44 protein-coding genes are annotated in these 53,201 nt (G+C 66.0%); 14 read left to right on the forward strand and 30 right to left on the reverse strand.

What is annotated here, in order from left to right:
- Positions 1 to 31: 31 nt before the first annotated feature.
- From RU01_RS17245 to RU01_RS17260, 4 genes are all read right to left on the reverse strand, one after another.
- On the reverse strand, positions 32 to 1,024 hold the full coding sequence (locus RU01_RS17245) for a hypothetical protein (RefSeq protein WP_042575816.1): 993 nt from the start codon (positions 1,022 to 1,024) through the stop codon (positions 32 to 34).
- Complete coding sequence (locus tag RU01_RS17250; protein ID WP_042575817.1) at positions 1,021 to 1,407, reverse strand: hypothetical protein; 387 nt, start codon at positions 1,405 to 1,407, stop codon at positions 1,021 to 1,023. The genes RU01_RS17245 and RU01_RS17250 overlap by 4 nt, the downstream gene beginning before the upstream one ends.
- A 191-nt stretch (positions 1,408 to 1,598) precedes the next feature.
- Positions 1,599 to 1,874 carry a hypothetical protein gene (locus tag RU01_RS17255; protein ID WP_042575818.1) on the reverse strand — a complete coding sequence of 92 codons (276 nt, stop codon included), beginning with the start codon at positions 1,872 to 1,874 and terminating at the stop codon, positions 1,599 to 1,601.
- Between the two features lie 207 nt (positions 1,875 to 2,081).
- A complete protein-coding gene (locus tag RU01_RS17260) occupies positions 2,082 to 2,450 on the reverse strand; it encodes a hypothetical protein (protein ID WP_042575819.1) in 369 nt (122 codons plus the stop codon).
- A 190-nt stretch (positions 2,451 to 2,640) separates the two neighbouring features.
- On the opposite strand from RU01_RS17260, the gene mobF reads away from it, so the two are divergent.
- The gene (mobF, locus tag RU01_RS17265; protein ID WP_052493337.1) at positions 2,641 to 8,763 is read left to right on the forward strand and encodes a MobF family relaxase; all 6,123 of its coding nucleotides are present in this window, start codon (positions 2,641 to 2,643) and stop codon (positions 8,761 to 8,763) included.
- 43 nt (positions 8,764 to 8,806) lie between these two features.
- Here mobF and RU01_RS22940 read toward each other — a convergent pair whose 3' ends face one another.
- The 22 genes from RU01_RS22940 to RU01_RS17370 all read right to left on the reverse strand — a co-directional run bounded on the left by RU01_RS22940 (position 8,807) and on the right by RU01_RS17370 (position 37,878).
- Complete coding sequence (locus RU01_RS22940) at positions 8,807 to 9,388, reverse strand: hypothetical protein (RefSeq protein WP_156148971.1); 582 nt, start codon at positions 9,386 to 9,388, stop codon at positions 8,807 to 8,809.
- A gap of 302 nt (positions 9,389 to 9,690) precedes the next feature.
- The gene (locus tag RU01_RS17270) at positions 9,691 to 15,924 is read right to left on the reverse strand and encodes a helicase-related protein (RefSeq protein WP_231568757.1); all 6,234 of its coding nucleotides are present in this window, start codon (positions 15,922 to 15,924) and stop codon (positions 9,691 to 9,693) included.
- Positions 15,867 to 16,481 carry a hypothetical protein gene (locus tag RU01_RS23405; RefSeq protein ID WP_042575820.1) on the reverse strand — a complete coding sequence of 205 codons (615 nt, stop codon included), beginning with the start codon at positions 16,479 to 16,481 and terminating at the stop codon, positions 15,867 to 15,869. Before RU01_RS23405 ends, RU01_RS17270 begins: the two co-directional genes overlap by 58 nt.
- Positions 16,482 to 16,714: 233 nt before the next feature.
- Positions 16,715 to 17,128, reverse strand: coding sequence for a DUF4913 domain-containing protein (locus RU01_RS17280; protein ID WP_052493338.1), 414 nt, complete (start codon positions 17,126 to 17,128; stop codon positions 16,715 to 16,717).
- Entirely contained in the window at positions 17,125 to 19,032 is a 1,908-nt protein-coding gene (locus RU01_RS17285; RefSeq protein ID WP_052493339.1) for a type IV secretory system conjugative DNA transfer family protein, read from the reverse strand. The genes RU01_RS17280 and RU01_RS17285 overlap by 4 nt, the downstream gene beginning before the upstream one ends.
- Positions 19,032 to 19,325: a hypothetical protein gene (locus RU01_RS22945; RefSeq protein ID WP_156148972.1), complete on the reverse strand. Its 294-nt coding sequence runs from the start codon at positions 19,323 to 19,325 to the stop codon at positions 19,032 to 19,034. The genes RU01_RS17285 and RU01_RS22945 overlap by 1 nt, the downstream gene beginning before the upstream one ends.
- A 703-nt stretch (positions 19,326 to 20,028) precedes the next feature.
- The gene (locus tag RU01_RS17295; protein WP_042575822.1) at positions 20,029 to 20,589 is read right to left on the reverse strand and encodes a hypothetical protein; all 561 of its coding nucleotides are present in this window, start codon (positions 20,587 to 20,589) and stop codon (positions 20,029 to 20,031) included.
- A gap of 88 nt (positions 20,590 to 20,677) precedes the next feature.
- Positions 20,678 to 23,557, reverse strand: a complete 2,880-nt coding sequence (locus RU01_RS22580; RefSeq protein ID WP_197074804.1) for an HsdM family class I SAM-dependent methyltransferase — start codon at positions 23,555 to 23,557, stop codon at positions 20,678 to 20,680.
- A gap of 419 nt (positions 23,558 to 23,976) precedes the next feature.
- Positions 23,977 to 24,552, reverse strand: coding sequence for a hypothetical protein (locus RU01_RS22240; protein ID WP_156148973.1), 576 nt, complete (start codon positions 24,550 to 24,552; stop codon positions 23,977 to 23,979).
- Between the two features lie 17 nt (positions 24,553 to 24,569).
- Positions 24,570 to 26,195, reverse strand: a complete 1,626-nt coding sequence (locus RU01_RS17310; RefSeq protein ID WP_042575824.1) for a peptidoglycan DD-metalloendopeptidase family protein — start codon at positions 26,193 to 26,195, stop codon at positions 24,570 to 24,572.
- Complete coding sequence (locus RU01_RS17315; RefSeq protein ID WP_042575825.1) at positions 26,192 to 26,518, reverse strand: hypothetical protein; 327 nt, start codon at positions 26,516 to 26,518, stop codon at positions 26,192 to 26,194. Before RU01_RS17315 ends, RU01_RS17310 begins: the two co-directional genes overlap by 4 nt.
- Positions 26,518 to 28,335 carry an ATP/GTP-binding protein gene (locus RU01_RS17320; protein WP_052493341.1) on the reverse strand — a complete coding sequence of 606 codons (1,818 nt, stop codon included), beginning with the start codon at positions 28,333 to 28,335 and terminating at the stop codon, positions 26,518 to 26,520. The genes RU01_RS17315 and RU01_RS17320 overlap by 1 nt, the downstream gene beginning before the upstream one ends.
- 78 nt (positions 28,336 to 28,413) lie before the next feature.
- Complete coding sequence (locus RU01_RS17325; protein WP_052493342.1) at positions 28,414 to 29,931, reverse strand: SCO6880 family protein; 1,518 nt, start codon at positions 29,929 to 29,931, stop codon at positions 28,414 to 28,416.
- Entirely contained in the window at positions 29,928 to 31,442 is a 1,515-nt protein-coding gene (locus RU01_RS17330; RefSeq protein WP_042575826.1) for a hypothetical protein, read from the reverse strand. Before RU01_RS17330 ends, RU01_RS17325 begins: the two co-directional genes overlap by 4 nt.
- On the reverse strand, positions 31,439 to 32,275 hold the full coding sequence (locus RU01_RS22245) for a hypothetical protein (RefSeq protein ID WP_052493343.1): 837 nt from the start codon (positions 32,273 to 32,275) through the stop codon (positions 31,439 to 31,441). Before RU01_RS22245 ends, RU01_RS17330 begins: the two co-directional genes overlap by 4 nt.
- A complete protein-coding gene (locus tag RU01_RS17340) occupies positions 32,272 to 32,907 on the reverse strand; it encodes a hypothetical protein (RefSeq protein WP_042575827.1) in 636 nt (211 codons plus the stop codon). Before RU01_RS17340 ends, RU01_RS22245 begins: the two co-directional genes overlap by 4 nt.
- Positions 32,908 to 32,947: 40 nt before the next feature.
- Complete coding sequence (locus RU01_RS17345) at positions 32,948 to 33,211, reverse strand: hypothetical protein (RefSeq protein WP_042575828.1); 264 nt, start codon at positions 33,209 to 33,211, stop codon at positions 32,948 to 32,950.
- Positions 33,212 to 33,248: 37 nt separating this feature from the next.
- A complete protein-coding gene (locus RU01_RS17350) occupies positions 33,249 to 33,530 on the reverse strand; it encodes a hypothetical protein (protein WP_042575829.1) in 282 nt (93 codons plus the stop codon).
- Between the two features lie 30 nt (positions 33,531 to 33,560).
- A complete protein-coding gene (locus RU01_RS17355) occupies positions 33,561 to 34,211 on the reverse strand; it encodes a DUF6668 family protein (protein WP_052493348.1) in 651 nt (216 codons plus the stop codon).
- 29 nt (positions 34,212 to 34,240) lie between these two features.
- Positions 34,241 to 35,866: a cutinase family protein gene (locus RU01_RS17360; RefSeq protein WP_042575830.1), complete on the reverse strand. Its 1,626-nt coding sequence runs from the start codon at positions 35,864 to 35,866 to the stop codon at positions 34,241 to 34,243.
- A gap of 26 nt (positions 35,867 to 35,892) precedes the next feature.
- On the reverse strand, positions 35,893 to 36,708 hold the full coding sequence (locus tag RU01_RS17365) for a hypothetical protein (protein WP_156148974.1): 816 nt from the start codon (positions 36,706 to 36,708) through the stop codon (positions 35,893 to 35,895).
- 72 nt (positions 36,709 to 36,780) lie between these two features.
- Positions 36,781 to 37,878, reverse strand: a complete 1,098-nt coding sequence (locus tag RU01_RS17370) for a hypothetical protein (RefSeq protein WP_042575832.1) — start codon at positions 37,876 to 37,878, stop codon at positions 36,781 to 36,783.
- Between the two features lie 569 nt (positions 37,879 to 38,447).
- Between RU01_RS17370 and RU01_RS22250 the strand changes: the two genes are divergently transcribed.
- The 5 genes from RU01_RS22250 to RU01_RS17395 all read left to right on the forward strand — a co-directional run bounded on the left by RU01_RS22250 (position 38,448) and on the right by RU01_RS17395 (position 42,558).
- On the forward strand, positions 38,448 to 39,083 hold the full coding sequence (locus RU01_RS22250) for a hypothetical protein (RefSeq protein ID WP_052493344.1): 636 nt from the start codon (positions 38,448 to 38,450) through the stop codon (positions 39,081 to 39,083).
- A complete protein-coding gene (locus tag RU01_RS17380; protein ID WP_042575833.1) occupies positions 39,080 to 39,496 on the forward strand; it encodes a hypothetical protein in 417 nt (138 codons plus the stop codon). The genes RU01_RS22250 and RU01_RS17380 overlap by 4 nt, the downstream gene beginning before the upstream one ends.
- Before the next feature lie 175 nt (positions 39,497 to 39,671).
- Positions 39,672 to 40,013: an ImmA/IrrE family metallo-endopeptidase gene (locus tag RU01_RS17385; RefSeq protein ID WP_231568755.1), complete on the forward strand. Its 342-nt coding sequence runs from the start codon at positions 39,672 to 39,674 to the stop codon at positions 40,011 to 40,013.
- Positions 40,014 to 40,027: 14 nt separating this feature from the next.
- The gene (locus RU01_RS17390; RefSeq protein WP_331386544.1) at positions 40,028 to 41,149 is read left to right on the forward strand and encodes a DUF6545 domain-containing protein; all 1,122 of its coding nucleotides are present in this window, start codon (positions 40,028 to 40,030) and stop codon (positions 41,147 to 41,149) included.
- Complete coding sequence (locus tag RU01_RS17395) at positions 41,146 to 42,558, forward strand: cytochrome P450 (protein WP_042575836.1); 1,413 nt, start codon at positions 41,146 to 41,148, stop codon at positions 42,556 to 42,558. The genes RU01_RS17390 and RU01_RS17395 overlap by 4 nt, the downstream gene beginning before the upstream one ends.
- A 629-nt stretch (positions 42,559 to 43,187) precedes the next feature.
- Here the strand turns inward: RU01_RS17395 and RU01_RS23410 are convergent.
- Positions 43,188 to 43,373 (reverse strand): hypothetical protein, encoded by a 186-nt coding sequence (locus RU01_RS23410; RefSeq protein WP_042575837.1) that lies wholly within the window; start codon positions 43,371 to 43,373, stop codon positions 43,188 to 43,190.
- A gap of 9 nt (positions 43,374 to 43,382) precedes the next feature.
- On the opposite strand from RU01_RS23410, the gene RU01_RS23415 reads away from it, so the two are divergent.
- Positions 43,383 to 43,622 carry a winged helix-turn-helix transcriptional regulator gene (locus RU01_RS23415; protein ID WP_231568756.1) on the forward strand — a complete coding sequence of 80 codons (240 nt, stop codon included), beginning with the start codon at positions 43,383 to 43,385 and terminating at the stop codon, positions 43,620 to 43,622.
- A 15-nt stretch (positions 43,623 to 43,637) separates the two neighbouring features.
- Here RU01_RS23415 and ribA read toward each other — a convergent pair whose 3' ends face one another.
- Complete coding sequence (gene ribA, locus RU01_RS17405) at positions 43,638 to 44,843, reverse strand: GTP cyclohydrolase II (RefSeq protein WP_042575855.1); 1,206 nt, start codon at positions 44,841 to 44,843, stop codon at positions 43,638 to 43,640.
- A gap of 128 nt (positions 44,844 to 44,971) precedes the next feature.
- Entirely contained in the window at positions 44,972 to 45,469 is a 498-nt protein-coding gene (locus RU01_RS17410; protein ID WP_042575838.1) for a flavin reductase family protein, read from the reverse strand.
- 475 nt (positions 45,470 to 45,944) lie between these two features.
- Here RU01_RS17410 and RU01_RS22590 point away from each other — a divergent pair, with 475 nt between their 5' ends.
- Together RU01_RS22590 and RU01_RS22260 are read left to right on the forward strand one after the other, a co-directional pair.
- Positions 45,945 to 46,553 carry a TetR/AcrR family transcriptional regulator gene (locus tag RU01_RS22590; RefSeq protein ID WP_042575839.1) on the forward strand — a complete coding sequence of 203 codons (609 nt, stop codon included), beginning with the start codon at positions 45,945 to 45,947 and terminating at the stop codon, positions 46,551 to 46,553.
- Between the two features lie 90 nt (positions 46,554 to 46,643).
- Complete coding sequence (locus tag RU01_RS22260) at positions 46,644 to 47,294, forward strand: TetR/AcrR family transcriptional regulator (RefSeq protein WP_052493346.1); 651 nt, start codon at positions 46,644 to 46,646, stop codon at positions 47,292 to 47,294.
- Positions 47,295 to 47,303: 9 nt separating this feature from the next.
- On the opposite strand, the gene RU01_RS17425 is transcribed toward RU01_RS22260, so the two are convergent.
- Positions 47,304 to 48,149 carry an IclR family transcriptional regulator gene (locus RU01_RS17425; protein ID WP_052493347.1) on the reverse strand — a complete coding sequence of 282 codons (846 nt, stop codon included), beginning with the start codon at positions 48,147 to 48,149 and terminating at the stop codon, positions 47,304 to 47,306.
- Between the two features lie 400 nt (positions 48,150 to 48,549).
- Here RU01_RS17425 and RU01_RS17430 point away from each other — a divergent pair, with 400 nt between their 5' ends.
- From RU01_RS17430 to RU01_RS17450, 5 genes are all read left to right on the forward strand, one after another.
- Positions 48,550 to 49,722, forward strand: coding sequence for an acyl-CoA dehydrogenase family protein (locus RU01_RS17430; RefSeq protein WP_042575840.1), 1,173 nt, complete (start codon positions 48,550 to 48,552; stop codon positions 49,720 to 49,722).
- A 289-nt stretch (positions 49,723 to 50,011) separates the two neighbouring features.
- Positions 50,012 to 50,803, forward strand: coding sequence for a 2-keto-4-pentenoate hydratase (locus tag RU01_RS17435; protein WP_042575841.1), 792 nt, complete (start codon positions 50,012 to 50,014; stop codon positions 50,801 to 50,803).
- 55 nt (positions 50,804 to 50,858) lie between these two features.
- Positions 50,859 to 51,806: an acetaldehyde dehydrogenase (acetylating) gene (locus RU01_RS17440; protein ID WP_042575842.1), complete on the forward strand. Its 948-nt coding sequence runs from the start codon at positions 50,859 to 50,861 to the stop codon at positions 51,804 to 51,806.
- Positions 51,803 to 52,849 carry a 4-hydroxy-2-oxovalerate aldolase gene (dmpG, locus tag RU01_RS17445; protein WP_042575843.1) on the forward strand — a complete coding sequence of 349 codons (1,047 nt, stop codon included), beginning with the start codon at positions 51,803 to 51,805 and terminating at the stop codon, positions 52,847 to 52,849. Before RU01_RS17440 ends, dmpG begins: the two co-directional genes overlap by 4 nt.
- A 51-nt stretch (positions 52,850 to 52,900) precedes the next feature.
- The coding region (locus tag RU01_RS17450) for a biotin carboxylase N-terminal domain-containing protein (RefSeq protein ID WP_042575844.1) at positions 52,901 to 53,201 on the forward strand (301 nt) is incomplete at its 3' end.

Here is a 53,201-nt window from a genome sequence, read left to right on the forward strand (position 1 = left end):
GCCACTACCCCGCCGACACGGCGACGGCGGGTCACGACGCCACCTGTTCGTTGGCGTCGGTGTGTCCGCGTGCGCGGTCGCGGTAGCCGCGGCGGGCGGCATGCTCGGCGGTGATGAACGCCTCGACGTCGACACCGCCGTCCGGCGACCGGTGCGGGAACGTGTCGGGGACGTACCCGCACCCGAGCAACGGGGCGAGCGCGAACGCGTGGTCGTAGATCGGTTCGAGATCCCCGTCGTCGAAGAACTCCGTCTCCTCCGTCGACACCGCCACCGGCACCGACTCCCGCAGGCCCATCCGCCGCGCCTTCTCCCTCGCCGCCGCGGTCCACGCGGCGAGGTAGGCGTCGGTGTCCGCGGCGTAGAGCCGGTCGACGGCGACAAGCTCGGCACCGAGCTCGGTCACCGCCGAGGACGGTAGGTCGGCCGGCCGCATCGCCGCCCGGATGCTCGTCCGGTCCCGGTGCCACAGTTCCTGGATCCCGTAGTCGGAGAGTTGTTGGTCGCGGGTCTCGAGGTAGAGCACCACCGGCGCCGTCCGCTTCGCTAATGGCAATTGCGGGTCGGTCCCGAACGCCGCCAGTGCGGCGACGTGCTGCGCCGACTCGGACGGCGGCGACGCCGCCAGCAAGGTGTCGGTGCCGCCCACGTTCGCCGCCGCCGACGCGGCCGCGTGCTCCAGCACCGCGGCGACGTCCACGCTGCGAGTCTGCGCGATGCGGGTGAGGACGGAGGAGATCGCGTGCGCCGCCTGGTCGGGGTGGTCGGGATCCGCGAGGACCGATTCGGTGGACCCGACGATGTTGCGCGTCGGCCGTGCCGGACCGTTGCCGTCGACGGTGACGAGTTGGATCATCACGTCGTCGACTCCACGGTCGGGGAGCGTCTGCACCTGGTGGCGGATGAACTCGTGCGCGCCGACGTCGTCGACGAACACCCCGTGCGCCAACGGTGTGCGGCCGGGTTCCCCCGCAGGGGTGCGCCGCCACACCGTCGCTTCGACCGCCGTGGTCGCGCCGGTCATGCGGTCGCCTGCTCGTCGACGGCCGCGCCGTCGCTCGGTGCGGTGTCGACCGGTGACGACACCGTCGGTGTCGTGGGGGTTGTTGCCTTGCTGCGCCGGGGGGTGCTGCGGCGACCGGACCGGCGTGGTGCGGCCGGGGTGGGGAGGCCGGCGGCCTTGAGCTCAGCGGCGGTCCATCCGGCGGCGATCGCGTCGCGGTACGCCATTTCGAATGCGGTGTCCGCGGTCGCGGCGGCGTCGCGTGCGTCGGCGACCGCGGAGTGCGCGGCGGCGGCCTCGGTGGCGGCGTCGAACAGCGTCTCGACGAACCGAGTGCGGGTGTCGATCGCCTCGCGAGCGCGAGCGAGGACAGCGGACTTGTCGAGCGAGGTGATGGCAGACATGAGGGCCTTTCGAGATGGGAGCGTCGACCGGCACACGCAACCGAACACACACGACTGGTGGAGCTGCCGTGCGGCGGTGGTGCCGGTGGTGATGGACGCTCGACCGTGACCCTCATCGACGGTCGAACACGGACGACTCTAGATCATGACCCCAACATGTGCACGGCCGCGCCGCGCACATGTCCGCCGGGTCAGTAGTAGCGGCGCGGGTAGACCCCTCGGCTGCCGTTGCCGACGGACCCGCCCAGCAATGCCAGAGGGATCATGAACGCGAACACCACAGCGATGAGCGCGAACACAGCGGCCCCCGCGACGAGCGCGGCGATGACGGCACCGACGACGGCGATGGTGCCGAGCCAGATGATCGCACCGGCGACCCATGCGAGCGGCCCGGTGCGATGTTCGGCGACGTACTTGATCCCGAGGATGAGCAGTCCGACGCCAGCCAGGGCGAGTGGTGTGAGCATGGTGAGTCCTCCCGGTCGGGGAGTGCACCACAAGGTGCGGCGCACGTGTCGTGATCCGCTGTCTACCGCAGCGGTACGACAGCGCACTAGATTCGACGCTCCGCGAGATTGCCATCAAGCAGGAAGTCGCCTGCTCGACGCCTGGGTGTCTCGCTGACCATGTCCAGAAATTGGTGCCCATCGGCAACGAAAGCACCTGCAGTGGTGCTAGACCGCCGACTCGGATGAGTCGGGGACATCGGCGGAGTGTGGGACAGGATTCGTGGTCGTCGACAGTGAGGCATCGTCTTTTTGCGCCGGACCCGGCGCGGCGAACATGGCGAGCAGCGTGCGCGCTTCGCCGAGTGTGAGGCCGGCCAGCGCAGCGGCCGCGGTGAGCGTTCCCTCCCGTTTGCGGATTGCGGAGAGGGCGCCGGCCTGGCGGCGGCGGGCAGCCTCGACTTCCTCTGCTGCGGTGAGGAACTCGGTGAGCGAGTCCATGTTCGCCCTGTCGCGCTCGGCGCGGGAGGCGAGGACTTTGCGTCCCGCCTCGCGTGCACGGGCGCGCGCGGCGACTCGAGATGAGGTGGACGACATGTCGGCAAACCTAGCTTGTGCGCCGACCGACGCGACCTCACCCGCATAGCGAATCCGCCATCTGACGCATTGAATTCGCTTTTCAAGCGCGTCGATTTAGACAGATGTCCGACCCCGCCTATGTAAATCCCCCACACCTCATGCACTAAGGCCGTAAACGCTGCTTTCGCTGGTAGGGTCCGCGATTGTGATGGGTCTGCACAAGCTGACCGCCGGGGACGGGTACGAGTACTTGACCCGGCAGGTCGCTGCTGCTGATTCCACAGAACGTGGAGCCACATCGCTGGCCGATTACTACTCCGAGAAAGGCGAGTCTCCGGGCCGCTGGGCCGGGGCGGGCTTGGCCGAGCTGGGCTCGGTCGCCGAGGGGCAGCAGATTTCCGAGGCGCAGATGAAGGCGCTGTTCGGCGAAGGGCTGCACCCGAACGCCGACGTGATGTTCGAGATCGCGATCGCCCGGGGCGCCTCGCAGGCCGACGCGGCGCGCGCCGCCCGGTTGGGTCGAGCGTTCAAGATCGACTCCGGCGCCACCGCGTACCGGGTGGCGTGCGCGGAGGCGTTCGTCGAGCACAACCTTGTTCGCGGCGAGAAGTGGAACGCGCCGATCGAGACGGCCGAGCGTGCGCGTCTGCGCACCGACGTCGGCACGAGGATGTTCACCAAGGAGTTCGGGCGACCGCCGGCCGACGAGCGGGAACTTTCGGGGTGGGTGGCGAAGATCGGCCGCCAGAAGACCACGGCTGTCGCCGGCTTCGACCTGACGTTCACGCCGGTGAAAAGTGTGTCCGCACTCTGGGCGGTCGCACCGCGTGAAGTCTCGCAGCAGATCGAAGCGGCGCACGAGAACGCGATTGCGGCCGCCGTGCAGTACCTGGAGAAGCACGCCTGCTTCACCCGCGTCGGAACCGGGGGAATCGCGCAGGTCGATGGCAACGGTCTGATCGCCGCGCAGTTCACCCACCGCGACTCGCGCGCCGGGGATCCGAACCTGCACACGCACGTCGCGATCAGCAACAAAGTCGCCACCACGTTGCCCGACGGGACGACGAAGTGGTTGGCGCTCGACGGGGCCGCGCTCTACCGAAACAACGTCCCCGCCTCCGAGGTCTACAACACCGTCCTGGAAGCGCAAATGCGCGAACGAATCGGTGTGCGGTTTACTGAGCGCCCGTCGGCGGATCGGTTGAAGCGACCCGTGCGCGAGATAGACGGCATGGACGACCGGCTGGCCGAGCGCTGGTCCTCGCGCAGCGCAGCGATCAAGACGCGCACCGCCGAGCTGGCCTGTACCTTCCAAGCCGATCACGGACGCGAACCGTCCGCCATCGAAGCGATCTCCCTCGCGCAGCAGGCGACGTTGGAGACGCGCGCGGCGAAGCACGAACCGGTCAGTCACGCCGAGCAGCGCGGCGGGTGGCGCGGCGAAGCGGTGGAGATACTCGGCTCGGAGGAGGCGCTGTCCGAGCTGGTCTCCTCCATCACCGGACGCGCCGCGGGCGCACCGTCTACGGACTTCGATGCGCCGTGGGTCGGCAGTGTCGCCGACGACGTCGTGGCCACGGTCTCGCGTGCCCGTTCACGCTTCCTGCGACACAACATCCGCGCCGAAGCGGTGCGGCAGGTGCGCACCTACAACCCGCCGACCGAGCGCATCGACGCACTGGTCGAAGCGATCACGGACGCCGCGTGCGCGGAAGGAACCTCGATCGACCTCTCCGGTGCCGCAGACGTGGATCCGGCGGCCGAGATCGCACCGCAGGCGATGCGACGACGCGACGGACTCGACGTCCACACCCGGCACGAGTCGCAGTTGATGACCACCGCCGCCGTGCTCGACGCCGAGGCGCGCATCGTCGCCCTCGCACAGCGCAACGACGGTGTCGCCGTGGACGACGAGCATGTGGAGATGGCGTTGCTCGAGTCCACGGCCAACGGCCGCGACCTCAACGCCGGACAACGCTCGCTGGTGCGGGCGATGGCCACCTCGGGTGCGAAGTTGCAGCTCGCGCTCGCTCCCGCCGGCACGGGCAAGACAACTGCGATGAGCGCGCTGACGCGGTCGTGGCAGAACGCCGGTGGCCGTGTCGTCGGATTTGCGCCGACGGCCGCGGCCGCCGCCGTGCTGCGTCAGGACATCTCGACGACGACGGACACGTTGGCGAAGTTCGTCGACATCACACGACGCCTCCGCGACGTCCGACCGGTGACGGTGCCCGCCTGGTACTCCGCGATCGGGGACAACACTCTGGTCATCGTCGACGAGGCCGGCATGACCGGCACCCTCGACTTGGACGAGGCGGTGTCCGCCCTCGCCGACCGCGGCGCGACGGTCCGGTTGATCGGCGACGACCAGCAGCTCGCGTCCGTCGCATCCGGCGGTGTGCTGCGCGACATTCACGACCGCGTCGGCGCACTGTCGCTGTCCCAGGTGGTGCGTTTCCGCGACAGCGCCGAAGGTGCCGCATCGCTCGCACTGCGCGACGGCGACGACGCCGCGCTCGGCTTCTACATCGACCACGGCCGCGTCCACGTCGGCTCCATCCGCGCCGCTACCGACGACGCCTACACCGCGTGGACCGCAGACCGGGATGCCGGCAAGGACTCGATCATGCTCGCCCCGACCCGTGAACTCGTCGCCGAGCTGAACACCCGCGCCCGCACCGACCGACTAGACGCATCCGACACCTCTGTCGGCCGGGAAGCGCCCCTTGCCGACGGTCTGTTCGCCAGCATCGGTGACACCGTCCGCACCCGATCCAACGACCGACGCAACCCTCTCTCGCAGACCGACTGGGTTCGCAACGGCGACCGCTGGATCGTCGAGGACGTCACCGTCGACGGCGCACTGCTCGTGCGGCACCTCGAACTCGGTCGCACCGTCACCCTCGACGCCGACTACGTGCAGAGCGCGACCGAACTCGGCTACGCCGGAACGGTGCACTCCGCGCAGGGCTCGACCGCGGACACCTGCCACGTCGTCGCCACCGGAGACGAGACGCGTCAGCTCGCCTACGTCGCACTCACCCGCGGCCGTCAGGAGAACCACCTATACCTGGCAACGGCCTCGGAGGGTGATCTACACACCGCGATGACCGAACGCGGGCTGCTCCCACCGACCGCGGTCGACGACCTCCGCACGATTCTCCGCCGCGATGGTGCGCAGGTGTCGGCGCACTCAACGTTGGCGGGCGCGAACGACCCGCACCTGAACCTCTCACCCGCCGCACGCGCCTACGACCACTCCGTCGCCGCCGGCGCAGAGGCGCACTTCGGCGCCGAGGTGATGGCCGCGGTCGACGTCGCCGCCGAGGAGGAAGTGCCCGGTCTGACCGACGAGGCCGCATGGCCGACGCTGCGAGGGCACCTGGCCGTCATCGGGGCGAGCGGCCGCGACCCGGTTCGGGCGCTGCGCACCGCAGTGCGGTCCAAGGAACTCGGTTCCGCACTCGACAAGGCGGCGGTCCTCGACTTCCGACTCGACCCCAAGGGGCAGCACTCCGCCGGCGTCGGGCCGCTGCCGTGGCTGCCGTCTGTGCCGAAGGTGCTCCGCGACAAGCCCGAGTGGGGCGCATACCTCGACGCCCGCGAGCAGTCGGTCACCGCGCACCGCGACGCCCTCGCAGCCGACGTCCGGACGTGGACACCGACGACCGCCCCGGTGTGGGCGCGCGCGTTCCTCGGCGCCGACACCGACACTGCGCTGCTGACCGACCTCGCGGTATTCCGCGCCGCCCACGACGTCGACCCCGCCGATCGTCGACCCACCGGACCCGCGCAGTACGCCGCTGCGTCCCTCGAGGCCCAGCGCACGCTCGATCGACGAGCCACGAAGGTCATCGGGTCCGGCAACGACGCCGTCGGTCGGTGGCGACCGTTCGTCGACGAGCTCGACCATCACATCGCCCGCGACCCGTACTTCCCGGTCCTCGCCGACCGCCTGTCCGCTGCTGCCCGTGCCGGCATCGACGTGCACGCCCTGGTGCGGGACTCGCTCGGCCAGGCACCGCTGCCGGACGAGCTTCCCGCTGCCGCCCTGTGGTGGCGTCTGTCGAGCGAGCTGTCGGTGGCCGCGCTCGAGGCGGACGGCACCGGCTCCGACCTTGACCCGTCGTGGGCACCGGTGCTGACCGAACTGGTCGGCATGAATGCCGCTGTGCGCGTCATGTCCGACCCGTCCTGGCCGGCGTTGGTGGCAACCGTCGACGCCGCCGACCCGAGCATGTGGACGCCCGGCCAACTGCTCGGCACCGCCTACGAGTTCCTGCACGGCGGCATCGACCCGGTCGATCACGGACTGACCATCCCCGCGCACGAGCTTGCCCAGGCGCTCACCTGGCGCGCCGAGATGCTGGTGCGCGAGAACCACCTCGCCCGCACCTACATCGGCCCCGATGTCGAACCGCTGTCCGTCGAGGACGAGGAAGCCCTCGCACCCGTCGACGAGGCGATCGGCGACACCGCGAGCGACGTCCTGCCGCCCGAGTTCGCCGATCCCGGCACGCTCCCCGCAGCCGTCAACGCCGCAGGGCCGGTCGACGACGCGTCCCCGTCGATCCCCGACGGGATGTACGCAGACTACCTCGCCTCCCTCGACGCCCTGGACGCACCGAGCGAATACGACGACGCACCGCCGCCGGAGTACGACGGCTACGACACCGAACCCGTCGCCGAGCCGAACGCCGCCCCGCTCGATACGGAGTTCAACGTCGAGGTCGAGCACGACCCCGCCGTAGTGGACCCGTTCGACGCGATGCTCGACGACGCCAGAGTCGCCCTGCCGTATCCGACGGTCACCCGCGACGAACGCATCCGGCTCCTTCGCGCAGACCTCGACGAGGCCACCGCCAAGCACCGGGCGCTGCGTGCGGCGATCGCCGACGGAACCAGCCCCGCGATGGCGCACAGCGCACCGCAGGTGATCGAGATACGGGAACGGGCCGACCGGCAGAAGCCGGCGCGGGTGGCGATGCTCAAGGCCCGCAAGGACTGGACGGACGCCGCGTTCGAGGCCGAAGCGCTCTGGCACCATATCGACACCGCCGTCCGCGGCGACGTCGCCGCAGCCGTCGCGGCCGCCGGCGACGACGACGCCCGACTGCTCGCCCAACGCACCCTGGACTGGGAGATCTGGCGCGCCGGATACGCCGACGACGCCGCAGCCGTCGCGCGTGCCCGCGCCGAGGTCGCCGCCACCGAGTACGAGCGCGTGGCGGCTGCTGACGGGGGAGCGGTGACCAACATCGCCGCCCGCGGCGCCGCGGATGACATCGACGCCGGTATCCTCGCCGACTTCAAGGCCGAGGCCGGGCGCATCGAGTCGGCGCTGTGGCGTGCTGAGGCCGCTGCTCGGCGTGAGGCGATGGAGGCACCCACTCAGGTGCCCGTCGTGGACGCTGAACCTCCACTGGACGTGGCAGGAGAGGACGTCACGCTCCCCGAGACCGTGCAGTCGGCAGCGCCCGCAGTCGAGGAAGCGGCAGAGGCCGAGCCGGAGGTTGCCCTGTCGGCGGCCGACGCCGAGCTGCTCGCGCGGATGGAACAGGATCCGATCCGCCTCGTTCCGGACGCAGATCTCGCTACGTTCGTCGACCGTGCCGGTCGCGGACGATTCGAGCCCACCGTCGTCGCGGACACCGAGAAGCTCCACGCCCACCTCGTCGAGCAGGCCGCGGCCATCGCTGACGCCCGCGAACTCGACGCCGAGCTGCGCCGCATCACCGCAGACCACGATGCAGCGCGCACCGAACACGCCACGCTGTCCGACCGGTTGGCCGGGGCCAAGCGACGCGATCGCAAGACACCCGAACCCGCCGTCGAGGACGCCCGGACACGCGTCGACCGCCTCGCCCGCCAGGTCCGCGACACGACGCGCGCCGCCGCCGACGCGGCCGGCAGGGTGCGGGCCGAGACGAACGAGTGGGCGGCGATCACCGCCCGCGCCACCGATCCGCAGCGCCGCGCCGCGGACCTCACTGCCGCTGCCGTCTTCGACAAGGCCACTACCGAACAACGCCGCCGACTACGTGCCATGACGCTCGCGACGGAGCGTCACGACGCCGAGCAGCGCCTCCGTGCCGTCAACGCCACGACCCGCGCAGCGGAAGCGTCAATGATCGACGGCGTCACTGACACCGAGAATCGCACCGCCACAGCCGAGGCGGCTCGACAAGGCGCGGAACGTTCCGTCGGACGTCTGCTCGCGGACGCACCCACCACCGGCCGCAGTCACACTCCCACACATGACGGCCGCTCACGCCCGCAGCACGAGGCTGACTCGAACGAACGCCGATACGACAACGATCACGGGCTGTAGTCCGGCGTGAGCTCTGTTGCGACGTCTGAGCGCCCCGGAGAAATCAAAGTTCGGGAGCTGTTTCTTTCGGCAGAACGAAAGACCTCACTGTTGGTCCGTCGTTACCTGTGGGTATACCGAAGGTGGTTACTTGAACTTCCGTATTGCCGTCTGCATCAGTTGATCGAAGCAATTCCACTTGACCGCTTCGTGCTTGATAGGAAAGAAGCTGAGTCCGACCCGACGGTGACGAATTGTCCTCTGGCGCTACTCCCGACGGAGTCAGGGCGGCACTGCACAGAGTGCGGTATGCGGCAAGATCGTCACCGGTGCGTCCTGCTGTGAGATCGTTTGCAAACATCGACAACCCTTGCCATGCCCAAGCGTCGAAGACCACCCGCTGTGCTCCTCCGTCGACGAGAACTATTAGTCGGTCGGTCTTCGGATCGGTCACCCCCGAGACTCTTCTGCAAGAAAACATGGCGGCAGGTGGTAGTGCAGCACCGAACATCGCTCCAGCGGCATAACCCCACCCTTGGTCAATCTGCTCCCGGTAAGCGTCAGTCGCGCCGCCCGTCCATGATTCCCATTGGCCCTTGAGTCCGTCGTCCCAGGCTCCACCGTTCTCGGTAATCAGGGTTGCCATGATGGAACTCGACAGACTCGAGACCCAGTCCAACCCGAAGGTAAGGGCAGCTGAACCGCTGGGTGCGGCGATAGCGGCGCATCCGGTCGCCACGGGCACCGCCACTCCGGCACCGAGTGCAACTGCCCCGGTGTACTTAAACGCATTCCTTCGGGACATCTCCATGACTATCGCCCACCTGTTCGTCGGAGGGGCATCATAACGAGTCTCCCGGATTCGCGCACGGACACCATGACAAACGGGATTTATCCTCGAAGCACCAGATCACGAGTTCTCGGATACTCACGAGTGTGCCGAACTGTTCACTCCACCTCCGGCCCGGTATCGCGGCCGGGCTCGTTAGGGTCCGGCGGGCTTCGCCAACCGTTCTCGGTACGTCCCGTGTCCGGGCCGCGGTACTCCGGTGGATCCGACAGTCCCCGGCGAGGGCGGCCCGGGTCTGCAACGTCGGTGCCAGGCGCGTTCGATTGCGTGCCGGCCCGCACCTCGGCGTCGAGTTCGGCTTGTCGCATCATGGCGCGGACGTCGTCCGCGGTCTCCATGCCGAGTTCTTCGACGAGCGCCGGGGTGGGGTTGAGCATCAGTGACCAGCCTTCCTCTCGTCCCTTCGCTGCGGCTCGCTCTGCGCGGGCCTCGTTGCGGGCAATGGCTTCAGGACTGGACTCAGACTCCTTGATCTCGCGCCGTATGCGCGACACTTCGTCTGAGAGGTCCTTGAGCTGGCGGGCTTTGGGGAAGTCGGAGAGTTCCGTCAGCTCCAGGGTGTCGAGGCGGTGGGCGTCACGGTCGAGATCGCGCTGGGATTTCGCCAGGTCGGTGTCGACGGTGTGGGCCATGTTCTCCACGCGGGTGAGCAGGCCGAGCGCGTGTTGGCTGCGGTCGCTGTCCCCGATGCGCGCATATAGCGCCGCGGCGTCGATGGACTTCATGGACGACCCGAGCGCGGAGAACGAGAGGTACAGCGAGTTGTCCTGCGCGGGGCGCCGGGCCTCGATGGGGAACCCGCTCATCTCTGCCACGATGACCGACTTCGTCAGTCCCTCTCCCTTGAGCGATACGTGCGTGGCTTGCATCGCCGTCACCATCGCGACGGCCGCCTCGTTTCGCTGTCCGTAGAACCTGCCGCGCACGGTGATGCCGGGCCACTGTTCGGCCTCGCGCCGTGCTCGCAGTTTCGGTGCCGCTTCTCCCAGCATGGCGATGCGCTCGCGTGCTCGCGGGACCTCCCGGCGCAACAGGTCGCGGTCACGTTCGATGGAGCGTTGCTCGGCGAAGTGCGAGTCGGCCTCGGACTGGAGTTCCTGGAGTTGCGAGTCCAGTTCGATCTGCCGGATGTACCGATCATCGCCCGTGGCGAGGGCTTTCGTCATCGCCGAGTTCTCCGCGAGAGAGTCCGAGTCGAGGTCGACCACCCGGCGCATCGTGCGGTCGGCCTTCTTGAGCTGTTCGATGAAGTGCGCCTTGCGGTGCACCGTTTGCCACATGACGGTGTCGAACGTCTTCTCCGCGACGTAGTTGAACACCTTCACGTGTGCGTTCTGGTTGCCCTGCCGGATGATTCGGCCCTCACGCTGTTCCAGGTCCGCCGGTCGCCACGGCACGTCGACGTGGTGCAGCGCGACGGCGCGGTCCTGAATGTTGGTGCCGGTGCCCATCTTCTCGGTGGACCCGAACACCACCGACACCCGACCGGTGCGGCACATCTCGAACAGCCGCGCCTTCTCCGACGGCTTCGGGTAGTCGTGGACGTAGGCGATGCTCGCTGGGTCCATCCCGCGGGCGATCAGCTCCTCGCGGATGCCGTCGTAGATCGACCATGAACCGTCGGTTTTCGGGGTGGAGCGGTCGCAGAACACGATCTGCAACGCCCCCGGTGTCGGGTGTGGTTCTCCGCTGGAGTCGAGGTAGGTGTTCTCGCGGGTGTCGTTGTGCACGGAGAGAATCCGCTCGGCGACGATGTGTGCCCGTGAGTTGGCCGGGGGAGCGGCGTCGAGGTGCGCCACCCTGGGGTCGAGGGTGGCGTTGCGGCCGTCGTTGGCGACCTTGAGGGAGTTGTCGATGTCGGGCCGCTTGGCGTCGGCGTTGTCGGCGCGGTAGCCGAGGTCGGCGATGAAGTCCTGCACCTCCAGGGCGGGGGTGAACGTGACGTCGGTGTTGCGGCCGCCGTCTTTGACCGGCAGGTTCGCCGGCACCTGATCGCGTGTCACGGCGTCGGTGTAGACGCTGGTCATGCCGATGAGGTCACCGACGTTGGTGAACTCACCGACCCGGGTGACGGCTCGCAGCCGCGATCCGGAGGAGTTCAGTTCGACGCGCTCGACGGTGTCGGTGAATGTCGACCCCCAGTCGTTGATCTGCCCGACGCCGGCGTCGTCGAGCAGGTCCGGGCGTAGGTAGTGCTGCATCACCCACAGCTCGGCGAGTGAGTTGGCGACCGGGGTTCCGGTGGCGAAGGTGGCCACGCGCTCGGTGTACTCCTCGGGTGGGATGCCCTTGGTGATCGCTTCCTCGCGCCGCATCGCCCGCAGGTAGTTGAGTTTGAGGTCCATGTCGGTGGCCCGGTGCGACCCTTCGTTGGCCAGCTCGGTCACCCCGGAGGCGCGGGCGAGGTTCTTGAACTCGTGGGCCTCGTCGATGAACAGGTAGTCGCACCCCGACGCCTCGAAGGTCAGCCCGCGGTCCTTCCCGGCCTGTTCGAGCGCCGTGTTCAGTTTTTCCTCGAGCTTGGCCTTCATCGCTTCGAGTCGCTTGATGGTGAGGTCGTTGTCGGCGTCGACGAGCTCCGCGCTCAGCGACTCGACCTGGGCGCGCATGTACTCGGCCTTCGTGCCGGGATCGACACCGATCGAGGAGAACGCCGAGCGGGGCACGATGACGATGTCCCAGTCCTGCGACGCGGATTGCGCGACGAGCAACCGGCGCCCGTCGGCGTCGGTCGCCGCGGACCCGGAGAGGATCCGCGCACCGGGATACCACTGGCCGGCCTCGCGGACGACCTGGTCGATGATGTGGTTGGGCACCACGACCCACGGCTTGTCGGCCAACCCGAGGCGCTTGAGCTCCATCGCCCCCATCAGGATCGTGCCGGTCTTACCGGCCCCGACGACGTGATCGAGCAGCACCGTCGGCTCGGAGACGATCCGGGCGGCGGCGTTGCGCTGGTACGGATACGGCGCGTACTTCTCCCCGAGGCCGGGGAAGCTCATGTGCTCACCCGAGTGGACGGGTGCGACGAGGGAGTTGAACTTGTCGTTGTAGATGTCGAGCAGCAGCTCGCGGCGTTCCTCGTCCGCGTGCAACGCCCACTGCCCGAACTCCTGCGACACTCGCCGGGCCTTCGACTGCGCGGCGCGGGTCGCCGCGTCGTGGACCGCCGGTGCGCCGGCGGATTCCTTGAACTCCGTGGAGCTGGCGATCTCGATGGGATCGCTGTTGAGCAGATCGGTCAGCAGTTCAGGCCAGTCGTAGTCGCCGGCGCGCATACCGGCGTTGCTGATGCCGCGGTCTTCGGCGGGGCGGTGCTCGAAGTTGAAGCTGGTCGACCACTGCCCTTTCTTGGGTACCTGCGCCCATTTGAGGTTCTGAGCGCGCATTCCCTCGTAGCTGCCGACGGACAGCGACCACCGTCCCGACGCGCGTTCGATGGTGACCCTCACGTCGTCGGGCACCTCGAAGGTCTCCCGGACGAACCGGGTGTAGACCTCGATCGGCACCCACGGGGCACCGAGGGAGACGTCGACGTCGGTCTTGCGCGGCGGGATCACCGCGGTCAGCGCGTCGGCGTTGGCCTGGTAACGCGGGTCCAACGCGGCCAGCTCCTCGGCGTCGGCAAGCTTGCGGCGCACGTTGCCGGAGAGGTAGCTCGACGCCGACACCCACCGCGTCGGGTCGCTGAGGGTGCGGAACGCGCGGCCCTCCATCGCGGTCTCGGCCAGCTCGGTGGTCGTGCCGAGCAGTTCGGCGATGCGGCCGACGTCCAGGCGGGCCTGTTCGTCGAGGCTGATGGCCATCGCTTCGTCGACGGTGTCGGCGTGCGTACGGAGCTCGCGGGAGTGCAACACGTCGGTGTGGAAGATCGCCGCCTTGCGGGCGGTCCTGGTCTCGTCGTCGAAGTGCTCCAACGCGAGAACCTGAGCGAACGTGGGATCGGTGCGCAGAGCCCTGCCGAGGTGGTTCTGGAGCTTCGTCGGTGACTTGGGGTTGATCCATGCGTCGTCGGAGAGTCGGTCGTAGACGTCCTCGGGAATCTCCCCGGCGTAGGGGTCGCCGGCGACGCCTTCGTCCTTGCGCCAGGTCTCGATGAGCTTGTCGAGAGCCTTGTCGTGCTGCGCTTCGGTGAGGTCCTTGGGCACGGTCATGGTGAAGCGGTTGATCGGGCCGTAGCGGGCGACGTAGGCGTCGTACTGCTCACCCAGGATCTCCCGCAGGGCTTGGCGTTCATTGGTGCTGGTGTTGCCGTCGCGCTGAGCGGTGATGAGCGCGTGCGTCGTGTCCCGCAGCGAGAGCAGTTCGCCCCATTCGGCGACCTGCTTGGCGCCGCGGGTGTTCACCGTCTCCCAGGTCAGCGAGTCCCAGCGTTCGATGGTGCCGGCCTGCTCGTCGTGCCGCAGTGTTCCGACCGCCAGCTCGTCCTCTTTGACGCGGCCGACCGCGAGGAGGCCACGCTCGAAGTCCTCGCGGGTGGGACCGAGGGTGTCCCGCCAGGAAGCGGTGTGACCGAGACCCGCGTCCTTCGCGGTGTCGACGATCGCGGCGAGCGAGTCCTCGACCAGCGTCGGCAGGTCGGCCCCGGCGCGGGCGGCGACGGACAGGGTGTCCTCCCCGTACATCCCGTGCCCGACCCGCAGCTCACCGAGCACCCATTCGGGGTGATCGGTGTAGACGGCGTTGATCGGTACGCCTTCGTCCTCGCCGGTGTCGTCCAGGGCGGTGGCGTTCTCGAGGCCGAGGAATCGCTCGGTCAGCGGAGCGGGTTTCTTGCCGTCCTCGCGGCGACGCAGCACGAGAATGTCGGTGACGACCTCCGTGCCGGCGACCCGTCGGAATGCGTTGGACGGCAGCCGGACCGCGCCGACCAGGTCGCCGAGGGCGGCGATGTCGCGGCGTGCTCGTTGGTTCTGCGCGTCGAGGGTGTAGCGGGAGGTCAGGACGGTGACGTACCCGCCGGGGGCGGTCAGCGCCAGCGACTTGACGATGAAGTGGTTGTGGATCGAGTGCTTGGCCTGGTTGTGCACCGGGTCGTAGAGCCGGTAGTCACCGAACGGCACGTTGCCGATCACCGCGGTGAACGAGCCCTGCGGGACGCTGGTCTTCTCGAACCCTTCGGCGCGGATCTGCGCCGACGGGGACAGTGCCGCCGCGATCGAGGCTGTGGTGGCGTCAAGCTCGACACCGACCATCTGCGCCGACGCCGGGGCGTGGGCGATGAATGTGCCCGCACCGCACCCCGGTTCGAGCACCCGGCCGCCGGAGAACCCGGCCCGGATCGTGGCGTCCCACATCGCGGCCGCGATCGCCGGGTCGGTGTAGTGGGCGTTGAGGATGGTGCGCTGCGCCTGCCCCCACGCCGTGTCGTCGAGAAGGTCGCGGATCTGCTCGCGTTCGGCCGCCCAGTCGGGGCGGCGAGGGTCGAACACCTGCGGGGTCGCGCCCCAGCTCGACCAGCGGGCCAGCACCGCTTGCTCGGCTTCGGTGGCGTAGCGGTCCTGCGCGGTGATCGCAGCCAGCGTGCGCAGAGCGTCGATGTTCGCCGTCACCCGCGCTTTCGTGCCGGACGGCACCAACACCTGTGTGCCCGGGCGGAAGTCCACAGGATCGACCGTCCACATCGCGTCGGCAGGATCGGCGGCAGCCGGCTCGACCGTGTCCACGATCTCCACCGCGGCGTCCACGGTGTCCTCGACTGCGGTCACCACCGGCTCGGTCGTGACCGTGTCGGCCACACGCTCGTCGGCGGGTTGCGTCACCTGCGGGGCCGCGCCGATGAGTTGATCGACGCGGCGGCCGTCGATGGACAACAGGTGCCGGTTCTGGTTGCCGAAGCTCACCGCGGCCGCGTGATCCTCGCGTTCGAGAGTCTTCTGGTTCTCCTCCGGGATCAGGGAGATATCGCTGTCGCGGCGCATCCCCAGCAGCGCCTCGGTGATCTGGTCGTCGGTCAGGGTGCCGGCGAGGTCGGCGCGGATACGCACCAACCGCACCGACGCCTCGTCCTCCCGCGCGAGCCGCCCGTAGGCGTCGCGCACCAGCTCCGCCGGTGTCGGAACGGCGGCGGGCATCGGGGTGGGGGCCGCTGTCGGGACCACGGCAGGGGCCGGTGCGGCGGTCGTGGCCGTAGCTTCGGCGACGAGCTCGGCGGGATCGCGCGGCGCGGGCAGCGGTGAGGCACCGATGTCGGCCCCGGTGGGGTCGATCGGTGCGGCCCCGTCGGCGTCGAACGCGAACAGGTCCAGTTGGGCGTCGTTCTCGCTGCGGCGGGTTACTTTCCGCTTGCCGCGTACTCGGCCACCCTCTCGTCGAGCAGGCTCGTGAACGATGGATACAGCGGGTGTTCTCGGGACGTCGGGTACGGCTGGTCGTCCTCGATCCTCGCCTGCAGAAGGTGCACTGCGTAGTAGCGGAACCTCGACGGCTTCTCCTCCCACAGCAGGTCCTGCAACTGCCGCGTCGAGGTCGCCGGGTCCTCGCAGTTCACCGGCTGGCGCCACCGTTCCGGGTTGCTCCTGTGCACCTGGATCCGCGCTCGGTCCCGCTCCGCTTCCGTTTCCGCGCTCTCCTGGTCCGGCGGATACGCCTCCATGTCCTCCGGGAGCTTCCCGTAGATCTCCTCGTTGATCACGAAGTCCGTCGCCTGCGCCCACGCCTGATTGATCAGACCCACCTGCTCCGAGTGTGGAGCCGGGTGCCCGTTCTCCCGCACGTACCGGGTCAGCACCTGGTCCTGCATGTGGACCTTCATGTTGTCGATCCGCTCCGCGATCCGCTCGCTCTCCCTCTCGAGGAACTCCTGCTGGTCCTCCGGGCTCAGCTCCGTCGGCAATCCCACGTGCTCCAGGTAGAGCTTCATCACGTCCTGCGTTGTCGGGTCGATCATGGGTGTCACTGTCCTCTCCGTCGGCGAACAAATCGAGCTGGTTGTCATCTGAGTTCTTGGCCACGAGATCGCGCTCCTAGTCGGCGGTACGTCACCGGCCGCGGCCACCGCGCACGGTGGGGGCCGTTATCGTCGTCGTCGGCCGGAGCGCGATCTCCGGTCGCTGCAGCCCTGGTGGGTCTAGCCGGACCCACCAGGGCCCATGTGGTGCTTGCGTCAGGTATCGGGAACGGTCAGTCGAGACCGTCGAACCACCCCGGCGGCGGCGGGAGCAAGCTCGCCCGCAACGGCCGGGTGTCGGTGTGTTTGTCCTTGCTGCACTGGTACATCGGCCCGTTCTCCGGATCGAGCAGCACCCGCAGGTGCGGGTCGGCGTCGTGCACCCACCACGCGGACGGCGCGCCCGGGTTGTCGCTCGCCTCCGCCCCCTCCCACGCCAGCCACAGATCGCGCAGCCGCCGGACGACCTCGTCGTGCCGCCACCACTGCGGGCAGAAGACGCGGCCACTCCTGCCGGCCGTCCCGGACAGGCGGCGGGCGATGGTGGGGGAGTACCAGCGGTCGAACCACTCGAACATGGACGCGTACTTGCGTTCCGGCGTTTCTGCGGCGGGTGCGGCGTCGGCGGCGGCGGCGTCGACGCTCACAGGAACGCCTCCACGCCGTCGGTCTTCTCGGTGCCCGCAGTAGCGGCGACGTCGTCGGACTCGTCGTCCAGGTCGTCGTCCGGGTCGGTGTCGGTGACGCCGTAGGTGGCCAGCGATGCCCGGATGCCGTCGGCGTTGGGTCCGTCGGACCAGTAGACCTTCTCCACCAGCACCGGACGGTTGCCCGAGATCTGCACCAGTGCACGCGTCTTGGGGATCGCGGCGAGGTCGTCGACGGTGAGGATCGGCTCCTTCGACCAGGACTGCGACCGGGAGGTCGATCCGGAGGCGAACATTCCGCCGTTACGCGAGTTGGACCACCGTTCGACGTCGTGGTCACCGACCAGCGCGGACAGCTCGGAGAGAGTGTTCTTGTCCTTGAGGCCGCCGCCGTACCAGAGGAAGTTGGCGGCATCGAGGAGCTGCTTGACTCCGTCCTGTCCCCACACCCGCTGCGCCTGGGAGAGGTTCTGCACCACCGTCATCACGCAGATGCCCTGCGATCCGAGGTGCGAGTACCAGGCGGGAAGCTCCGGGAGGCGGCACACGTTCGCGGCCTCGTCGAGGACGGCGAGCATCGGCACCCGCAACCGCCCGAACGGGCTCAGCCGCGCGGTGCGTTGGGCCGCGTCGATGATCGACCCGATCAGCGCGGTGGTGAGTGCGGAGGACGAGTCGGGGCCTTCCTTCGACAGTGCGTAGAGAGTGTCGGTGCCGGCGACGAAGTCCTCGACGACGAACTCGTCGAGGCTGTGCGGGTAGCGCACGGTGCGGCCGATCGCGGTGTCGATGTAGCCCTCGTGGGAGAGGTCGACGCGGTCCGGTGGGAGCACGCTCATCGCGTAGGACTGTTCTTCGAGCAGTCCGATGAAGCGCCGGGCCATGTCGTACAGGCCGTCACGCTGGCGCGGGTTCAGACCCCGGACCGATTCCAGGCGCATCGCCACGATCTGATGCCCGTGCCGCTCCAGCAGTCGTTGGGGGAGTTCGTTCTCCTCGTCGGAGAGCCACCCGTAGACGTGCAGCAGGTCGCCGCCGCCCGACGCGGCTGCGAACATCATCTGCGCGAGCAGCTCCTGTGCGCCGCCGTCGAAGTAGGCGTCGACACGGGCGGAGTCGTCGCGGGACGCGGCGGCGAAGTAGGAGGCGAGCTTGCGGGCCTTGACGATCGAGTCGACCGAGCGCAACGGATTCCACCAGAACCCATCGTCGCCGGTGGCCGACCCCTCGGCGATCGCCTGAAGGTCGTAGCGCCACACCCCACCCAGTTCCTCCCGGACACCGCGGGTGTGGTCGTGGCCGTCGCGCTTGTTCGAGGTGAACAGCGCCGCGCCCGGTGCCCCGCAGAGCGCGTCGATCGCCAACGCCGCCGTCTTGCCCATACGAGGACCGGCGAGGGCGAACAGCATGTCCTCCCAGGACATGAACAGCTTTTCCCGGCCGCGGACGGTGCGCCCCACCACCGCGCCGGTGTCGCTGTCGGACAGGGTCTTCACCAGCGCGAGGCCGGGGCGGAGCTGGCGTGCGCGGGTGCGGGCCTGGTTGCCGGTGACACCGGTCAGCTCCGACGGCGACGCCATCAACTTGGCCTTGGCGTCGACCGCGGTCGTCCCACGCCCACGGCGCAGGACCGCGATCCCGATCAACGCTGCAACGGCAAGCATCGCTGCGAGGACCAGGACGACGGTGGACAGAGTCGGCCATGTCAGGGAGCCGGCCGCGACCTCGATCAGCGCCTGGACCGGGTTGCCCGGCACCAGGGTGCTGGTGCCGGAGGCGGCGTAGCCGGCCCACAGTGCACCGTAGGACAACAGCAGTGATGCGATAAGCGCCAGGATTCCGACCAGTGGGATCGTCGACGACCGTGTACCCGCGCCGCGGGCGGTCGGGGCGTTCCTGGCCATCACAGGTCCACCCCGTCGTCCAGGTTTAAAGCCCAGGTCCGCCTGCGGTCCATGACGTCGGCAACCTCGCTGTTGTCGACATCCTGACCGGTCGCGGCGAGGCCGGTCGGTGGAGTCACCAGCTCCGTGCGGGTCACCGGCTGCCAAGAAGGCCCGAATGCCGCGTCGAGAGCGTCCTCGGCGACGACGTCGAGCTCTGCAGCTATCAGCACCTCGACATCGGGGCTTCCCTCGAACAGTGGCGAGTAGCTCGCGATACCGGTAGCAACGTAATCGTCGCGGACGTCGCTCATGTCGACCCCCGAGTCGACTAGACGCTCGTGCCACGCTGAGTCATAGACATCTGCGCGCATAGACGCCATGAACGCCTCCGCCGACGGGTCCCTGTCGAGCTCAGCGCGTGCCACCGCGGCCGCCACAGTGGCCGCGGCGGCGCAGGCGGCCAAACCCCCTATCTCTAGGTCGGTCGATGCCGGCGCAAGTGCGGACGCGGACATGGACCGACGGCGATGACTCGGTTCCGCGAGGGAGCTGCGTCCAATGTGTTTGTGATTATTCACTGCCGCTACGGTCGCCGCGAGAGCGCGGACATAAGCGTCGTAGGCGACATGGTGCGGATGACTGCTGGTATCGCGGATGTTCGACATGAAGGGCCTCACTGGGAGCGTCGGGCAGCTCTCGACCCGGTCGTCCTGCGCGATATGAACGCGCAGAAGCCAAGGTCGTGCTGGATGGACGCTCGACCGTGACCCTCATCGACGGTCGAACCGAGACGACCGTATCTTATCGAACCAGGGCCTGCACGGCGTTGTACGAATAGTAGGCATGGATCGATCGGCGTGCTACTCCGGGCGCTCGTACTGGTGGGCAGTCTGCGCGAACGCGGATCATGCGCTTCGCGCTTGACGATTCCTCGGCCGCGTCCTCGATGCTCGTGGGGTGCTCTGCCCAGTAAGACAGCGATCAACCAAACCGCGCCCGGCCCATCCCACGCAGTTAGGGCAGCTTGAGCCACACATGGTCGAGGCGAATCGCCTTGTTCGATGGCCGTTTATGGTCCGAACTCAACCACTCGGTGTTGCCGCTCCGATTGGTGCTGGCCAATTCGTGGCCTATTCCCATCAGTGCATGCGTAGTTACGTAGCCGTTCACGCGGGATTGGAGATCGGCAGTGCTTGGCTCTTGGATGTATCCAATCATCATTCCCCAGCGTTCATTTGCGCCGTAGCTTGAGCTTACAAAGCGGGCCATTCCTTCGTACACGTACGCTCGGCAGTGTCTGGTTGAATCTGTCACTCGCTTGGCCTCCAGTGCTACCCCACCTTCTTGCACCGAAATGCGAAAATCGGGTCTCGATGCCCCAGCCGCGGATTGCTGCCCCTCAATCATGGCCGATGTGGGAACAATATTCTCGATGTTGATCTGGAGCGGGTAGAAGCGACTGTTGAGCCTGCGAGCTTCGACCAGCCACCGGAAGAGCTGAATGCTGCAGTTGATTTCTGCGTTGTCAAAGGTGTGCCAGTTGTTACCAGCCCACTTGACAAGCGCTTCGTTCACCAGATCATGAACTAGTATCGGAAGCCGTCCAACTGCGCGACTATGAACAACGGCGTCCATTCGTCCGTAGACTCGGTCTTTGGCCCGTTCAAGCATAACCACCCCAGGAAGATGCGTCTTCGCTGCTCAGTAACGCTTGAAAGATGTCAGCCGCGTCGATTGCCGCTGCACTGACCGTCCAATTCACACGGCGATTTGGTTTAACGATGTGAATCTCGTCATCATTTAGAATAATCGCCTGAGGCTCCACTATGGTCGCCGACGAAAATGATTCTTCGAGCACCTCTATGTCGGCGCCCCGGAGGTGCCCGATAGTAAACTCTGGCCCGGTCGCGGGAAGTCCGACGAGGTCGCTATAGATGCATGTGATGCGAACATAACCTTCTGCCGTTTCGCTCAATCGCGCAGTCCAGGCGCCAAGCTCAAGCGAATCCAAATGTTGCTTGAGTGCGCGCGCGTAGGCGCGGAGATCGGCGTCGGACATTGCCTCGTAAGCTTGCGACATTGGTCCATCTTTGAGCTCGGAAAGCTTGTATGTAAGCGAGTCCGAGATCAGTTGACGTTCCTCGTTCGTCAGCTTGTATACCTCGCGTTCCACGATGTGATCAACTTGTTCGCGCCAATCGTCACGACCACCCGCAACTATGTCGCTCAACGCAGCGAGGGATGATTCATTGATGATTGGCAGCGGGAGGCTCAGCCATTCGCGTTGTTGCAACTGTTCGCGCTCAACGCCCCATGAACTCGATGTCATGAGGTACCAGTACTGTGCAACAGACGAACAGAGGACAGCCGTTATTGCCCGTAACTCAGATGCATGTTTAGCTGATCCAGCAAGCGCAAACAAACTGTCTGTGAAGCTTGTATTATAGGGCGCAAAAGCGGCAACCGGAGTCTCTCTAAAACCCTTCCGCATAAGTATGTGAGGAGCCAGGTAAATAGCTTGCTCACGTGGTCGATGCATTACCGAAGTGGTGATGGGTTCCTCTAAGGAATCTTCTGAAGGTGCACGGAGGGCTACAAGTAGCCTCGCTGGCAAGTGGCGTAACTCGTGCAAATGAGTGGCGTCGTTCTTGTCGCCATTTTTAGCGAGTTGGAAACCAGGCCCTCGACGCCAGCCGCGAGTTCTTGCGTGAACGTCCAAAGTGCCAAAAGATTGTTTGAGATGTGACACTAGGTTCAAGTCTCTCGGACTTCCCCACAGCAGGGTTTTCCAAATTGACGGATCGATTGTGGATTGCGACCTGGCTACCGTTTGCAGATTCTGCTGTGGCACGACAATGCCGTCGATCATTTCCGCTATTGGGGTTCGGCGCGGCGACACGTGAAGAATGTAGTCGTCCGACCTTGGTGCTGAGGCATGAAAAATGACTACAGCGGCGGGGCTCTTTGCGCCAAAGAGCTCTTTACGCAGCGGTGACAGGTCAATTATGGTTTGCACACGAAGATCGCGGAAAAACTCCAGACGGAACCGGTCGGCAGGGCCACTCCGGTTGTGGAGGATTGTCTTAGCGGGAAGGACCAGGCCGGCTGTGCCGCCTGGGTTAAGCATTGCTTGGACTTTCCAGATGAATGGAACGGCTATCTGCTGGTCCGGTGTTTGGCGGCCTTGGTTGTGCAAGTACTTTCGCGCGTCTGGCGTTAGGGTGCTCTGCCATGGTGGGTTGCCGGCTATAATATCGAACTGGCGATGGCTTAGTTGGTTTTCGGTGAAAGTATCGGAGATGACTAGATTTGTCCCAACAAGGTCGGGTAAACGCACGTCACGCCAGATCGTCCGAGGTTCGACATGCTCAAGGAGAGCGAGATAGAGGCTGAACGCAGTGACTCCAATGGCGTCGGGGTTTCGGTCGATACCGAATATCGATTCAACGAGCAACGTACTGAGCTCCGAATAACTCGGACGTGATGTTGTGAAGGCTCTACGTCGATACGCGAGCCTGCGGAATGCTTCGGTAAGGAAAATGCCGGACCCACATGCTGGGTCAAGCACAGTCGGTGGTACAGGTCCGTTATGTATCGGTAACACCTCGTCGAGGACGAGATCAACTACGCGACGGGGAGTGTAGTAGGCGGCGTCGTTTTTCTGCTGGGGTGCGAGAAGTTGCTCGTAGATTGAGCTGATCAGCTCGGGGGGAATGATGGCGAAGTCGTACCGCCAGAGTGACGCCTGCCCGGTATCTAGGTCCGTTCCTTGAAAAAAGTCCGACAGTACTCGCAGGGCGACCTGGGGGAGCGCACGAGGAAGGTTGTCTCGGCGGAAGACGTCCCCGTTGAAATGGTCAGACATGTATTCGAACAGCGAGGACAACGCGTCCCACCCGTCGTCGAGTGCCGCGTCAAGCGAAGCGGGTTGTCCGAGTTGACGCAGGTCATCAGGCTGAAGAATCTTTCGATCTTCGAGGTAGCGCACGAAAATCGATCGGCCTAGTAGAGGCTCTATCTCGTCCGTGTGCACGCCGGCGGCAATCAGGCGAGATCTCACGGTCCGGAGATTTCGGAGTAAGAGGTTATCGACGCGGTTCTGTGTGTCGAGCTGCTTCGACCTTCGGCTTGCCAGGCGGCCTGATTCAACGCTGAACCGGGTGAAGTCGGCTAGTACTGAGAGAATTTCTTGTCCATGCAGCGCTTCTGCCAACAGCGCTGCGTCGGGTTTATCCGACGCCTGGGCGGTGTTGGAGCTGAGAGCAAGTACCCCGTTCGTGGTCGCTGCAAGCAAGACGGGAACTCTGCCGTAATTCCACAAGCGCGCGTGAGCATTCATGGCGGCGTCGCGGGTGTCAGCGGCGACGAAGGCCACTAGGGGTACGGATCCCTTGAAGAACGCTGCAGAAACGCCGCACTTCATCTGAAGGTCGGTCCAGATCATCCCGCGGTCTCCGGGCTCAACGGTGTCGTCTACGTACCCGCGAGAGTTCCGGTAGCCGAGTACCTCTACGAGGTCGTCTAGCACTTTCTGAGCGGTCACCACCACCTCCTTTGCCTGACCGTCACACAGCATAGTTTGACGCCCTGACACAGTTCGACCGGCTCGCGAACCGGCTACGATGCCCTCCGAACAGCGCAAGTCGCTGAAGCTTTGAGATTCGATGGCGCACGTGCGGCGCTTCTCGACGTGGTCTCTCATCGATCCACACACAGTGCTCGCCGGTGGTCTCGCACTCCGACACTCGCCGTGTCGCCACCCACGGTGACGTTCGTGCCCGCTGCGGGGAGTCACCCCCGAGCATGGGATGAACCCGTCCTAGCGTTCGGGCACTCGTGGCCAGTCAAGAATGACCCCTCGGCCGGCCTACCCGGTCGTGCCATACTAGTCGCTCGACGGAAACCGTTCTGCACAGTTGCGACCAAGCGTGCGCATCGTCGACCTCATGCGCCTACTAGCAGTCACAGGCTGCTGCTGGTGATCCGGTAGTCGCGGACCTTCCACTGCCCCTTGGCGTCGTTCACGGTGACTGTGGCGGTGTAGGTGGTGTACGGGGTGGCCTGCCCGGACTGGTGTTGCACGGTCTGCGCGATGGTGATCGGCACGGTGGCAGTGTCGCCGTCGATGGTCGTGTCCCCGTCGGGCCGTACGACGGCGGTGAGGGTGTCGCCGCTGCGTGCCCACGCCGCCCAGTCCGAGATGGGTTTCGGGGCCGGTGACGGCGCCTGTGCGGCGGCGGTGGCCATCGGGCCGGTGAGGTGACTTGCCTGGGTGTGCAGGGCGTCCCAGGTCGAGTCCTGAACTGCCGGTTGCCAGGTGAACACGCCGGCCATAACGACGGTGGCGACGTCGATCGGGTCGGTTCCGACGGCGTCGATGGTGAACCCGGCGTCGGTTCCCCCGGCCGCGGGGGTGTCGTCGCTGTCGCCGGTGACCCACAGCGCAACGGCGGTGCCGACGGCGACGATCAGGACAACGGCCAGGGCTGCGAGCACGGTGGCGGTGGTGGGGCGTCGGCGGTGGTGGGTGTCGAACACGGTGGCTCCTTGGCGGGTCATCGGGCGAGGTCGTAGTCGCCGGCGGTGGCGGTGATGGTGGTGACGTAGTTCTGTGTCTCCGCGTACGGGGGGATGCCGCCGAACTGTTGGACGGCTCCGGGGCCGGCGTTGTACCCGGCGAGCATCAGCTCCACCGGATCACCGGTGATGGCACCGGATTCCATGCCGGGCCGCAGGTCGTCGAGGACGGTGCAGTTGTACCGTCCTTGCGCCATGACCGCATCCCCGACGTCGTCCGGGTCTCCGGCTCCGGCGGGTCCGGTGACCTCACCGGTCTCGTCGTCGACTGGAAATCCGTAGGACGACCAGGTGCCGGGCAGGAACTGGGTATAGCCGCGTGCCCCGGCAGGACTGGTCAGACCGGCCCGAAACCCGGACTCCTGCTTGATCTGTGCAGCGAGGACGGCCGGGGAGAGTTCGCGGCACTGCGCGGCGGAGAGCGGAAGCCACTTCTCGAACTCCGGTGGGATCTGACCGGCCGCGAGGTCGGCGTGGTCGCCGATACCCGCGCCGGGTGCGGTGGTGCAGGTGCCGTTCGCCTTCGGTGCCGATCCCGCTCCACCCGGTACCGCCCCGTATCTCTGCCCGGGCGCGGGCGGTCCGTGGCCGACGGTGGTGACGTGGACGTGGTCGAAGTGGTTCTGCGTCGGTGATCCCCTGTCCTCCATGATGTTCGGTTCACCGTCGGAGGGAATGTACTGCTGTCGCCAGATCATGTACTCGATCTGCAACACCTCGCGGTTGGCCCAGAGATAGTCCTTCACCTGATCGCCGAGTGCCTTGCCTTCCTCGGAGGACCAGTTGTCGATCATGATGTCCGCGGCCCGCCCGGACGGGTGATCCTGGGAAATCGGATCCGACGGCCGCCACCCGCCGATGTTGGTGATCTGCGGGAACTTCGCGTGGACGGCGCGGGCGACGCGGGCCGTGTCGACCTGCCAGTGCTCTTCCGACCCCACCGAGGCCGGGAGCTCCGCCATCTCGGCGGCCCCAGTCCCCACCGACGTGTCCGGGGCGGCCGGAACCTGCGGTGTCGGGGATGCCGACCCCGGTGTGCCGCTACCGGGTTCGGCGGCTGCGACGTACGGGGCGGGGTCTATGCCGCCGCCCTGCGTCCACCCGCCGGGGTGGTACTCGAAGTGCAGGTGCGCTCCGGTGGTGTCGCCGTTGTTGCCCTCGTTCGCGATGTGCTGGCCGGCAGTGACCCGGTCCCCCACCTTGACGAGGACGCCGTCCGGGAACATGTGCCCGTAGACGGTGGAGACGACGCGCCCGCCGATGTTGTGGTCGAGGACGATCCACTGCCCGAATCCCTGCGCCTCACCCGCTTTGGAGACGACACCGTCGGCGTAGGCGTAGATGGGGGTGCCGATCGGACCGGCGAGGTCGATGCCGTTGTGCTGCGTTCCCCACCGTGGCCCGAAGCCGCTGGTGAGCTGCGCTTCGCCGGTCTTCATGGGCTTGGCGAACGACCCGGCAGGGACGCCCCCGGCCGACGGCACCGAGGTGCCCAAGGGCAGGCAGTCCTCGTCGCCCGAGGGGCTGAGGGTGGTGACGAACAGGACCACGAACAGTGCCGCCGCGAGGACCGCGACGAGGGCGACGATCCCGCCCTTCTTCACCGCCGCGCCCCGCTCATGACCGACTCGGCGGCCACCGAACGCGGTGAGACCGCGGCGAGCCGGTCGGTGAGTCGGCGGTTGACCGCGAGCAGCCGCTCGATCTCGGCCTCGGCGGCCCGCAGCTTCGCGACGACCTCGTCGGCGGCCGGGGCGCGGGAGGGCCCGAACTCGGTCTTGATCCACCGGTTCACGGTGTTGACGTGCGCCCCGATCTGTTCGGCGATGGCGGTGACGCACTGGTCGCGGGAGGCGTAGTTCGGCCGCGATGACCGGTAGGTGCTCAGCGCCCAGTTCCGGACGTCCGCCTCGTAGCGGGGCCGCATCAGAAGTCCCCGGTGCCGGTGTGGGCGGCGGCCAGGTCGCCGCGGCCACCCTGGAAGTACTCCGCGAAGCGCGCGTTGGTGTCGTGGACTCCGGTGTCGAGCTCGACGTCGGTGAACACCGTCTGGATAGGGATGCCGGGGGTGTTGTCCTTGGCGACCTTGATCAGAAACTTCCCTCGCCCGATGGGGGCGCGTGCGGTGCGCCGCTCCGCCGAGCGCAGCGCGGCCCCGCGGGACCAGGAGGTCACCATGCTCGCTTCGGCGGGGGTGAACTTGAGCTCGCCGGAGAGTCGTTCGACCTCACCGATGGGCAGCCCCCCGCACACGACCATCCCGGCGCGGTCGATGAACCCTTTGGCGGTCTTGATGTCCGCTTCGGTGGGCAGGGTCTCGAGGTCGCGGCCGGTGTGGGTGATCATCAGCAGCCCGGCGCCGTCGGTGCGGTTGAGGCGGGAGATCTCGTTGACGCGGGCGACCATGCCGGGGCCGGCCCCGATGACCTGCCACAGCTCGTCGAGGGCGAGCAGGAACAGCCGCTGGCGGTCCAGTCCGGCGTCGGCGAGCAGGTGCGCGGCTTCGACGGTGCCGTAGGCGTCGGCCCAGCAAGAGAGCATCACGGCCGCTTTGAGGGTGGTGTCGCCGCGGTCGAGGGAGGAGACGTCGATGACGATCACGGGGGCGTCGAGGTCGAGCGGTTCGGAGGTGTGGTCGGCGAAGATGTCACCGAGCGGGCCGGAGATGAGCGCGCCGAGCGCCTGCATCAGCTCGGTGATCTGCTCCCGGTATCCCTCGCGCGTCGTCTGGTACGCCGCGCGCTGCATCGCCGCGGATCCGGCGTCGATGCGTTCGTACAGGTCGACCAGCAGCGGGGGCCGGTCGTAGCTGAATCCGCCGTCGGAGTAGAGCTCGTCGAGGGCGGTACCGATGAGGGAGTTCTCGAACGCCTTCACCGAGTGGGTGTCGTAGCGGATCAGCTCCACCAGGGCGCACACGGCGTTGACCTGTCGGGTCCGCACGGTCAGCTCGGCCGTGCCGATCAGTTCGTCGAGCTGGGCGACCCTGGCGCGGTCCCCGGCGGCCGCGGCGTCGACGCGGGCGCGGCGGATGCGGGCGACGGCCTGGCCGAGGGTGCCGGCGGCGAGCGGGTTGAGGTGCCCGCCGCCGTAGCCGAGGGTGACGACCTGGCCGCCGACGAGGTGCGCGAGCTTGACGTATTCGGCCTTGATGTCGCCGGCGACGATGGGCGTCTGGCCCCACGCGATCGCGCCGAGCAGGATCTTGCGGATCAGCGATGACTTCCCGAGTCCGGGGAGGGAGAGGACGAACATCGACGGGTTGGCGATGTGGTTGTCGCGGAAGTAGGCGAACGGGTCGCACGAGACGGCCTCGCCGGTGATGGCGTGCTGGCCGACGATGGTGCCCGAGGCCGGTGCGGCGGCGCCGATGGCCCACGGGTTGAACCCGCAGACCTGCACCGATGATGCCTCGTACTCGATGGGCGCGGGGACGGCGAGCATCCGGCCTCCACCGGGGCCGGTGTATCCGCGGGAGGTGGCGCGCTTGGCTCCGCGCCACCAGGGATCGCCCGTCAGTTCCTCGGTCACCTCACCGTGGGCGTTGCGCCACCGGGCCAGCCCGAGGCCGGTGCGGGTCCACCAGGCCGGTTCGTCATCGTCGCCGTCGGCGATGCGCTGCGCCAACTGCTCGTAGTCGACGTCGGCGATCAACCAGCGCACCCCGCGAGGGAGCATCTGCAGCTGAACCTCCACGCCGGCGTCCGGATCGAGATCATGGCGGGGACTGGTGGCGATGCTCATGGAGAACCTTCCGGTGGGAACGGCGGGCGGGGCGGGCGAGCGCAGGCGGGCGGTGCGGACGGGGGTGGTGCGGCCGGCTCAGCTGTGCCGCACCAGCGCCGAGGTGGTGACGTGGTCGGGCAGCAGGAACCCGACGCCCAGGCCGGCGGCGAACGCGGCGTCCTGGAAGCCGTGGGCGCGGCGCAGACCGAGGCGAGCGCGAGCGGCGAGCGATTCGATGACCGCGGCAGCGTTCGCGACGTCGGCGGGATCGGCCACGGTGATCGTCACCAGCGCCGAGTAGCGCAGTTGTCCGGCCCCGGCGACCATCTCCTTGCGGGTCTGCGAGGTGATCTCGAGGCGCTTCTCCGCTTCGGCGGAGCTGATCTTCGCTCCGCGGGAGTTGATGGCGTGCAGGGCGTCTCGGTGCTGCTTCTCGACCTTCTTCGCCGCGTCGCCGGCGGAGAACGGCCGGTAGATCAGGGTGAGCCGTTTTCGGAGCAGGTCGTCGTGCGGTTGGAGCAGCGGCTTGAGGACGGTGTCGGTGAACACCGATTCCGGCGGCGCGGCCATCTCGTAGACGACGGAGACGACACCGTCGTGCCGGTACTGCCCCCACACCGATGAGGCGCGGCCGGGACCGGCGTCCTCCCACGCCACCCCGTGATCGAGGCCCGCGATGTCCAGTTCCTCGAAATCGTTCTCCGTCGACGGGTTGTACGAACGATGCACCGCGGCGGTGATCTCCGCCGCGGTCATAGGCTGCGCGTCGATGCCCGCCCCGGCAAGGTTGCCGTAGAGGTCCGGCAGTCGCCGCGCCAGCTCGGCCGCCATCTCCTCCGGATCGTTCTGCCGTTCCTTGGTGGTGGCGCGGAAGGTGATCGACAACCGGGCCAGCGTGCGGTGCCGGCCCGACGGCATCCGCACCGACGACTGCCGCACGAACGCCGTCGACAGCTCCGGTGCGTACGGGACGACCTCACGCTCGACCAGGCGGGAGAGGCGAAGTCCGGTCGCGGGAATGTTCTCCACGACCACCTCGGCGCCGACGATGTCGCCCGGCAGTCCGAGGTCGGCGAGGTAGACACCCCACTCGGCGGTGTAGAGGTCCTTCTCTCCGCGGGCGACCGCTTCGTCGCCGCCGGGGAGGCAGTCGACGACGACGGTGTACCGCTGCTTCTTGGGGTGATGGATCATCCCGAACTCGTTGCCGTGCCGGTCGATTCCGACGTAGAGCGTGGTGTGCGCCAACCACCCGGGCAGCCGGTAGCGGCCACCGGGGATCGACGAGTGAGGTCCGGCGTGGTACTCGGCGGAGCGGCTGACGCGGCTGCGGAAGAACTGCATTCTCAGGTGGCCTTTCTCGTAGAGGGAGCGCCCGCCCGGCGCGATCGCCAGCGGCACGAGGAGCACCGCGCCGAGCGACATGAGAGCGAACCCTGCGGGGGCGTTGCCCCAGATCAGGACCGCGAACGCGAGGGCGAAGAAACCGCCTGCGTAGGCGATGACCTTGTTGGACAGCCCGAACGCGAAGGTGCTTTTGGGGCGCGTTCCGGCGGAGTAGATCGCCGGCTCCTCGTGGACGGCCGCAGTGGAGGAGAACGTAGGTGCGGTCATCGCTGAACCCGTCCGTGGTAGTTGCCGACTGCGCCGTCGGCGGCGGCGCCGAGGCTCCCGGCGACCTGTGCGGCCCCCCGGACGCCGGAGCCGGCAGTGCGCATCGCGCCCGCGGCCCCGGACATGACACCGCCCGTCGCCCGTCGTCCAACGGAGGCCGCTCTCGACAGCGCGCCCGTGGGTCCGGATCGTCCCGACGAGCCGGCCGAGGCCGACCCGCCCGTGTAGCGGCCCTGCATCCCGGCAACCGATCTCGCGCCGGTACCCGCAGCGCCCATCCCGCCGCCACCGCCGCCGGATGCCGCCGGTGAGATGGTCCGTGCCATACCGCCCAGTGCGCGAGCACCGGTCGCGGCGGCCCCACCCGCCAGCGCCCCACCGGCGGCAGCGAGGCCCGCGGCCTGCGATCCCCCGGCGGCGATGGTCTCCGCGGCCGGGGCAATGATCCGCACCAGCGTGGGCAGCGCGAACCCGACGATCGCCACTAGCGCAGACCCGATGATCACCGAGGACACCGGATCACCGGACGTCGCGGACTGCGCCCAGAACGCGAACAGGTACAGCAGCGTCGCAACGGGCTTGAACAGCAACGCACCGATGGTGAAGGCGATCATCGACTTGTAGGACGAGCGCCCAGTAGCGGTTGCCGAGGATGCTGCGGCGAGCGGGATGACGGCGACGACGACGCAGAGCACCGCTTCGCGGATGAGCAGGGCGATGAGCTGGGCGACAGAGCCGAGGAAGGCGAAACCGGCGCACGCGAGGGCGAACACTGGTCCCAGTCCGGTCTTGTCGTCGAACGCGGTGATGGCGGTGATCTTCTCGTTCAGGTCTGCCCCGACAAACTCCTTCAGGGCGAACGCCGACGCGGCATCCCCGCCCTGATGGAGCATGAGCACCAGCACCGGCAGTAGCGAGACGGTGAACACGGTGCGCACCAACATATTCGCGGTCTCCGTCGCCCCTTCCATCACGGCCTGTTTGCGGGCAATGGCGAGTTTGGTCATGGCGATGACGATGGAGGCGAACAGCGCCGCGATGGTGAATCCGGAGACGATGTTGCGTAGCCCCGACATCGCCGTCTCGGCTCCGAGTCCCGGTATGCCGGTGGTCATCCAGAACGTCATCACGGTGCGGAACGCTTGCGCGTTGCCCTCCATGACGGCTTTGGCGAAGTCGCCGACGGAGTCGCCCCAGAACGCGGAGGCGGCGGACGATGCTGCGGTGGACACGGCCGCGCCGGGGTTGTCCTCGAACGCGTTGATCAGGCAGAAGGATTCCGGTACAAGGTTTCCGGTTGCACCATTGATCAGATCCCCGATCCACGGTGCGTCGGTCTCGGCGAGGCATTCGCGCCGATCTTGTTGGAAGGCGTTGCTCTCGTCGGCGATCCCGGTCACCGGGGCCACCGGGGGCGGGGTCGGTTCCTGGGCGGCGGCGGTGCCGGCGCCGAGACCGAGCAGGGCGAGGAGAACGACGACGGCCGCAGTGAGCCGAGCCAGCCGTGTCACGAGAGTGTCCAGGGGGTGAATCCGGCGATGCTCGCGACGTCGGGTGTCGCGGAGACGGATCGGCCGTCGAGTCGAGCTCGCCACTCGCCGCTGTCGTGGAACAGTGCTGCTCGCATCACGGTCCAGGCGGGGGTGGTGCGCCGTTGGCCGTTGTCGTCGATGGGGATGTTGATCGCGTACTCGACGGAGGCGAAGTCGTCGGTGCAACTGATGATCCGGAACGCCTCAGGGGCTGGGAACGAGGAACCGCTGAGTCCTTCACCGTCCCAGGACTGGTCGGCCGACTTCTGCGCCAGCTCGTCGGTGGCAACGGTCAGCTTCTCGTAGGCGTCCTTCGCTACGGGGCCTGGTCCGTAGACGCGGCCGATCCAGTTCCACCCGGCGAGCGCCGCGCCCTGGGGGGTGCGGGCGTACCCGGTGAGGACGTTGCCCTCGACGCGGGTGGGCCCGTCGCTGGTGGAGACCAGCGTGGGCAGTCCGACGGTCTGCTGAATCTGCACGCCGGACGGAGACGAGACAGGTCCTGCGGTGTCGCATCCGCTGCGCTCGCCTGCCGGCTCCTGCGTGAGCGGCGCTCCGACAGGGTTGTTCGGGACGGTGACCTTACGGCCAAGGATGTCCACGACGGGTGTTCCGAACCCTGTGCGGCCGTTGTCGATCGAACCCGGGACGGGTGGGGCCGGTGCCGGCGAGGACGTCGTCGACGGGTCAGCGGTGTCGGTGGCCGCGTCGTCGTCCCCGGGGTTCGGAACGACGAAGACCAGGCCACCGATGACGGCCAGGACCACGAGGACGGCGGCTGCGATCAGCAACCGGTGGACGGGGGTGCTCATGAGGCAGCTTTCAGTTCGGTATAGCCGGCCAGGTCGTCGAGCTCGGCGGCGTCGATGTTCTCCTCGGGAGTCGGAAGCACGATCCGCCAGTCGTTGCCGACCCACTGCAGGGCGACGGGGTAGCTGTAGAGCTGTGAGTCCTCGCCGATTGTTTGTGCCACCGACACTGCGGCGGTCGCCGCGTCGGGCTCGTAGGCGGTGACGTCGAAGCCGACGAACCGCGGCGCGGACTCCTGCGGCACGGTCCCGGCGACGGTGACGGCGGAGCGGGCGACCGCGAACGCGTCGCGTCCCGGGCCCGGTGCGGTGACGGTGTTGACCACTTCGGGCCAGGTGCGATCGTCGGCGACGGCGAGCGCGGTCTGCCCGTTGATCGCGGCCAGAACAGCTCCCTGTGGGCTCTTGTCGTAGCCGTGGCGGGTCACTCCGGTTCCCGTCGACGGTCCGGCCGTGGGCGAACTGGGCACGCTGACGCCCCCGACCGTGCGCCACTCGAGGTCGGACGGTGCAGAGGCGGTGTCGATCTGTTCCTCGGCAGGGGCGGCGGTGTCGCTCGCCTCCGACCCGCACGCTGCGGCGATCAGGACGACGGCGACGGCGGAGCTCAGATGTGCGGATCGGGACAGTGCCACGGGGAGTGCACCTTTCGTTGGGGGAGCGCAGCGAGGGCTCTCACGCCATGACTGCTTGGGCGAGTCCCGACGAGGAACCGATGACAGTGGCGCAGAGGAGGATGCGGGCGAGGGTGGCACTCTCGACTATCTGCACCCCGGTGGACTTGCGCTGGTTGACAAGGATTGCCCCGCACAGAACCAGGGCGGCCACGCAGGCGATGATGCCGATCCAAAGCAACCATGACAGCGCCGTCATCAACGGGCTCCAAACCTCGGCGGGGAACTCCACCGGCTCGGTCGGTGGCTGCGCATAAATGCTCACGGCGCTGCACCGGCGGCGGGGGCGACTGTGTCGGGGGTCAAAACGCGAGGCCGTTGATCAGACCCGATGAAGCGCCGACGACCACGGCGCCGATGAGGTTCCACATGAGCGCCGATCCGCCGTCGGAGCCTCCGTGCTTCTTCGACACTCCGAGTGTCGCGGCGGCATAGACAAGTGAACCGACCAGCCAGATGATGGCGCCCCACATCAACCAGCCGAGCAGCATAGACACTTTGTCGCCGATCTCACCGGTAGGTACCTGAGGGGCGACGTCGCCGATGTTCTGGGACAGAAACAAGGTCGCAGTGGTGGTGAGCATGTGGTCCTCCGATATCGAGAGCAATAGGTGTCAGTGCGCGGTGGTAGCTGCGAGTCGAGCGGCGGCGAACGCGGAATGACCGGCGGCGACGAGGCCGGGATGTGGGGCGGCCGCGGAGGTCACCGATCGCATCCGGCCGGGCGGCGATGGGTCTGGTTCGGCCGGTGACCACACCGCGAGGTCGGAGTAGGTGTGCACGCGAAGGTCCGGCACCCACGGCAGATGCCACACCGCGGGTGCGGCGGACGCGACGACGTCGGCGCTGCGCCGCAGCGTCTTCGGCAACTTCCCCGGGGCGTCCGGGACCAGCGCCAGACCGAGGACGGTGCACCCACCGGTGAGACCTGCGGCGGACTGGAGCAGCAGGTCGTGCGCGGCGGCGAGCCCGGTGCGGTGGGTGCGGGCGACGACGATGACCGACCGGTACCGGTCGTGGGCAGGCCACCCGCCGTGCGCGTCGGCGGCGGGCGCCCAGACGCGCGCGAGAGTCGACACTCCCGCACCGCCGTGTGCGCCGAGCAGCCACATCACCGGTGGTCGCCCGACACCGGCAACCGGCTCCGTGTGGACCGGTGCCTGGCGGTCGATCGGTGGGATCCGCAGACCGGCGGGGACGACCGGGGCCGACCCCGAGGTGTCGTCGCTGTAGAGCTCGTGATTGTCGATCGGCTGTGCGGCCATGTCGACGTCTCCTTCTACAGGTGAGTCGGTCACCTGGCGGCGGTCGGGGTGGACCCGGCCGACGTCGGTGCAGGCGAGCTGGTGGTCGTCGGTGCAGCGCCGACGGCGGTCCGCGCACTCGCGGTGAGGATCTGGCCTGCGCTGCGGACGGTATCGGGGGTGGCGAGGAGCTGGGCGCTGCTTCCGAGGACGGCTCCGACCTTGTCGGCGAGGGTGCTGTCGCCGGTGAGGTCTGCGGCGAGCGCGACGATCCACCGCACCGTCAACTGCACCGGCGTCTCTCCGCGGTTGCCGACCGGGACGCTGTCGTAGGAGCCGTGTTTGACGGCAGTGTTCCAGTACGAGGTGTCGGTGACGAGCTGCGCGAGACCGGCGTTGTCGTCGATGGTGCGGGTGACTTCGTCAAACGCGACGTTCACGGCGGAGTCGATCGTTGCCGGGGGCACCAGCTTGACCGCGGCGATTCCGACCTTCGCGGCGATGATGCCGAGTGCGGCAGGGGGGTTGGTCAGGCCGACGGCGGCGAGCTGGCCGATGGTCTCCGGGGTGATGACGTCCTTGGCGACGGTGATGGCAGCGCCGATCGCCATGCCCGCGATCTTGGTGACCGCGCTGACCGCCTCGTCGATGGCTTCGTCGTCGCCGACGGCCGTCGGGTCGGAGTACTTGGCCATCTTCCCGAGCACGGTGTCGGGGGCGCTGGTGACCTCGAACTGACCGCGGGCACTGTCGAAGTCGAGGTTGTCGTTGACCACCGAGGCGCCGGTGAGCAGTGCGGAGCGTCCGACGGCGGCGCTGACGTCGGTGAGGATACGCACCGGGTCGCGGGTGTCCATCGAGGACTGTCCGGCGATGTTGGCGACCATCTTCGCCGCGGGGGTGTTCGCGGGGGTGTCGCACGCGAGATCGCCTGCGGTGCAGTAGGAGGCGACGCGGTCGGCGACTGCGCCGAAGTCTGCCTCGGCGGGGTCGGGGGCGATGCCGCCCCCGGCGGGTGGTGTCGAGGCGACGGCCGGTGCGAGCTGCACGGACTGCACCGCTGCCCCGTCGGTACCGGGGGCGGGTGCGGGACTGGCGTCGCCGCCGCCGAGGACCGGTTCGCCCTCTCCGCGTGTGGGGTCGGAGAACAGTGCGCCGCCGGCGAACCGGTCGGCGTCGATGGGTCCGGTCCCGGCTCCGATCTCGCGGATGATCTCGGAGGCGATCTGACCGCCCTGGGAGTACCCGGAGACGAACACCCTGGTGCCGGGGCAATTCTCCGCGATGTCGCCGATCATGGTGGTGGCGTTGTCGATGCCGGTCTGCACGGACGCCGCGTAGGTGTCGGAAGACCGATCACCGGGCTTGCCGCCGAACGACGCCGGATACGGGACGTAGCTGCGGTCAAGCGCGGGTTCGGCGCCGGAGTTGGCGTCGCGCATGGCCGGAACGGTGAGCCGGGAGAAGAACCCGGAATCGGCGTCGGGTGAGCTGTTCTCGTCGATCTCGGCGGTGCCGGGGACGACGACCAGGTGCAGCGGTGCGCACCCATCGGTGGCGGCGGGTGCCGTCGTGGTCGGTGCGGCGTGCGCGGTCGCGGCGGCGAGCAGGGTCGCGGCGACAACGGTGGCCGCGACGGCGACGCGAGCCGTTCTGCGATGCGGGGCGGGGGTCATGGGTGGTGCCTCTCGTCGAGCTCGGATCAGCGGCGGGTGATGGCGGTGATGGAGGTGGTGCCGCCGGACTCGGCGGTGGCGAAGCGTTGAGAGGATGTGCGCGGGTCGATACCGGGTCCGCGTTCGACCACGGTCACGTCGTAGACGCCGGGCGAGACGGGGTCGGCGAGGATGCAGAACTCGACCGCCGGTTCGAGGGCGTCGATGCCCATGCGCAGGCGCTCCGCCGACGCCATGACGGCTTCCGGTGCACCGACGGCGCGGGCCGCGACCGGGTCACGGTCGTAGTAGAACGCCTTCTCGAAACGCCAGATAGCGCTCAGGCCGGGATCGGTGGTGTCCTCGGTGACCGGCTCACCGGCACCTTGGCCAGCGCACCAGGTGAAGTCCGCGGCGGCAGCGGCGCCCGCTGCCGACTCCGCCGCGACCGGCGGAGCCGTCTGCGTGGTCGGAAGAAGTGGTGCTAGAGCCGCAGTGATGGTGTCCTCGGTGGCTTCGGTGAGGAACGCGGCGGCGGCGCCCACCGCGCCCACCAGAACCAGGAGTGACGCGGTGACCGCCACGGCGGACCGGTGACGACGCCACCACGACCGCCTGGAACCGGGACCGGTGCCGCCGCTGGGCAGGTTCTGGGTCTGCCTGTCGAACGTCGGTAACGGTGCGTCCACGAGAGACTCGTCGTCGGACCCTGGGCCGTGCTGGGCGAGGACGGTGAGGCGTCGGTTCGGCGGGGTGTCGGTGGACGCGGCGGGACTGGCGGGCGGGACGGGTGAACGTTCGCCCGTAGCGGGCGGTGCGGCGGCGAACCAGTCGTCGGCTGCTGTGTCGTCGGGATGAGCCACCGCGGGACCTCCTCGGTCGGGTCGGGCGAGCGTCGGGTGCGGACGAGCGGTGTCGGCCGCACCCGACACCGGTCAGGCCCCGATGTTCAGAGCGGACAGTGCGCCGGTCAGGGCTGCTGCGTCCTGATCGAGCGCCGTGGCGTTGTCGGCGATCACGGTCTCGACCGCGGCCAGAACGTCGGCGCCGCCGGGCATGTCGGTGACCGCGTGGCGGGCCTGCTCGACATAGGCCGGGGCCGTGTCGATCACCTGCAGGACGTCCTGCGGGGGCGTCCACACCGGCGCGGCGGGGGCGAGAGCCTGTGCCTCGGCTGCAGGTGCGAGGACAGGGGCGGGCTCCTCGATGATCTGCTGCTCACCACCCGTCACCGTGGCGCCGAGGAGGCCGCCGAGTGCGGCGCCGGTGACGGTCAGACCCAGGACGATCGGAACGGACAGTGCAGCTCCCGCAACCCCACCGGCCAGCGCGGCTGCACCGGGGATGAACACCCAGCCGACGGGTCCACCCCACACGATCGCCCCGCTACCGGTGCTCGCAGCGACACCGAGCGCGCCGCCGAGTCCTGCCCCGGTAGCCGTGATGACGGTCGCCGGGACGAGCGAGGTCAGAAGCCCTGCGGTACCGCCGGCGACGATGCCGGTGGCGACTCCCGCGGAGATGCGGTCGGCACGGGGCGCGTCGGCGAATCCGGCGTCGACGAGAAAGTTCCCGCCGTCTGCCTGCAAGGCCTGACTGGTGTTGTTGAACTGCACCACCAGGTTCGGATCCACGACATTCCGGTCGTACGGCACGATGTCACCGCCGACGCCGATGTACCCGTCGGGAATGTCGATGGGCGCGATTGCTGTACGACGCAACGTAGGTGCGGGCGGTGGGGATGGACGAGGAGATGGTGTCGCCGCCGCCGCCGGCCCGAGTGCCTGGCTGTCGTAAGACGACTGCTGATTGCCGGATCGGTAGTCGTCGTAGCTGCGCCAGTCGCTCTGCTGCACGCGAGGTGACGCATGGAAGCCCGGTAGGAAATCTCGTTCTGCGGTGGGCTCGGGCGGCTGAGCGAGGGGAGTGGTGTCCGTTGTTCCAGACTGGGCGGTGTCGGGTGCGGTGACGAAGTCCTGCGGCGCACCTTCCGCTATTCCTTGACCGACCGTGAGTGCGATCAAGAGCGGCATCGCGGTGCACGCTCCTGCTCGGTATCTATGAGCGTTGTATCTACCGGGATTGTGTATTGCAGAGTTCCTTGCCTAGTTGGTTGTGGCACAACCACATCGAGGTCATGAGTGCCCGCCCGGGTCTGAGGGTCGAACTCGGGATGACACGGTGGCGTGCCGTTGCGCTCACTGTTCGGTTGTTCCGATCGCGGCTCTCATCTCGCCGCGAAGTCGGGCTCGCACAGGGTGAGCGGTCTCGGTGCGACCCACCGTGCGACGACGAGTCCGTCGTCCGACCACGATTCGTGCTCACGGTCGAGGTGTTGGACCAACGAGCAGCGGAAGCGGTCGCCTGTGACCACGTCGACGACAGTCTCCGCACACCCAGGCCCGGTCGCTCTATTGCTCTCTGATGCCATGTCGCTTACCCCCGTCGTCGTCGCAGGACAAATATAGCAAGAAAAACGCAAATAAAGATAGAGAAATCACCGCCTCCGGCATATCGAGGAGATGTTGTGAGATCTCCAGGTGGTCGGGGTTGATCTTGGGTTTTCTTGCCGGTCCTGGTTCGGACCCCTACTGTTCCGAGCGTGGACGGTTATGGACGTTTGGCCGAGTACGCGTGGAAGCGCCGTACGCAGCTCGGTCTGTCGCGTCCGCAGGTTCGGGAGCGGGGCGGGCCATCGGTGCCGACTCTCAAGGACATCGAGGAGGGGACTGGGCGGACCGTGTCGGCCGGGACGCTCGGCAAGTTGGACACCGGTCTCGAGTGGCAGCCGGGGAGCGCCGCCGATGTCCTCCGAGGTGGCGAGCCGCGGGGCAGGTCGTCGACCGAAGCCGACACCGTTCTGGGACCCGACACGGTGGTCATCTCTGTGAGAGTCGTTCTCGACCTGTTGTCCATCTCCCGTGAACTGGACGCGATTGCGCGTGACCGCCAAGATCTCGCCGAACTGACTGCTCTGTCGCGACGTATGGGAGTTGCCCTGCGTCCGATCTACGGCGAGTACGTCACGCGCTTGTTCGAGGAGAACAGGCGCCAGAACGGTTCGCTGTCGCCGATCTACGCGATGTTCGGGCAACTACTCGACGAGCCGAGCGAGTCGACCGACGAGGCGGAGCGCGAGGAGCGTCTCTACAGACGCTGGCTCGCCGGTCGTGACATCGATGTTCCGACGGAGACGGTGGCCCGGTTCGAAGCGCGACTACACAAGGGGCAGAAGTGACGGGAACTGCAGCGCAGGAGGCAGTGCCAGTCAATCTGCGACTGGACCTGCTATTCAAGGTCTGGCGCACCCGGGATGGCTCGGAGCGAAGCCCCGAGTCTGTGGCATCGGACGTCACTACGGTTCTGGGCAGGCACGTCACCGCACGCGACATCGCCGCCCTACGCGAGGGGACGCGTACTGCCACACGAGACATGCTCGAGGCGATCTCGACCGTGTTCCCGTCGAGCAGCAGCTACCTACTCGATGACTCGGCAGCGCCGAACATCCACAGCCAACTCAGTTTGATCGAAGAGGTGCTCCATGGGGGGATCACCGGCATGAGGCTCCGAACAGGCGACGAACGTCTTCGCATCGAGCACCTCACGGATCTCTTGGCCGACTTGCGCCGCGCGCGCGAGGCCGGCCCCTAACTGCGTTTTCGTCGCACATTCCTGGGGGGGGAAAATGACATTTTCAGCACATGATGTAATTGTGGCTGCCCGCGCCATAGAACTCCTGGTTCCGAGCCCGTGGAACAGGACAGCCTTTCTCGAAGCCCTGTCGCATCACAGAGGTCGGCCGATCGCGCTGGTTCCCATCGACGCGGTGACGCTGCAGGGCTTGCCGTGCGGACTGTGGCTGCAGTTTCACGATCATGACGAAATCGTCTGTCACGCAGACTCATCGAGTTACCACGTCGATCAGACGATCATGCACGAAGTCGGACACATGGTGCTGGGTCACGGGGGATCGACAGCTGCAGACACCACGCTCCGCGAACTCTGCCCGGACATCGACCTCGATGCGCTCGAATCGGTTATGAAGAGATCGAACTTCGATGACGATCAGGAAGGCGAAGCCGAGACCTTCGCTGATCTGCTGATGTCGGCAGCAGTGTCGCGCTACAGGCGTTCCTCCGCGATGCATGACTTCTTGGGTCTGACGTGACGTCGTCTGTGCCGATGGTGGTGTCATGCCCACTGCTGCTGTGGAGCGTCGGCATCCTCGTCGCGAGGCTTGTACTTGTAAGCCGCGCTGCCACCTCGCGTCTCGTCAATGTGGCCCTGGCGCTGGGGATTGGATCTGGTCTCGCTCGTGAAGGAGCCATCCAATCGGCGGTGGCGTCAGCGACCGGCGCCGTGATCGACGTGCCGCTGATCCAGCAACTCGGAACCGTGGCGCTCCTTGTGGCACTTGCACCACTGATCGCAATCGCCCTCCGGTGGCGACGGCCTGAGAGCCACGGCGCGACGACCACAGTGGTGATGATGCTTGCCCTTGCCAGTGGAGCGCTGATGATTGTCGTCGGTTCCGCGGCGCGGGTCTCCGGCGAGTACATCGATGTCCAGCCGGGTTGGCGGACGGCGGTGTACTTCGCGTGTTTCTCTGCGTGGGCAGCGTTCATGCCGTACCTGTACCTGCGTGTCTCTGTGGAGGAGCTGCGCCGCGGTCAGCTGCCGGCGCAGGTGTCGTTGGTGTTCTGGCTGTTCGCGATCGTGGCCGTGTGGGGGTTGGAGGAGGCCATCTCGATCTTGCTGATGGGAGTGTTCGCAGCAGCCGGACTCGCTCGGGACTTCGTGGCCTTGCGGGTGACGCTGAACGAGACCAGCTACACCTACTTGCTGGCTTTAGCCACTTTGTGCGCAGCATTGCCTCTCTGGCGAGCGGTCACCGAGTCGCTGGGCGTCGACCGCTGGTCCCGGTCGATCCGCTCCCTGACGCCGATGTGGTCGGACCTCGTTCGGACCTGTCCGGAGGTCGTCCTCCGTCACCCGTCTCCGCAGTCGTCGCCCGTGCATCGAGTTCATCGCATGTGCGTGGAGATCAGGGATTCACTGAGTCTGCTGGGCCGTTATGTGGAAGACCTCCCTGATGCGGTGTCGGTCGACAACAAGTCAGCCGCGGAGGTCTTCTACCGTGCAGCACATAGACGACGCGCCGACGCGCCGCCCGGAGCGTTCACCAAAGTTCCGATCGAACCGTCTGCCGACTTGAAGCAAGAAGTTCGAGTACTTGCCGCCATCGGTCGGTACTGGCCGACCGAGCCGGGATTCACCGTAAAAACGCAGGGGGAGCAGAGATGATCGACAACACCGTAGGACCTGTTCGAGCGGCGGACCGCGTGCTGCCACATCCACCGCGGCGGCTACCGGTGCTCGGCGACGTCCTGGATCTGCACGTCACCGAGTCCAGCCAGTGGGCGATGCGGGATGCGCAGAAGTACGGATCGATCTACGAACGCAACGTGTTCGGAACCCGCGTGACGTACGTGTCGGGGCCCCTCGAGGTCGCGGCTGTGAACGACGAGACGACGTGGGCCAAGTTCCTCGGTGTGCCGATGGGCAACCTCCGGGCAGTGGCCGGTGACGGGCTGTTCACCGCCTACAACTCGGAACCGTCCTGGGCGGCGGCCCACGCGATTCTGGCACCGGCGTTCTCCCAGTCGTCGATGCGCCGATATCACGACACGATGGTGGGGATGACGAAGCAGATGTTGTCCTCGTGGACCGCCCGTGGGCCAGAAGCCTGGATCGACGTACCTGCCGACATGAACAAGCTTGCGCTCGGAGTGATCGGCGAGGTGGCCTTCGGGTACGACTTCGGATCGTTCGACGACGCAGCACCGCACGAGTTGGTAGTTCGAATCTCTCGGGCGCTGAAGTACATCAACCGGGCCGCGTACTCCCATCCCGCTCTCGAGGCGACCATCTACAGACGTGAACGTAACCAGCACCGGGACGACATCGAGGTAGCTCAACGACTCGTGGACGACATCGTCGCGACGCGGCGCGAGCGAGATGCCCCGGGGACCGGTGACCTTCTCGATCTGATGCTGAGCACCGCGGACCCGGCGACGGGGGAGCGGTTGTCCGATCAGAACATCCGCAACCAGATACTCACCTTCCTGGTTGCGGGCCAGGAGACGTCGGCCGGGGTGATGGCGTTCGCTCTGCATTTCTTGTCGACTCATCCGGACGTGGTCGAGCGGATTCGAGCGGAGCTCTCGTCGGTGTGCCCTGATGGTGATCTCCAGTTCGATCACGTGGGCAAGCTGCGGTACCTGCGGCGCGTCGTCGACGAGACGTTGCGGCTGTGGCCGGTGGCGCCCGGTTACTACCGGAAGGCTCGTCGAGACACGATGGTGGGGGAGCACCCCTTCGAGAAGGGGGAGTGGGTGTTCGTGGTGTTGCTACAGCTGCACCGCGACGCGGCGTGGGGAGCAGATCCAGAGCGGTTCGACCCGGACCGGTTCGAGCGCAGTCGCGTTCCCGCGAACCTCGCTGATCTCTATAAGCCGTTCGGGACCGGACTACGCGGCTGCATCGGTCGGCAGTTCGCCTATCACGAGGTGCTTGTTGCACTTGCACTTATCGTTGGTCGATTCGACCTAATCGGGGACCCCGACTACTCACTGAAAGTAGAAGAGACAGTCACTCTGAAGCCGCGAGGTCTGTCCGTGGAAGTTCGTGAACGAACCGGTCCGGCTTCCTAACTCCCAGGGAGGTCTTATCGGGCAGGTCGGCATAGCGCTACCGACTTCGGGACGGTGTGATTAAGAGTCGTGTAGCCATGGCCGTCCACCATGGTCTCGGGTCATCGGTTGCCGCAAGCTCGGCCGTCTCCGTCGATCCGGTCGAACCCACTGCTGTGGTTGTTGATGGTCCCGTTCCCGCGGCGACCCTTGGAGCGACGCCGGCCGACCCTGATTAGTCGACGTGTACAGGTGTTGATTGCGGGGCATCGGTGATGCATCAAAGCTGTTCGATGCGTCACCAGATCGGTACGGTCCTCGCAGTGGAGCTCACGAGGAGAGACGGCGGGGGACGAGGTAGCTGCCGTTTTGAACACGTGTGCGCTCCGAAAGGTCGGAGAGCTCGCCACCGACTACGACTTCGGACCCTTCGATGACGCAGTTCCGCAGCAGCCGGTGACGTTAGTTATTCGCGCTCAGAGTTTGGTCGCGCTCGCACTCGCACCCGGGCACCCGGGCACCCGGGCGACGATTGGAGATACCCCAGACTCATCTGGTACCACGACGCAATGAATGCCTCCGCGGCTCAGGCCGTTCGGTGTGCGTGGTCGACCCCCCGGCGGAAAGCACAGGCGATCGAGGAGGTCGGGTCAGACCGTTCCGGCCCCCACGGCGTCACGGCCGACCGTCGCGGACTCGACGAGGTTGCTCTTGTCGAGCAGCGTCTCTGCGCGCACCGCGTCGGACCACGCGGTCGTCGTGGCCACCGCCGCGAAGTTCGAGTGCAGCAGCGTCATGAGCGTCGTGTGCACGACCTTCGCGGACGGAGCTTGCACGGGTTGTTGGTGCGGACGGTTTTTCCGGAGATACCTCCGCGGGTGGTCTACGAGCTCACTCCGCTGGGGGAGGGGTTGCGGCCGGTGTTGGATGCGATGAACGCGTGGGCTATGACAATGCCCAGTTCGACCACAGTGCCCAGCTCGACAGTAGAGAAGACGATCGTCGTCACCACTGGGGCGAAGCGCGACACAGATATAGGCAAGACGCATGGCCGCGTACCCCGTCCCGTGCATTCGCGCAGCTAGACCGCGGCCCGCAGGTCAATCGAGGAGTTGGAGTACGTGTCCCATGCGATCACGTTTGGCTGACAGGTAGGCACGGTTGTACCGATTGGCTCGTACTTCGTGCGGCACCTGCTCGACCTTCATTCCGCAGTCCGCGAGTGCCTTCACCTTCGCTGGGTTGTTGGTCATGATCCGAGCGCTCTCGATGCCCAGGTCCTTCAACACAAGGCACGCGATGCGATAGTCCCGACTATCTATCGGATATCCGAGCGAAATGTTCGCGTCGACAGTGTCGAGCCCTTCGTGTCGCTGTAGTTCGTAAGCGCGCAGCTTGCTTCCCAGACCGATACCGCGCCCCTCATGGCCGCGCATGTAAATGATCACCCCGCTGCCTGCTTGCGCCACGCGATCGAGTGCATCCTGGAACTGCGGGCCACAATCACATCGGAGAGATCCTACGAGATCACCGGTGATGCATTCACTGTGTACCCGAACGAGGGGGGCGATGCCGGATGTCACGTCGCCCATCGTTAGAACGAGGTGCTCCAGGCCGTCGTCGGTGGATCGATATGCGATGGCGTCGAATTCACCCCGATCGGTCGGGATCGTGCTTCGTCCCGATTCGACAACTCGTACTTCGGAGTCCCGGCGGAATTTCTGCACATCCGCGATGGTGACGATGGGAATGCCGTGCTCTCGCGCAAACAATTCGAGTTCGGGTCGCCGCATCATGTCGTGCCGGTCGGCGGTGGTCACCTCGCACAGCAGCGCCGCGCCGTTCAACCCAGCCATGGTGCACAAGTCGACCCCTGCCTCGGTGTGGCCCGCGCGTTCCAAGACCCCCCGAGGTCTCGCGAGCAACGGTAGAACGTGACCTGGACGCGCGAGGTCCGTGGACACAACGGCGGGATCCGCGAGCGCACGGATCGTGGCCGCTCGGTCACCTGCACTGATGCCGGTGGTCGTGCCGTGACGATAGTCGACACTGACGAGAAAAGCCGTTCTCAAGGCTTCGGTGTTATTTTCGACCATCAAGTCCAAGTTCAATTCCGAGGCGCGCTTCTCGGTGATCGCAACACAGAGGAACCCGGAAGTATGCGATAGGAAAAATGCAACGTCCGAAGTCTCTGCATATTCTGCGGCCATGATCAGATCGCCCTCGTTCTCACGGTCTTCGTCATCGACGACAAGCACCATGCCTCTGTGTGCGAGGGCAGTCAATGCTGCGGTGATATTCGACATGAACACACTTTCTGCGCGAGGAAATAATTGCCGAGAGTTCGATGAATGCAACAGGACGTCCGATCCACGTCACAAAATATGTCGACCGTCACGGTCTCCAACGAAATTCGGTGGTGGGGCCTTCCGTCCTACTGTTCGGCCAGGGCTCGAAAGGAGCTCCGGTGAAACACGAGGGGATCCAGGTAATCGGCCGCTTCGTGTGGAGTGGACGTGATGTCGTGTATTCGCATCACGACGATCGTGTGGTCGCCGGCCGTCGTCTCGCTGTCGATCGACACGTTCATCGACAGTGAGGCCTTCGACACCAGGAGAGCGCCGCCCGAGTGCTCTGTGGTCGAGACTCCGGAGAATCGATCACCGGTCTTCGCTGCGAGTGTCCGTACGACAGCGTGGTGACCGGCGTTGAGCACGCTGATGCCTAGTCGAGGAATTGCGGACAGCTTCGGCCACGTAGTAGAAGAATTCTGCACGAAAAACGCGACGAGCGGCGGGTCGAGCGATACCGGGACAAATGTGCTGGCGACCATTCCGATCTTCTCCGACCCCGTGTACCCGCATATCGCGACGACACCTGACGGGATGTCGGCGAAGGCGCGTCGTAACTCGATGCCATCCAAGGACTTCATGTGGGCTGTCTCCACTCGGGTACGAAGGTGATTATTGCGTGTCGGAATGGCGGGGGCTGACATGTCGATCGCAACCATTTACCCAGTGTGAGGTGGACACAGCACATTCCAGTAGTGAACCGTGCCACGCAGCGGAACAGGTGACATCAATCGATCCTTCCGGGCCGGGAGGCGGAGGTTCACACGCGCGACGCCGGAGTCTCTCGGACCCCGGGGACCGCCGGCCGACGGGGCGTCGAATTGGACCGTGCACCTTCTTCATGCGAATCGCGCTCGCTGGGTGTCGCTACCTCGCGTCGGCAGCAGTGCAACGACGCGTGTCGACTTGTGTAGTACTCGTCCAGCGGGCACAGTTGACGAGCACGAGGTGGACTCACAGGTCCGGTTGTCGCGCATGGTCGCGGTGCGGAGGCCGGTGTGCGTTCGTGGTGCAAGAAGTGCTGGGTATTGCCCTCACGGGTGAATAGAGGACGCCATGAATGATGGACGAAAAACCGTCGACCCCGACGGGTCGCCGCGAGTAAGAATTCTCGAAGCCGCGTTCGCGATCGCTTCCGAACGCGGATACAATGGCACCACGTTAGCGCTGGTAGCTGAGCAGGCTCGTTTGCCTGTCGGGTCCATCTACTGGCAGTTCAAAAGTAAAGACGAATTGCTGGCTGCTTCTGTCCAACACGGCTACGACGAGTGGCGGCGGACGACCGAGTGGATGAAGCCCTCTGCACAGTCACCGCGAGATTCACGTTTCGATACTGCCGTCGCGAATCTCATTCGAGCGTTGGCGGAATATCCTGCTTTCCCCCGCCTCGGCCTTGTTCTGGGACTGGAGCAGCGGGACCTCGAAACGCAATCTCGTGCGACATTCCGCAGGATTCGATCCGACACGGTAGAGGCCTTGACTGACTGGTGGTCCGACTCGCTACCGGAGCCGACATCGTCGGAGCTGGCCGAAGAACTTGCTTTCGCGACAATTGCCTTGGCGGACGGGTTGTACGTGGCGCGACAGGCAGAGGACTTGACAGACGAAAGTGCGGTACTGAAGCAGATCGAACTGATGGTACGGACTTTCGCCGACGGTAACTAGTCCTCCTTCGAGGAGGGCGAGACCAGTTCTGACAGCCTCGCCTATACTGAGCATCATGGTGGTAAGAGTCGGACTCGGACATTCAGCGCGATGACCGAAAAGGCGTTGAGAACGGTCGATTCCGGGGCTCGCGGCAAGATTCTGACGGCTGCTTTCGAGATCGCCTCGCAACGCGGGTACGACGGGACTACCATCGCTCTGATCGCGAAGCGCGCCGGCGTGAAGGTGGGCTCCATCTATTGGCAGTTCGCCAGCAAAGATCAAATCATCGCCGAGGTGATCGCCGTCAGCTACGACGAGTGGCGTCTCGATTGGAATTCGGCTGGCGAGGAATGGACTTCCGTCAAGGGCGAATTGGCGTCCTGTGATGCCGTCCGCCGAATGAGGTGGGGCGTTGACCGGATGGTCTACCAAATACGGCACGGACTACTCGAGACGCCTGCATTCTGGACATTGAGCTTGATGCTCATCATGGACCAGCGATCGATCGAGACCACTGCTCGGCGGCGCATCAGACAAATCCGGGTGGACGCTCACACCGAGCTCGTGAGGCAGCTGGCGGAGTTGTTGCCGACCCCTGGTGATCGTCCGCTACTCGAGGCGAGTCTCGCGCGCATCATCATGGCGTGGTGTGATGGGTTGGTCATCGCAAAGCACTTCGACGACTCGTTCGACTCGGAGCGAAGTCTCCGACTACTTGCCAGGGGTATCGGCGAAGTTGTCGAGTCCGCGGTGCTGTGAACGACGGATTCATGCCGTGGCCGCCTGCCTTTGTGTAAGTCCGTACTGTTCCGCGATTCTGTCTGCTGATTTCTGAACGAGGCCGGCAACGGCTCGCGGATCGAACTGGGTGGTTGCACCGGACACCGAGATCGCGGCGACGGCACTCCCCTGAAACATGATGGGCGCAGCTACACAGACCAAGCCTAGTGCGGCTTCCTCGCGGTCGAATGCCACACCGTTATGGCGAATGAGCTGCAGTTCGCGAATGAGTCGGCCGGGTTCGCCGATCGAATACGCGGTTCTTTTCGGGAGGCCGGTACGAAGTGCGTCGGCGACAGTCAGATTGTCCGAATTGGCCAACATTGCTTTTCCTAGAGCGCAACATGTGGCGTTGAAGCGGCCCCCGACGCGTGTCGGCGTCGTGGGGGATCGATGGCCCTGCATCTTGTCGAGGTACATCACATCCGTTCCGATCATTTCTGCCAGGTGCACCACATACCCAGTGCGTACGTGCAGGTCACTGAGGTACGGATTGGCTATGTCGCGGATCCCTCCCGTGCTGCACAAGTTCGTGCGGCTGCCGAGCTCGAAAAGTTTGGATCCGACGCGGTACATCTTGGCATTGCGTATGACATAACCCGCTTCCTCGAGGTAGGCGAGAAGACGGAATGCGGTCGACTTGGGCAACTCGGCGCGACGCGCAAGCTCGCTCAGGCTCATCGCGTGATCGACGTCGGAGAAGCAATCAAGGATGTGTAGTGCTTTGCTGACCGACGCCGCCGCTCGGTGCGAGTCGGCAGCCTCGCGGGAATCGATCGGTTCGGCGGACTCGTCTGCAGAAGTCAGCTGCAGTGTCGACCGGCTTGCCATCATGCGTCACTCCTGGTTGTTCGATCAGGGCTCGGAGGGATGGTTCTCGACGAGTCGGCCACGGTCCGTCCCTCTTGAGTGCTCGTTCTAGTAACCAATATCACATACGCGGGTTGCACTGCGCAAGTTTCGACCGCTGCACTGACGCACCGGGCGCTGAGGGCCGACGCGCGTCGACGCCTGACTGCCGACGATCAGTTGTTCGAGGGCCTCACGAAGTGTCCTGGTCAAGCGTGTATGCCGGGCCCGCCCGAACTTGCGGCGCATCGTTCCGGAGAGTGGCACTCCGGTATGGCGACCAGGAAAGTCTGTAGGCATCGTGTGTTGCAGCCGCCCGCGTCAGCTCAGCCCCACACCGTCGCGACAAGGCGGGGAGCCAAGGTTCATCAACAAGGAGCAACCCATGCATGAAGTACTTGAGCGTGTCGAGAAGCTCGCAGATTCGTTCGAGGCGGATGCCGAGAACTCTGACGCACTCGGAAAGCTGACCGACGAAACTGCGTCGAACCTTCGTGAGGCGGGAGTGATTCGCTTGCTTCAACCGATCGAGTATGGCGGTTTCGAGGCGCACCCGGCCGATTTCCTGGACACCGTCATGAAAGTAGGTTCCTGCTCCGGGTCTGCCGGCTGGGTGAGCGGCGTTGTCGGTGTTCACCCATGGGAGCTGGCTCTACTCGACTCCGCAGCGCAGGATGAGATCTGGGGTCAGGATCCGGATACCTGGGTCTCGTCTCCATATGCTCCTTTCGGGCGGGCCCGACGGGTGGACGGTGGGTACATTTTCAACGGGAGGTGGCCATTCTCGACGGGCACGGATCACAGTAAGTGGATCATCGTCGGAGGATTTCTCACCGACGCGTCGGGCGAGGTCACGATGCCGCCGCGCCTCCGTCATTTCCTGCTGCCAATTTCGGACTATGTCATCGAAGAGGGTAGTTGGGACGTCGTGGGCTTGAAAGGTAGCGGGAGCAAGGATGTGACCGTCAAGGATGCATTCGTACCCGACTATCACGTGTTGGACCCCGAAGACTTCGCGGACGGCCGCTTGGCGCGCGAACGTGGCCGAGACAATCCGATGTACTCGATCCCGTTCCTGGTCATGTTCTCCGGAGCGATCGCCGCAGGTACGCTGGGTATAGCCGAAGGTGCTCTGGCCGCGTTCATCGGTTACACACGTGACAGGATCGGGGCGTCCGGAAACAAGGTTGCACAGGATCCGTTTCAATTGGCCTCTTTGGGCGCGGCGGTTGCGGATGTCAATGCCGGTCGTCTCCAGCTCATCACGGACATCAGTCGTATGTACGATGACATAGCTGCCGGCGGGCGCATTACTGAGGAGCAACGAATCACAGCGCGAATCAATCAAGTTCGATCCGCCCGACGTGCCGTCGATGCCATTGACATGTTGTTCGCGCAAGCGGGTGGAAACTCGTTGCGGCTGAGCAATCCACTACAACGGTTCTGGCGCGACATGCACGCGTCGATGAACCACGTATGCAATGTGGCCGAGCCGGTCTACCAAGCATATGGGCACAACAAGTTCGGCCAGCCGATCGCACCGTCGGTCATTTACTGACCCGTCCGGCGCGTGTCCAGTAATCGTGATGGTGCCTGAACGGTCGCAGTGAAACGCGATACTTTGCGTCCGTTCCTTCTGCCCACGATGTACCTCGCTCAGTCCTCGGACGACGGGCGAGGCGCATCGTGGGCAGAGGCGCGTTCGACCGGACCTGACACGCGACCCGGGTGCTGTACCGGACGCCGCGAGGTCTGGCGGACTGGATCTCGTCCGAGTTCGAGTCCGTCGTTCCGCTCCACGGGATGAGTTCTGCGCGAAACGCAGGTCAGCCTCTACGTTCACTAGCATGAGCAGTCAACCATCGCGTGACATCATCGAACTCGCAGATCGGCTTGCCCGGGCAGCAGCTACCGGGGTGCCATGCAAGCCCATCAGGGATGTGCTTGCCTCCGACGACGTCGCATCCGCGTACAGCGTCCAGACGCTGAACATCGAAGCTGTGTTGGCTTCGGGAGGACGTGTCGTCGGTCGAAAGATCGGTTTGACGTCGCCGGCAGTGCAGGCGCAGCTCGGTGTGGATCAACCGGACTTCGGCGTTCTACTCGACGACATGGACGTCTCGGGTGAGGCTGTGATCGGAATGCACCGACTGCTGCAGCCGCGAATCGAAGCAGAAATAGCGTTCGAACTGTCCGCTGATATCACAACGCCTATCGCAGCCGGACAAGCCCCGGATTTCGTCGAGCGGGTCATGGCCGCGTTCGAGATAGTCGACAGTCGTATCGAGGGGTGGGACATAACGTTGGCAGATACCGTGGCCGACAATGCTTCGTCCGGATTGTTCGTACTCGGCGACTCCGTGCCACGGCGCGATTGCCCCGAACTCTCCACGGTCGAGATGACGATGGCCGCCGATGGCCTGCAGGTCTCGTCAGGGGTCGGCTCGGATTGTCTGGGCAGCCCATGGGAGGCGTTGGCGTGGCTTGCAAATACAGCGCTGACATATGGGTCAGGGCTTCGTCGCGGCGACGTAATTCTTTCCGGTGCACTCGGGCCGATGGTGCCCGTGACACCTGGATCCACCTACAGGGCCTCGATCACCGGAATCGGTGATGTGATCGCCGTGTTCAGCGAATGACCTCCGTCGCGCATCGTTTACACATTCGAACCACCTAACTCGGAAGCAGAACGACATGACACGAGTCAAAGCAGCGGTGATCGGCTCAGGAAATATCGGCACCGATCTCCTGATCAAACTGAAGCGAGTTGCCAAGAACGTCGAGATCGCAGTACTGGTCGGAATCGACCCTGCGTCGGACGGTCTCGCGCGTGCTCGGCGAATGGGCATCAGCACCGTCGACTCCGGCGTTCACGGGCTCATCGAACATCCCGACTTCGGCGATATCGCCATCATCTTCGATTCCACGTCGGCGAAGGCTCACGTCGCCAATGCCGAAGCTCTTGCTCCCTATGGGAAGAGGCTCATCGATTTGACGCCTGCTGCGATTGGCCCGTACGTCGTGCCCGCGGTCAATCTGGAGGAGCATCTCAGCGCGCCCGATGTGAACATGGTGACGTGTGGTGGCCAGGCGACAATCCCGATTGTAGCGGCAATCTCGGCGGTGACACCGGTCCAATACGCCGAGATCGTGGCATCGATCGCATCGAAGTCTGCTGGTCCGGGAACGCGGGCGAATATCGACGAATTCACTGAGACCACGTCCGAAGCGATCGAGAAAGTGGGCGGCGCGAAGCACGGAAAAGCGATCATTGTTCTCAACCCGGCCGAGCCTCCGCTAATCATGCGTGACACGGTCCTGACTCTGGTGACCGATCCCGATCAGGACGCTATCCGGGCGTCGGTGCACGCGATGGTCGCCAAGGTGGCGTCGTACGTACCGGGCTACCGCTTGAAGCAAGAGGTGCAGTTCACCGAACTCGATGACTCGGAATCCGTCGCAACACTGACCGGCGGCGTCGAAATGGGCCCCGGGCTGTGGAAAGTATCGGTGTTTCTCGAGGTGGAGGGTGCCGCTCACTATCTCCCCGCCTATGCCGGGAATCTCGACATCATGACGTCCGCAGCCCTTCAGGTCGCGGAACGTATCGCGGATAAGATGAGTCTGGAGATTGCACGATGACCGAGATGACGACACGACCGAACGCCACCGACGGTGCTGCCCTTTATATCCAAGACGTCACACTCCGCGATGGCATGCATGCAATGCGCCATCGTATCTCTCCGGCAAATGTCGCCCGCGTTGCCGCGGCCTTGGACGCAGCCGGCGTCGACGCCATCGAGGTCACTCACGGAGACGGACTCGCGGGGCATTCCCTGACCTATGGACCGGGCAGTAACACAGATTGGGAATGGATCGAGGCGGCCGCGGACGTGGTGCATCGAGCCAAGCTCACTACTCTGCTTCTTCCGGGGGTCGGCACCGTGAAGGAATTGGAACAGGCTTTTCGACTCGGTGTGACCTCCGTTCGAGTGGCTACCCATTGCACTGAAGCCGACGTGTCCGCTCAGCACATCGATAAAGCACGCGAGCTCGGAATGGATGTCTCAGGATTTCTGATGATGTCGCATCTGGCGGAGCCCGCTCAGTTGGCCGAGCAGGCCAAGTTGATGGAATCGTATGGGGCGCATTGTGTGTACGTGACCGACTCCGGTGGCCGGTTGACGATGAACGGGGTCCGCGAACACGTGCGGGCGTACCGGGATGCGTTGGACCCGACGACGCAGATCGGTATCCACGCGCACCAGAACCTGTCCCTGTCCGTCGCCAATTCGGTTGTCGCTGTGGAGGAAGGGGTGACGCGCGTCGATGCGTCCCTTGCCGGGCACGGTGCCGGCGCGGGAAACTGCCCGATCGAACCGTTCGTGGCTGTTGCCGACCTCCATGGTTGGAAGCACAGTTGCGACTTGTTCGGGTTGCAGGATGCAGCCGATGACATAGTCCGTCCGCTGCAGGATCGGCCGGTGCAAGTGGATCGTGAGACGCTCACCTTGGGGTACGCCGGGGTGTACTCGAGTTTCCTTCGCCACGCGGAGGCTGCTGCCGAGAGGTACGGCCTCGACACACGCGCGATTCTCCTCGCCGTCGGCGAGCGCGGACTTGTCGGCGGTCAGGAAGATCTCATCACCGATATCGCACTCGACCTCGCTGCCCGGAGTAACTGAAACCAGCCGGTTCTGCAGGCTGCCTCCTCTCGACAAAGGACTTTCGATCTCATGTTCTCCAAGGTGTTGGTGGCCAATCGCGGCGAGATCGCGATTCGTGCGTTTCGTGCGGCGTACGAACTCGAGGCGCAGACGGTGGCGGTGTTCCCGTTCGAGGACCGCAATTCGGTGCATCGGACCAAGGCCGACGAGGCGTACGAGATCGGCGAGCCGGGCCATCCGGTGCGCAACTATCTGTCGGTGGATCTGATCGTCGATGCGGCGAAGCGGTCGGGTGCGGACGCGATCTATCCGGGGTACGGGTTCTTGTCGGAGAATCCGGAGTTGGCGGCGGGGTGCGCGGAGGCGGGGA

The sequence above is a fragment of the Rhodococcus sp. MEB064 genome (assembly GCF_000834565.1).
GTDB lineage: Bacteria > Actinomycetota > Actinomycetes > Mycobacteriales > Mycobacteriaceae > Rhodococcoides.

What these genes read in the sequence shown, in the direction of transcription:
- dmpG (WP_042575843.1), top strand. Translation starts at nt 51,803, where the DNA reads ATGACCGAGATGACGACACGACCGAACGCCACCGACGGTGCTGCCCTT.
- ribA (WP_042575855.1), bottom strand. Translation starts at nt 44,843, where the DNA reads ATGTCGAATATCACCGCAGCATTGACTGCCCTCGCACACAGAGGCATG.
- RU01_RS22945 (WP_156148972.1), bottom strand. Translation starts at nt 19,325, where the DNA reads ATGAGCGACGTCCGCGACGATTACGTTGCTACCGGTATCGCGAGCTAC.
- RU01_RS17255 (WP_042575818.1), bottom strand. Translation starts at nt 1,874, where the DNA reads ATGCTCACACCACTCGCCCTGGCTGGCGTCGGACTGCTCATCCTCGGG.
- RU01_RS17425 (WP_052493347.1), bottom strand. Translation starts at nt 48,149, where the DNA reads ATGATGGCAAGCCGGTCGACACTGCAGCTGACTTCTGCAGACGAGTCC.
- RU01_RS22260 (WP_052493346.1), top strand. Translation starts at nt 46,644, where the DNA reads ATGACCGAAAAGGCGTTGAGAACGGTCGATTCCGGGGCTCGCGGCAAG.
- RU01_RS17370 (WP_042575832.1), bottom strand. Translation starts at nt 37,878, where the DNA reads ATGCCGCTCTTGATCGCACTCACGGTCGGTCAAGGAATAGCGGAAGGT.
- RU01_RS17320 (WP_052493341.1), bottom strand. Translation starts at nt 28,335, where the DNA reads ATGAGCATCGCCACCAGTCCCCGCCATGATCTCGATCCGGACGCCGGC.
- RU01_RS17350 (WP_042575829.1), bottom strand. Translation starts at nt 33,530, where the DNA reads ATGCTCACCACCACTGCGACCTTGTTTCTGTCCCAGAACATCGGCGAC.
- RU01_RS17395 (WP_042575836.1), top strand. Translation starts at nt 41,146, where the DNA reads ATGATCGACAACACCGTAGGACCTGTTCGAGCGGCGGACCGCGTGCTG.
- RU01_RS17250 (WP_042575817.1), bottom strand. Translation starts at nt 1,407, where the DNA reads ATGTCTGCCATCACCTCGCTCGACAAGTCCGCTGTCCTCGCTCGCGCT.
- RU01_RS17440 (WP_042575842.1), top strand. Translation starts at nt 50,859, where the DNA reads ATGACACGAGTCAAAGCAGCGGTGATCGGCTCAGGAAATATCGGCACC.
- RU01_RS17355 (WP_052493348.1), bottom strand. Translation starts at nt 34,211, where the DNA reads ATGGCCGCACAGCCGATCGACAATCACGAGCTCTACAGCGACGACACC.
- RU01_RS17245 (WP_042575816.1), bottom strand. Translation starts at nt 1,024, where the DNA reads ATGACCGGCGCGACCACGGCGGTCGAAGCGACGGTGTGGCGGCGCACC.
- RU01_RS17360 (WP_042575830.1), bottom strand. Translation starts at nt 35,866, where the DNA reads ATGACCCCCGCCCCGCATCGCAGAACGGCTCGCGTCGCCGTCGCGGCC.
- RU01_RS17410 (WP_042575838.1), bottom strand. Translation starts at nt 45,469, where the DNA reads ATGAAGTCCTTGGATGGCATCGAGTTACGACGCGCCTTCGCCGACATC.
- RU01_RS17325 (WP_052493342.1), bottom strand. Translation starts at nt 29,931, where the DNA reads ATGACCGCACCTACGTTCTCCTCCACTGCGGCCGTCCACGAGGAGCCG.
- RU01_RS17285 (WP_052493339.1), bottom strand. Translation starts at nt 19,032, where the DNA reads ATGGCCAGGAACGCCCCGACCGCCCGCGGCGCGGGTACACGGTCGTCG.
- RU01_RS22940 (WP_156148971.1), bottom strand. Translation starts at nt 9,388, where the DNA reads ATGGCAACCCTGATTACCGAGAACGGTGGAGCCTGGGACGACGGACTC.
- RU01_RS17430 (WP_042575840.1), top strand. Translation starts at nt 48,550, where the DNA reads ATGCATGAAGTACTTGAGCGTGTCGAGAAGCTCGCAGATTCGTTCGAG.
- RU01_RS17315 (WP_042575825.1), bottom strand. Translation starts at nt 26,518, where the DNA reads ATGCGGCCCCGCTACGAGGCGGACGTCCGGAACTGGGCGCTGAGCACC.
- RU01_RS17390 (WP_331386544.1), top strand. Translation starts at nt 40,028, where the DNA reads ATGGTGGTGTCATGCCCACTGCTGCTGTGGAGCGTCGGCATCCTCGTC.
- RU01_RS23405 (WP_042575820.1), bottom strand. Translation starts at nt 16,481, where the DNA reads ATGATCGACCCGACAACGCAGGACGTGATGAAGCTCTACCTGGAGCAC.
- mobF (WP_052493337.1), top strand. Translation starts at nt 2,641, where the DNA reads ATGGGTCTGCACAAGCTGACCGCCGGGGACGGGTACGAGTACTTGACC.
- RU01_RS17435 (WP_042575841.1), top strand. Translation starts at nt 50,012, where the DNA reads ATGAGCAGTCAACCATCGCGTGACATCATCGAACTCGCAGATCGGCTT.
- RU01_RS17260 (WP_042575819.1), bottom strand. Translation starts at nt 2,450, where the DNA reads ATGTCGTCCACCTCATCTCGAGTCGCCGCGCGCGCCCGTGCACGCGAG.
- RU01_RS22590 (WP_042575839.1), top strand. Translation starts at nt 45,945, where the DNA reads ATGAATGATGGACGAAAAACCGTCGACCCCGACGGGTCGCCGCGAGTA.
- RU01_RS22245 (WP_052493343.1), bottom strand. Translation starts at nt 32,275, where the DNA reads ATGAGCACCCCCGTCCACCGGTTGCTGATCGCAGCCGCCGTCCTCGTG.